The sequence below is a fragment of the Massilia sp. genome, from assembly GCF_031995545.1.
In the GTDB taxonomy this organism is placed as follows: Bacteria; Pseudomonadota; Gammaproteobacteria; order Burkholderiales; family Burkholderiaceae_D; genus Telluria.
In genome coordinates this window covers 1-57,671 of the sequence record NZ_DAMAGA010000022.1, presented here as the reverse complement: position 1 = coordinate 57,671, position 57,671 = coordinate 1, and the positions used below count along the sequence as shown (strand labels likewise).

The 57,671-nt window shown below is 67.0% G+C and carries 42 protein-coding genes and 2 tRNA genes (1 of these 44 running past the window's edge); 21 read left to right on the top strand and 23 right to left on the bottom strand.

Features of this window, described 5'->3' with window-relative positions; genetic code table 11:
- The 5 genes from RTQ83_RS15570 to RTQ83_RS15550 form a co-directional block, all read right to left on the bottom strand.
- A protein-coding gene (locus tag RTQ83_RS15570) for a TonB-dependent siderophore receptor (protein ID WP_312516427.1) crosses the window boundary here: on the bottom strand, positions 1–2,033 show its 5' portion. 136 nt of this gene lie to the left of the window's left edge; only the first 2,033 of its 2,169 coding nucleotides appear in the window; the start codon lies at positions 2,031–2,033; its stop codon lies beyond the left edge, outside the window.
- Positions 2,034–2,209: 176 nt separating this feature from the next.
- Positions 2,210–4,381: a prolyl oligopeptidase family serine peptidase gene (locus RTQ83_RS15565; RefSeq protein ID WP_312516425.1), complete on the bottom strand. Its 2,172-nt coding sequence runs from the start codon at positions 4,379–4,381 to the stop codon at positions 2,210–2,212.
- 206 nt (positions 4,382–4,587) lie between these two features.
- Positions 4,588–6,168 (bottom strand): tetratricopeptide repeat protein, encoded by a 1,581-nt coding sequence (locus tag RTQ83_RS15560; RefSeq protein ID WP_312516423.1) that lies wholly within the window; start codon positions 6,166–6,168, stop codon positions 4,588–4,590.
- Between the two features lie 290 nt (positions 6,169–6,458).
- Entirely contained in the window at positions 6,459–7,115 is a 657-nt protein-coding gene (locus tag RTQ83_RS15555) for a 3'-5' exonuclease (RefSeq protein ID WP_312516421.1), read from the bottom strand.
- A gap of 49 nt (positions 7,116–7,164) precedes the next feature.
- Entirely contained in the window at positions 7,165–8,430 is a 1,266-nt protein-coding gene (locus RTQ83_RS15550) for an Hsp70 family protein (RefSeq protein WP_312516419.1), read from the bottom strand.
- Positions 8,431–8,595: 165 nt separating this feature from the next.
- On the opposite strand from RTQ83_RS15550, the gene RTQ83_RS15545 reads away from it, so the two are divergent.
- The 4 genes from RTQ83_RS15545 (at position 8,596) to cphA (RTQ83_RS15530) (ending at position 13,649) form a co-directional block, all read left to right on the top strand.
- The gene (locus RTQ83_RS15545; RefSeq protein ID WP_312516417.1) at positions 8,596–9,045 is read left to right on the top strand and encodes a DUF2244 domain-containing protein; all 450 of its coding nucleotides are present in this window, start codon (positions 8,596–8,598) and stop codon (positions 9,043–9,045) included.
- 196 nt (positions 9,046–9,241) lie between these two features.
- On the top strand, positions 9,242–10,153 hold the full coding sequence (locus RTQ83_RS15540) for an isoaspartyl peptidase/L-asparaginase (protein ID WP_312516415.1): 912 nt from the start codon (positions 9,242–9,244) through the stop codon (positions 10,151–10,153).
- A complete protein-coding gene (locus tag RTQ83_RS15535; RefSeq protein ID WP_312516413.1) occupies positions 10,150–11,064 on the top strand; it encodes a cyanophycinase in 915 nt (304 codons plus the stop codon). Before RTQ83_RS15540 ends, RTQ83_RS15535 begins: the two co-directional genes overlap by 4 nt.
- Positions 11,061–13,649 (top strand): cyanophycin synthetase, encoded by a 2,589-nt coding sequence (cphA, locus tag RTQ83_RS15530; protein WP_312516411.1) that lies wholly within the window; start codon positions 11,061–11,063, stop codon positions 13,647–13,649. The genes RTQ83_RS15535 and cphA (RTQ83_RS15530) overlap by 4 nt, the downstream gene beginning before the upstream one ends.
- A gap of 166 nt (positions 13,650–13,815) precedes the next feature.
- On the opposite strand, the gene cphA (RTQ83_RS15525) is transcribed toward cphA (RTQ83_RS15530), so the two are convergent.
- From cphA (RTQ83_RS15525) to RTQ83_RS15505, 5 genes are all read right to left on the bottom strand, one after another.
- On the bottom strand, positions 13,816–16,449 hold the full coding sequence (gene cphA, locus RTQ83_RS15525) for a cyanophycin synthetase (RefSeq protein WP_312516410.1): 2,634 nt from the start codon (positions 16,447–16,449) through the stop codon (positions 13,816–13,818).
- 88 nt (positions 16,450–16,537) lie between these two features.
- The gene (locus tag RTQ83_RS15520; protein ID WP_312516409.1) at positions 16,538–17,989 is read right to left on the bottom strand and encodes an iron-containing redox enzyme family protein; all 1,452 of its coding nucleotides are present in this window, start codon (positions 17,987–17,989) and stop codon (positions 16,538–16,540) included.
- Between the two features lie 165 nt (positions 17,990–18,154).
- On the bottom strand, positions 18,155–19,924 hold the full coding sequence (locus RTQ83_RS15515) for a thiamine pyrophosphate-requiring protein (protein ID WP_312516407.1): 1,770 nt from the start codon (positions 19,922–19,924) through the stop codon (positions 18,155–18,157).
- 144 nt (positions 19,925–20,068) lie between these two features.
- Positions 20,069–20,686, bottom strand: coding sequence for an isochorismatase family protein (locus tag RTQ83_RS15510; RefSeq protein WP_312516405.1), 618 nt, complete (start codon positions 20,684–20,686; stop codon positions 20,069–20,071).
- A 156-nt stretch (positions 20,687–20,842) separates the two neighbouring features.
- Positions 20,843–22,240, bottom strand: a complete 1,398-nt coding sequence (locus RTQ83_RS15505) for an amino acid permease (RefSeq protein WP_312516403.1) — start codon at positions 22,238–22,240, stop codon at positions 20,843–20,845.
- Between the two features lie 445 nt (positions 22,241–22,685).
- Here RTQ83_RS15505 and RTQ83_RS15500 point away from each other — a divergent pair, with 445 nt between their 5' ends.
- Positions 22,686–24,773: a diguanylate cyclase gene (locus RTQ83_RS15500; RefSeq protein ID WP_312516401.1), complete on the top strand. Its 2,088-nt coding sequence runs from the start codon at positions 22,686–22,688 to the stop codon at positions 24,771–24,773.
- Between the two features lie 93 nt (positions 24,774–24,866).
- Entirely contained in the window at positions 24,867–25,508 is a 642-nt protein-coding gene (locus tag RTQ83_RS15495) for a class I SAM-dependent methyltransferase (protein WP_312516399.1), read from the top strand.
- A gap of 49 nt (positions 25,509–25,557) precedes the next feature.
- On the opposite strand, the gene RTQ83_RS15490 is transcribed toward RTQ83_RS15495, so the two are convergent.
- From RTQ83_RS15490 to RTQ83_RS15470, 5 genes are all read right to left on the bottom strand, one after another.
- Positions 25,558–25,632: transfer RNA gene (locus RTQ83_RS15490), tRNA-Val, on the bottom strand.
- Positions 25,633–25,771: 139 nt separating this feature from the next.
- Positions 25,772–25,846, bottom strand: a tRNA-Val gene (locus RTQ83_RS15485).
- Between the two features lie 37 nt (positions 25,847–25,883).
- On the bottom strand, positions 25,884–26,591 hold the full coding sequence (gene dnaQ / locus RTQ83_RS15480) for a DNA polymerase III subunit epsilon (protein ID WP_312516397.1): 708 nt from the start codon (positions 26,589–26,591) through the stop codon (positions 25,884–25,886).
- Positions 26,592–26,677: 86 nt separating this feature from the next.
- Complete coding sequence (rnhA, locus tag RTQ83_RS15475; protein ID WP_312516395.1) at positions 26,678–27,145, bottom strand: ribonuclease HI; 468 nt, start codon at positions 27,143–27,145, stop codon at positions 26,678–26,680.
- Positions 27,142–27,915 carry a class I SAM-dependent methyltransferase gene (locus RTQ83_RS15470; RefSeq protein ID WP_312516394.1) on the bottom strand — a complete coding sequence of 258 codons (774 nt, stop codon included), beginning with the start codon at positions 27,913–27,915 and terminating at the stop codon, positions 27,142–27,144. Before RTQ83_RS15470 ends, rnhA begins: the two co-directional genes overlap by 4 nt.
- Positions 27,916–27,953: 38 nt before the next feature.
- Between RTQ83_RS15470 and gloB the strand changes: the two genes are divergently transcribed.
- Positions 27,954–28,754, top strand: coding sequence for a hydroxyacylglutathione hydrolase (gloB, locus tag RTQ83_RS15465; protein WP_312516392.1), 801 nt, complete (start codon positions 27,954–27,956; stop codon positions 28,752–28,754).
- Positions 28,755–28,824: 70 nt separating this feature from the next.
- Here the strand turns inward: gloB and aceB are convergent, their stop codons facing one another.
- The gene (aceB, locus tag RTQ83_RS15460) at positions 28,825–30,414 is read right to left on the bottom strand and encodes a malate synthase A (protein WP_312516390.1); all 1,590 of its coding nucleotides are present in this window, start codon (positions 30,412–30,414) and stop codon (positions 28,825–28,827) included.
- A 205-nt stretch (positions 30,415–30,619) separates the two neighbouring features.
- Here aceB and RTQ83_RS15455 point away from each other — a divergent pair, with 205 nt between their 5' ends.
- Positions 30,620–31,576 (top strand): LysR family transcriptional regulator, encoded by a 957-nt coding sequence (locus RTQ83_RS15455; RefSeq protein WP_312516388.1) that lies wholly within the window; start codon positions 30,620–30,622, stop codon positions 31,574–31,576.
- A gap of 139 nt (positions 31,577–31,715) precedes the next feature.
- Here the strand turns inward: RTQ83_RS15455 and RTQ83_RS15450 are convergent, their stop codons facing one another.
- From RTQ83_RS15450 to RTQ83_RS15435, 4 genes are all read right to left on the bottom strand, one after another.
- Complete coding sequence (locus RTQ83_RS15450) at positions 31,716–31,919, bottom strand: cold-shock protein (RefSeq protein WP_005670341.1); 204 nt, start codon at positions 31,917–31,919, stop codon at positions 31,716–31,718.
- 319 nt (positions 31,920–32,238) lie between these two features.
- Positions 32,239–32,610 carry an Hpt domain-containing protein gene (locus RTQ83_RS15445; protein ID WP_312516386.1) on the bottom strand — a complete coding sequence of 124 codons (372 nt, stop codon included), beginning with the start codon at positions 32,608–32,610 and terminating at the stop codon, positions 32,239–32,241.
- Positions 32,611–32,654: 44 nt separating this feature from the next.
- On the bottom strand, positions 32,655–33,305 hold the full coding sequence (gene upp / locus RTQ83_RS15440; RefSeq protein ID WP_312516384.1) for a uracil phosphoribosyltransferase: 651 nt from the start codon (positions 33,303–33,305) through the stop codon (positions 32,655–32,657).
- Between the two features lie 132 nt (positions 33,306–33,437).
- Positions 33,438–35,129: an isovaleryl-CoA dehydrogenase gene (locus RTQ83_RS15435; RefSeq protein ID WP_312516382.1), complete on the bottom strand. Its 1,692-nt coding sequence runs from the start codon at positions 35,127–35,129 to the stop codon at positions 33,438–33,440.
- A gap of 366 nt (positions 35,130–35,495) precedes the next feature.
- Between RTQ83_RS15435 and RTQ83_RS15430 the strand changes: the two genes are divergently transcribed.
- Complete coding sequence (locus tag RTQ83_RS15430; RefSeq protein ID WP_312516380.1) at positions 35,496–37,274, top strand: putative bifunctional diguanylate cyclase/phosphodiesterase; 1,779 nt, start codon at positions 35,496–35,498, stop codon at positions 37,272–37,274.
- Positions 37,271–38,776, top strand: a complete 1,506-nt coding sequence (locus RTQ83_RS15425) for an HDOD domain-containing protein (RefSeq protein ID WP_312516378.1) — start codon at positions 37,271–37,273, stop codon at positions 38,774–38,776. The genes RTQ83_RS15430 and RTQ83_RS15425 overlap by 4 nt, the downstream gene beginning before the upstream one ends.
- A 100-nt stretch (positions 38,777–38,876) precedes the next feature.
- On the opposite strand, the gene aroC is transcribed toward RTQ83_RS15425, so the two are convergent.
- Positions 38,877–39,971 carry a chorismate synthase gene (aroC, locus tag RTQ83_RS15420; protein ID WP_312516376.1) on the bottom strand — a complete coding sequence of 365 codons (1,095 nt, stop codon included), beginning with the start codon at positions 39,969–39,971 and terminating at the stop codon, positions 38,877–38,879.
- Positions 39,972–40,188: 217 nt separating this feature from the next.
- Here aroC and RTQ83_RS15415 point away from each other — a divergent pair, with 217 nt between their 5' ends.
- Positions 40,189–42,483 carry an EAL domain-containing protein gene (locus RTQ83_RS15415; protein WP_312516374.1) on the top strand — a complete coding sequence of 765 codons (2,295 nt, stop codon included), beginning with the start codon at positions 40,189–40,191 and terminating at the stop codon, positions 42,481–42,483.
- Positions 42,484–42,656: 173 nt separating this feature from the next.
- Here RTQ83_RS15415 and RTQ83_RS15410 read toward each other — a convergent pair whose 3' ends face one another.
- Positions 42,657–43,109 carry a CBS domain-containing protein gene (locus RTQ83_RS15410; protein ID WP_290420473.1) on the bottom strand — a complete coding sequence of 151 codons (453 nt, stop codon included), beginning with the start codon at positions 43,107–43,109 and terminating at the stop codon, positions 42,657–42,659.
- A gap of 229 nt (positions 43,110–43,338) precedes the next feature.
- On the opposite strand from RTQ83_RS15410, the gene RTQ83_RS15405 reads away from it, so the two are divergent.
- Together RTQ83_RS15405 and RTQ83_RS15400 are read left to right on the top strand one after the other, a co-directional pair.
- Positions 43,339–44,649 carry an O-acetylhomoserine aminocarboxypropyltransferase gene (locus tag RTQ83_RS15405; RefSeq protein ID WP_312516369.1) on the top strand — a complete coding sequence of 437 codons (1,311 nt, stop codon included), beginning with the start codon at positions 43,339–43,341 and terminating at the stop codon, positions 44,647–44,649.
- 2 nt (positions 44,650–44,651) lie between these two features.
- Positions 44,652–45,464: an alpha/beta hydrolase gene (locus RTQ83_RS15400; protein WP_312516367.1), complete on the top strand. Its 813-nt coding sequence runs from the start codon at positions 44,652–44,654 to the stop codon at positions 45,462–45,464.
- A 27-nt stretch (positions 45,465–45,491) separates the two neighbouring features.
- Here the strand turns inward: RTQ83_RS15400 and RTQ83_RS15395 are convergent, their stop codons facing one another.
- Positions 45,492–46,874 carry a YihY family inner membrane protein gene (locus tag RTQ83_RS15395; RefSeq protein WP_312516365.1) on the bottom strand — a complete coding sequence of 461 codons (1,383 nt, stop codon included), beginning with the start codon at positions 46,872–46,874 and terminating at the stop codon, positions 45,492–45,494.
- A gap of 105 nt (positions 46,875–46,979) precedes the next feature.
- Between RTQ83_RS15395 and wrbA the strand changes: the two genes are divergently transcribed.
- The 8 genes from wrbA to RTQ83_RS15355 all read left to right on the top strand — a co-directional run bounded on the left by wrbA (position 46,980) and on the right by RTQ83_RS15355 (position 57,574).
- Positions 46,980–47,612 (top strand): NAD(P)H:quinone oxidoreductase, encoded by a 633-nt coding sequence (wrbA, locus tag RTQ83_RS15390; RefSeq protein ID WP_312516363.1) that lies wholly within the window; start codon positions 46,980–46,982, stop codon positions 47,610–47,612.
- Positions 47,612–48,010 carry a DUF2069 domain-containing protein gene (locus tag RTQ83_RS15385; protein WP_312516481.1) on the top strand — a complete coding sequence of 133 codons (399 nt, stop codon included), beginning with the start codon at positions 47,612–47,614 and terminating at the stop codon, positions 48,008–48,010. The genes wrbA and RTQ83_RS15385 overlap by 1 nt, the downstream gene beginning before the upstream one ends.
- A complete protein-coding gene (locus RTQ83_RS15380) occupies positions 48,003–49,424 on the top strand; it encodes an FAD-binding oxidoreductase (protein WP_312516361.1) in 1,422 nt (473 codons plus the stop codon). Before RTQ83_RS15385 ends, RTQ83_RS15380 begins: the two co-directional genes overlap by 8 nt.
- A gap of 12 nt (positions 49,425–49,436) precedes the next feature.
- Positions 49,437–49,871 carry a DUF4124 domain-containing protein gene (locus RTQ83_RS15375; protein ID WP_312516359.1) on the top strand — a complete coding sequence of 145 codons (435 nt, stop codon included), beginning with the start codon at positions 49,437–49,439 and terminating at the stop codon, positions 49,869–49,871.
- Positions 49,859–52,408: an ABC transporter permease gene (locus RTQ83_RS15370; protein WP_312516357.1), complete on the top strand. Its 2,550-nt coding sequence runs from the start codon at positions 49,859–49,861 to the stop codon at positions 52,406–52,408. The genes RTQ83_RS15375 and RTQ83_RS15370 overlap by 13 nt, the downstream gene beginning before the upstream one ends.
- The gene (locus RTQ83_RS15365) at positions 52,408–53,502 is read left to right on the top strand and encodes a carotenoid 1,2-hydratase (RefSeq protein ID WP_312516355.1); all 1,095 of its coding nucleotides are present in this window, start codon (positions 52,408–52,410) and stop codon (positions 53,500–53,502) included. Before RTQ83_RS15370 ends, RTQ83_RS15365 begins: the two co-directional genes overlap by 1 nt.
- Positions 53,503–53,551: 49 nt before the next feature.
- Entirely contained in the window at positions 53,552–55,381 is a 1,830-nt protein-coding gene (locus RTQ83_RS15360; protein ID WP_312516353.1) for an ABC transporter transmembrane domain-containing protein, read from the top strand.
- A gap of 165 nt (positions 55,382–55,546) precedes the next feature.
- Positions 55,547–57,574 carry a Cache 3/Cache 2 fusion domain-containing protein gene (locus tag RTQ83_RS15355; RefSeq protein WP_312516351.1) on the top strand — a complete coding sequence of 676 codons (2,028 nt, stop codon included), beginning with the start codon at positions 55,547–55,549 and terminating at the stop codon, positions 57,572–57,574.
- Positions 57,575–57,671: the final 97 nt, after the last annotated feature.

Genomic DNA, 57,671 nt, shown 5'->3' with positions numbered 1-57,671 from the left:
CGGTAACTCAGGTTGGCATCGATGGCGGTGTAGCCCGGCACCACGTACGACACCGACGGTCCCGTCTTCTCGCTCTCGTAGCGCAGTCCCATGCCCGCGCCCAGTCCGGCAAATGCACCGGAACGCGCCTGGTAGCTGGCCCACAGACTGGCGCTGCGGCGCGGCACATTCTGCAACCGCTTGCCGACAATGCCGGTATTGTCTTCGGTCACCACGCCGTCGAGCACGCTCAAGGCCCCCTGCAGCTTCCAGCCATTGCGCAGATCGGCGGCGGCCTCGAACTCGACACCGCGAGTCTGTTCTTCGCCAGTCTGGACCTGGGCGCTGGGCAGGATGGCGATATGCTCTTCGTTCGGGTCGGCGGTGGTGACGTTGCGCCGCTTAAGGTCGAACAGCGCCACGCCGCCGGTGATACGGCCATTATCGAATTCAAACTTGGCGCCGATCTCGGCCTGCTTGCCCTCCTCCGGCTTGAACTGCTGGCCGAAGAAGTCGCTGCCGCTCACCGGCAGGAACGAAGTGGCGAAGCTGACGTACGGCGAAACGTGCGGCGTCAGGCGATACAACAGGCCCGCGCTGCCGGTGTTGGCGCTCTCGCGTACCACCGTGGTCCGGTCCGCAAGTTCGTTGTTCAGCGCATTGCGCACGCGGTCGTGGCGCAGCGCCAGGCTCAGGTCGAGCCGCTCGCTCAGCCCGATGCGGTCGCGCAGGTACAGCCCGGCGTACGAAATCCCGGTCATGTTGCGGCTGTTCGGGGTCGCCGGGCAGGTGAATGCCTGGCCGTACACCGGCGCATACAGGCCGATGGCCGGCATGCGGCAGCTGGTGGCGCCGTAGCGTTCCTTGTCGCTGTTCAGGTCCAGGCCGGCGAGCAGCGTATGGCGCTGGCTGCCGAGCATGAGATCGCGCTCGAGATAGGTGTCGAGCGCGCGGTTGCTGCCCTGGACATCCTGGATCGAGGCGTTGCGGCTCTGCGTGCGGCCGTCCGCCGACACGGCGCCGAGCGATACGAAGCGGCCGTCGACCTCCATATCCAGCCAGCGCGCATTCTGGCCCAGCTTCCAGCCGCTGTCGAAGCGGTGCACCAGGCTGTAGCCGAGCGTGGCTTGCCGCGAATGATAGGGACCGAAGGCCGGCTCGCCGTTGAACTGGTCCCGGTCGACCGGGCCGTTCGGGTTGGCCAGGATGGTCCCCTTGACCGGCACGCCCTGGTTACGCAGGTATTCGCGTTCGGCATACGAGGCCAGGATGGTGAACTCGGTGCGCGGGCCAAGGTCGAGCGACAGCGAAGGTGCCAGGTAACGCTTCTTGAAATATACCTGGTCGACCGGATCGTCCTGGTCCGACCACATGCCGTTGATGCGCAGCGCAGCGCGACCGCTTTCGCTGAGCGGACGGCCCAGGTCAAAGTCGAGTTGCTTGAACGCATGGCTGCCGTAGGTGGCGCCGAACTCGTTGAAGGCGCCGGCGAGGGGGCGCTTGCTGATCATGTTAACCAGTCCGCCCGGCTGTACCAGTCCGAAATTGATCGAAGCAGGACCTTTCAGCACTTCGATGCGCTCCACCCCGAACACCTCTTGCCCGACCCAGACGTTCTGGCCGCGCTTGAGGCCATCGATGTACAGCGATTCGGAGGCGCGCTGGCCGCGGATGGTGAAATCGTCCCAGCCGCGCCGGCCCCAGCTGCCGGCAGATACGCCCGCACTGCTCTGCAGAGCTTCGGCCACCGTCGTGACGGCGCGCGCGTCCAGCAGGTCGCGCGTGAGCACCGATACCGACTGCGGCGTTTCCAGCAGCGACAGGTCGGACTTGGTACTGCTGTTGGCGCGCTGGGCGGCAAAACCGTGTTCGTCGGAGCGTTCGCCGGTGACTTCCACCACCTGCGGTTTGATTTCGGCGTCAGCGGGTTGGTCGGCGGCTGCGGCAGCCGGGATGACGATGGCGAGGCTGCACGCCAGGAACGATACAGCACGTGCAGTGCGGGTAAGAGCGAACGGGAAGGAGGATGGGCGGTGCGACTGACAATCGAGCATTGATCGAGAACCTTTTGTTGAGAACGATTCTCATTATCATTTAAATGTTCATTTGTCAGCAATACACTTTGGTGTGGTTTTGGCAGGTGCAGAAGCGCCATCCACAGATAAAACGGCCGCTGGATCGCCCCAGCGGCCGTTCAGAATGCACCCGACGCGCCGGGTGCGGATCAAATTCAGTTGCTGCCGCCGACGGTCTTGCCGGCATCACCCATATGCAGCTCACGCGACAGGAAGCCCCAGCGATCGGCGACTTCCTCGATCTGCTTGCCCGTCGGCTTGCCCGCGCCGTGGCCGGCCTTGGTCTCGATGCGGATCAGGATCGGCGCACTGCCGGCCTGCGCGGCTTGCGCCGCGGCGGCGTACTTGAAGCTGTGCGCCGGCACCACGCGGTCGTCGTGGTCGGCCGTGGTCACCATCGTGGCCGGGTAGCAGGTGCCGGCTTTCAGGTTGTGCAGCGGCGAGTACTTGACTAGGGCCTTGAACTCGTCGGCGTTCTCCGACGAGCCATAGTCCGAGGTCCAGGCCCAGCCGATGGTGAACTTGTGGAAGCGCAGCATGTCCATCACGCCCACGGCCGGCAGTGCCGCCGCGAACAGGTCGGGACGCTGGGTCATCGCCGCGCCGACCAGCAGGCCGCCGTTGCTGCCGCCGCCGATCGACAGCTTCTGTGGCGAGGTGACCTTGTTCTGGACCAGCCACTCAGCCGCGCCGATGAAGTCGTCGAACACGTTCTGCTTTTGCAGCTTGGTGCCGGCCTGGTGCCAGGCTTCGCCGTATTCGCCGCCGCCGCGCAGGTTGGCCACCACGTACACGCCGCCCATTTCCATCCAGGCCAGGTTGGCCGGCGAGAAGCCCGGGGTCAGCGAGATGTTGAAGCCGCCGTAGCCATACAGGTAGGTCGGGTTCGAGCCGTCCATCTTGAGGCCCTTCTTCGACACGATGAACATCGGCACCTTGGTGCCGTCGCGGCTGGTGTAGAACTGCTGGCGCGTCTCGTAGTCGGCCGGGTTGAAGGCAACCTTCGGCTGGCGGAACACGGTGCTCTGGCCGTTCTTGAGGTTCAGGCGGTAGATCGTGGTCGGGGTGGTGTAGCTGGTGAACGAGTAGAAGGTCTCGCTGTCGCCGCGCTCGCCCTGCAGGCCGCCGACGGTGCCGATGCCCGGCAGCGCGATCTCGCGCACCGGTTTACCTTCGAGGGAAACCACGCGCACCACGCTCTTGGCATCTTTCAGGTAGCCGACCACCAGCTGGTTGTTGATGATGTCGGCGCCGGTCATCGTGTCCGCGGTTTCGGCGACGATCTCTTTCCAGTTGGCCTCGGCAGGCTTGGTGACGTCGATCGCGATGATGCGCTTCTTCGGCGCATTGCGGTCGGTGCTGAAGTAGAACACGCTGCCGACGTTGTCGATGAAGTCGTAGCCGCCGTCGAAGTTGTCGATCAGGTCGACCACTTTCGAATCCGGCTTGCTCAGGTCCTTGTACGAGACGCGGTTCTTCGGCGCGGTGCCCTTCGAGGTGGTGATCAACAGGTAACGGCCGTCTTCGCTCGACTGGCCCTGGAAGCCCCACTCTTTCTGGTCGGCGCGGTCATACACCAGCGTGTCGGCGCTTTGCGGGGTGCCGATGCGGTGGTAGTACAGCTTCTGGAAGTAATTCACGTCGGCCAGCTTGGTCGCTTCCTTCGGCTCGTCGTAGCGGCTGTAGAAGAAGCCCTTGCCATCCTTGGTCCAGGCGGTGCTCGAGAACTTGACCCACTTGACGTGGTCTGCGAGGTCCTTGCCCGATTCGATGTCGCGTACGCGGATTTCGTTCCAGTCCGAGCCGGAGGCGGCGGTGCTGTAGGCCAGCAGCTTGCCGTCCGGGCTGACTTTCAGGCCGGCCAGGGCGACGGTGCCGTCGCTCGACAGCTTGTTCGGGTCGAGCAGCATGCGCGGCGTGTCGCTCAGGTTCTTCAGGGTGTACAGCACGGACTGGTTCTGCAGGCCGTCGTTGCGGGTGTAGAAGTAGCGGCCGCCCTCTTTGCCAGGCACGCTGTAACGCTCGTAGTTCCACAGTTCGGTCAGGCGCTTGCGGATCGCTTCGCGCTGCGGGATCTGCGCCAGGTAGTCCTGGGTGACCTTGTTCTGGGCATCGACCCATTGCTTGGTCTCGGCGCTGTTCGCGTCTTCCAGCCAGCGGTAAGGATCGGCCACGACCGTGCCGTGGTAGTTGTCGGTCTGGTCGACTTTCTTCGACACCGGGTAGGTCAGCGAAGGGCCGGATGGCGAGCAGCTTTGTGCCAGCGCCGGGGCGGCGCCGAAAGCCGCTGCCAGCATGGCGACGAGCGTAGCGTGTCTCAATTGCATATTGTTCTCTTGTGGAGGAGTATGATGAAAATGGCATGTGCCGCTGGGCATCATAGCGCGAATCGGCGGGGATGGATACCGCCGGGCAGCCTCGTTTGCGGATGCGGTATCGGCGTGTAATGACAATGCGCCATCGAGGGGCACAAGCGGCGACGATGGTGCGGCGCCAGAGCATTTTGAGTGCGCTACTGGTGCGCCGCCGGCGGCTATTCCATCCGCGCGCGCCGCAGCAGGCAGCGCGGGCCGGTCATCCCGACCAGCCAGCGCGCCATCAGGGACGTCGCACGGGTTCGCTCGCGATTCACCGGCACCGCGATGTAATCGTTTGCAGCCGCGTCCGTCAAAAAGCCGCGGCGCACCGGAACAGGCCTGGCCGCGGCAGGCAACGTGGCCTGCCGCAGCTCCGGGATCGTCGCGCTGAAGCGTACGGCCGGCACGCTGGGACCGGCAGCCTGACCAACCGCCTGCGCTTGCGGCGCCGGGCCGCGCCCGGGTGTCGGAACGCCGGGGATCGCCTTCGCTGCATGCTCGCCAGCCGCGGCCCCGACACCCTCGGTCTGAGCGGCAACCATGACCCGTTCGGCCTGCTGCGCCTTATGCCGCGCATGCGCACGCAGCCAGGTGTCCTTGGTGACGCCGGCGCGCGCCGCCAGCCAGCCCCACATGCCGGCCCGCACCGGGTCGCGCGCCACGCCGCGCCCGAGCGCGTACATGGCGCCGAAGTTGTACTGGGCCAGCGCATTGCCCTGGCGCGCAGCCAGTTCGATCCAGTGCGCCGCCAACACATCGTCGCGCTCGACGCCCTCGCCGCGCGCATACATGGCGCCCAGGTTGTTCTGGGCACCGGCATCGCCCTGCTGGGCCGCGCGCCGGTACCAGTGCGCCGCCAGCACCGGATCGCAGGCCACGGCGACGCCACGTGCGTGCATCACGCCGAGCGCGAACTGGGCTCGCGCCACGCCCTGCTCGGCCGCGCGCGAGTAGTAATCGAAGGCGCGCGCCAGGTCGCGCCGCACGCCGCGTCCGGATGCCAGCATGCGTGCCAGCCGGTATTCGGCCTCGCGCTCGCCCTGGCGCGCGGCGCGCTCGAACCAGTGCAGCGCGTAGGGCAAATCGACCTCGACCCCGCGCCCGTCGGCATATGCCACGCCGAGCCGGCACTGCGCCACCGCGTCGCCGGCCGCCGCCGCATGGCGCAGCCAGTACAGCGCCTGCGCCGGGCTGGCGGCGACGCCGTGGCCGCGCTGGTACATGTGGGCCAGCTGGATCTGGGCCTGCACATGGCCCTGCAGCGCCGCCTTGCGGAACCACGCCATCGCCAGCGGATGGCTGACGTTGACGCCGTGTCCATGCAGGTAGCAGTCGCCGAGCTGGGCCTGGGCACGTGCCATGCCCTGCTCGGCGGCGCGGTAGAACCAGCCGATCGCCGCCTTGTGCGACTGGCGCACGCCGCGCCCTTTCCGGTACAGCAGCCCGAGATTGTGCTGGGCCGAGCGGTCGCCCTGGGCTGCCGCGCAGCGGAACCAGCGCGCCGCCTGCACGTCGTCGGGCGCCACGCCGCGGCCGCCGTAGTACATGGCGCCGAGGTGGTTCTGGGCGTACGCCAGGCCGCGGCTGGCGGCGCGCGTGAGCCACATGGCGGCGCGCGCGTCGTCGCGTTCGACGCCGGCGCCGCGCAGGTACAGCTGGGCCAGATTGAACTGGGCGTAGGGGTCGCCGCGCTGGGCGGCGCGGAAGTACCACTGGTAGGTATCGTCGCCCCCGCGGGCGGCATTCTCACGGCTCATCCATGTCCTCTCGGCGGTCGCAGGCACAGTGGCGGGCACGCGGCGGACGCAGCGAATGCGTGGCGCCCGGCGCGGCCGGCCCGAAAAACGCAGGCCGCAAACCGGCCATCCCGTTGCTAAAATTTTAAGTAGAGCACGGGTGGCGGGGTTTGCGACTGCACAATCGGACACTCGCCATGACATGCGGCGCAGGCCTTGACGATGCAGGATGAATGGATGTGGAATTGTGCTCCGGCGCGCGAATGCGGGCGCCGGAGCCGGCGCCGGAAGCGCCGTTCAGGAGGCTGCGCTCAGGCAGCCAGCTGCTCGCGCCGCGCGCGTTCGAGGGCGGCGTACTTGTCGAGAAAGACCGGAATCTTGGCGGCGGCGACCTTGTTGATCGACACCAGCAGGCCCGGTTCGACCTGCTCCAGGCCGCAGGTGCGGCCGAGGTGGCGCGCGGCGTGCAGCAGCACGTCCGCGGCGACCTGGGCATCGGCCTCGGCGCGGTGGGCGGTGCCGCGGAATTCGATGCCGAGCTGGCGCGACAGCTGGCCCAGCTTGTAGCTGGCCAGGCCCGGGAACAGGCGCCGCGACAGTTTCAGCGAACACACCAGGCCGGCGTGGCCGGTCACCCGGCCGAGGCGCGCGCCTTCGGCTTTCAGGAATTTTTCGTCGAAGCTGGCATTGTGGGCCGACAGCATGTCGCCGCCGATGAAGTCGATCAGCTCGGGCACCACCTGGCGCGCCGGTGGGGCGCCGTCGACCATTTCCTGGGTGATGCCGGTCAGGGCCGTGATGAAGGCCGGAATGCGCACACCGCAGTTGACCAGGCTGACGTAACGCTCGGTGACTTCGCCGCCGACAATGCGCAGCGCCGCCACTTCGGTGATGCGGTCGCCCATGTCGGGCGACAGGCCGGTGGTCTCGAAGTCGAGCATCACCATCGGCCGATCATAAACACTCATCGTTCTTCCTTGTTGCTGTTGCCGAAACAAATTGGGCCAGTACTGCGGCTCAGCCGAACTTGCGCTGCGCATCCAGCGCCAGGCCGGCGCCGATACTGCCGAACAGATCGCCTTCCACCTTGCGCGCGCCCGGCACCAGGGCGCCGATATGCTCGCGCAGCAGGCCGACGCCGCTCGAACCACCCGTGAAGAATACCGTATCCACCGCTTCCGGGGCCACCCCGGCATCGGCAAACAAGCGGTTCACGGTGGCGCCGACCTGGTCGACCAGCTGGCCGATCGCGCCTTCGAACTGCGCACGCGACACGTCCAGCGACTCTGGCGGCGACAGCCGCTCGAGCTCGAGACGAACCGACTCGGCGCCCGACAGCCCGATCTTGGCGCCCTCGACCTGGATCGCCAGCCAATGGCCGGCGCGGTCCTCGATCAGGTTCTGCAGGCGGGCAATCTTTGCCGGCTCGGCGGCGTCGCGCGCCAGGTCGGCCAGCTGCGTCACGCTCTTGCGCGTATACGCCTGGTTGATGGTGTGCCAGGTCGCCAGGTTATAGAAATAGCTGGACGGGATGGCGGCGCCGGAACGCAGGTTGCTGCCCAGGCCGAGCAGCGGCATCACGGTCGCCAGGCTCAGGTATTTATCGAAGTCGGTACCACCGATGTGCACGCCGCCATTGGCCAGGATGTCGTCGCGCCGGTCGAGGCGCGTGGCGCGCTCTGGTCCCAGGCGCACCAGCGAAAAGTCCGAGGTACCGCCGCCGATGTCGGCGATCAGCACCAGTTCCTCGCGGTCGATCTGGGCTTCGTAGTCGAATGCCGCGGCGATCGGCTCGTACTGGAAGCTGACTTCGCGGAAGCCCACCGAGCGCGCCACCTCGAGCAGCGTGTCTTCGGCCAGGCGGTCGGCCTTGGCGTCGTCGTCGATGAAGAATACCGGGCGGCCGAACACGGCGTGCTCGAAACCCTGTCCGGCCTGATGCTCGGCGCGGCGCTTGACCTCGCCGATGAACTGGGCCAGCAGCGCGCGGAACGGCAGCGAGCGGCCGGCGACCTCGGTCTGGCCGTCGATCAGGCTGGTGCCGAGCAGGCTTTTCAGCGAGCGCATCAGGCGGCCTTCGTAGCCTTCCAGGTACTCGGCCAGCGCTTCGCGGCCGTAGCTGACGCGTTCGTCGTCGGCGTTGAAGAACACCACCGACGGCAGGGTCGGCTTGCCGTCTTCGAGCACCAGCAGCGAGCCGGCGGCGGAGTGGGTCGCGCCGGGACGTAGCCAGCCGACGGTGGAGTTTGACGTGCCGAAGTCAACGCCGCAAGCGTGCGCCATAGGAACCTTTTTTTGGAGAGGGGCGGTATGGTAACAGATATCCCGGCGCCTGTATCCCCCCTGCCCGGCCCGCCAGACCCGCGCGACGGGCGCCGATCCGCAGGCGCCGGCGCTATAGTCAGGCATACGGCGACCTGACTTGTACGATCGACCATGGAGGCGGCAATGAAGCGTGAATGGCTCATGCGGCGCAACTGTTCGCTGACGCCGCGGCAGGCGCTGCAGGTCTATCTGCTGCTCTCGAGCGCAACGCTCGGTATCGCCGCCGTCTTCACCTGGCGCGGGGCCTGGATGGTGCTGGCCTTTGCCCTGGTCGAAACCGCTGCCGTCGGCACCGCCCTGCTGCACTATGCGCGCCACGCGCTCGACCGCGAACGCCTGGTGCTGGCCGATGGCTGGCTGCTGGTCGAACGCGACGACGGCAGCCACCACATCGCCCTGCGGCTGGAAGCGCATGCGGTCAGGGTCAGCCTGCCGGATGAGCGTATGCGCACACTGATCCGGCTCGAAACCCGTGCCGGCACGGTCGAAGTCGGACGCTTCATCACGCCGCCGGCACGGCGCGCGATGGTGAACGAACTGCGGCGCGCCCTGCCCGCCGGTGCCCTGCGTTAGCTATCCAGCATGCTGCGAGTTGGTGCAAGTCAGTCGATTCTCGAAAATCCTGTAAGCAAGCTCTTACACCAGCACGGCAGCGCTACCGATGTTGTCGGCGTCATAGCTTTTGCATAATTGCTACTTGTCGCGCGCAGCTTTCTGCACGGGCGTGCGAAACGAACATATAACAAGAAAGCAAAAGGAATTGGACGAGATGAGCAACACCCCTCAGGCCGGCGCTGTCGTGGTGCACGGCGGCGCCGGTGCGTCGCGCGAGCACGAAGACGGCTGCGTGCTGGCCGCCCGGCGCGCCCTGGCGCAGCTGGAAGTCAACGGTGACGCGCTCGACGCGGCGATCGTCGCCGTCACCACCCTCGAAGACGACGGCCGCTTCAATGCCGGCAGCGGTTCGGTGCTGGGCCTGGACGGCGCCACCATCGAAATGGATGCCTCGATCATGGATACGCGCGGCCGCCTGGGCGCGATCGCCGCCGTGCAGTCGGTGAAGAATCCGGTGCAGTTGGCGCGCGCCGTGGCCGATACCCCGCACTGGCTGCTGGCCGGCGAAGGCGCCCAACGCTTCGCGCGTGCCATCGGCATGCCGGCCAGCGAACCGGTGTCCGAGCGCCAGCGCGCGGCGCACCGCAAGATCCTGTCCCAGCTGGCCGGCTCGGTGCCGGCCATGCCGGGCGTGAACAACAACCTGTTCGACCGCTTCTGGAACTACAACACCCCGCTCAACCTGCCCGAAGGCTCGGCCTGCGACACGGTGGGCGCGGTGGTGCGCGGCGCCGACGGCCACTTCGCCGTGGCCTGCTCGACCGGCGGCTCGGCACCCAAGCTGCTCGGCCGCGTGGGCGACACCCCGATCATCGGCAGCGGCTTTTATGCCGGTCCCGAAGGTGCGGTAGCGGCCACCGGCATCGGCGAACACATCGTGCGCCACCTGCTGGCGCGCACTGTCTACGGCTGGATCGCCGACGGCATGCCGCTGGCACAAGCGCTGCAGCGCGGTGTCGACCTGTTCGACCCGTCGATCGCCGGCGGCCTGATCGCGGTCAGCCGCAATGATGCCGCCGCCTGCAGCAACTCCGACATGCCCCACTCACGAATGGTACAGCGATGAACGATATGGCAATCAACGAACAGACCGCGGACACCCTGCAACAGCGCGGCGAACGCAATGGCCACCTGGTGATCATCGGCGGCCACGAAGACCGCGAACACGGCAAGGAAATCCTGACCCGCTTCGTCGAGCTGTCCGGCGGTGCCGACGCCCGCATCGTCGTGATCACGGCCGCCAGCCAGGTCGCCGACCAGATGTGGGAAATGTATGACAATGCCTTCGGCGACCTTGGCGTGAGCAATCGCACCCACCTGGAACTGACCAGCCGCCAGGACGCCAACAGCGAAGAGACGGTGCGCCTGGTGGCCCAGGCCACCGGCATCTTCATGACCGGCGGCGACCAGAAGCGCCTGCTGGCCCTGATCGGCGGCACCGCCCTCGACGCCGAGATGCACGCCGCGCTCAAGGTGCGCGGCGCCACCATCGGCGGCACCAGCGCCGGCGCCTCGGCCATGTCGGGCCACATGCTGGCCCAGGGCCGTACCGACCTGCTGCCCGAAAAAGGCTCGGTCAGCCTCGGCGCAGGCCTGGGCTTTTTGCACCGGGTGGTGGTCGACCAGCACTTCAACGAGCGCCAGCGCCTGTCGCGCCTGCTCTCGATCGTGGCCGCCAACCCCTACCTGCAGGGCATCGGCATCGACGAAGACACCGCCCTGGTGATCGAGCGCGGGGTCGGCATCGAGGTGCTGGGCGAAGGCGCGGTCACCGTGGTCGACGGCCGCACCATGATCACCAACCTGGCCGAGATCAAGGACCGCGCCACGCCGGAACTGATCGACGTGCGCCTGCACCTGCTGCCGGCCGGGACCAGATACTGCCTCTCCAGCGCCGACATGGCGCCGGGCCAGCGCCTGCCGGCGCCGCTGCTCGACTTCCTGGAAAACGTAACCAAACGGACGACGATGTCATGAGAATCAAAGAAAAACGCCTGCTGCGCGGCCCCAACCTGTACGCGGCCACGCCCTGCCTGATGGCGCTGGTCGAGCACCGCTCGCCGAAGGCGCACGGCTTCGCCGCCCGCCTGCTCGAACTGCTGCCGGCGCTGCCGAAGGAAGCGGCGGCGCGCCTGGCCGACGACGTGCTGCTGGTCGATGCGCTGGAGCCGGTCGTGATGGAACTGCAGCGCCTGGCCGGAGCGGCCGGCGAACACAGCGCCACCTTCGACGTGAGCGGCCAGCCGCAGCGCCGCCGCGTGGTATGCGGCTATGCGATCGAACAGGTGGCCGAACAGGCGCTCGAATCCGCGCTCGCCCTGCTCGATGCGCTGGCCCAGGGCCAGGCCTACGACCTGGAAGCCGCACTCGCCGCCCTGCGCGAGACCGCCGAAGACTATGCGATCGGCACCAGCACCGGCGCCGTGGTCAATGCCGCGCGCCGTCGCGGCATTCCGGCGCTGCGCCTGACGGACGAAGCCAACCTGTTCCAGCTGGGCTGGGGCAGCCGCCAGAAACGGCTGCAAGCCACCATTACCGGCGCCACCAATTCGATCGCGGTCGGCATCGCCAGCGACAAGCAGCTGACCAAGGCCCTGCTCGACCAGGCCGGCGTGCCGGTGCCGGGCGGCGACGTGGTCACCAGCGTGGAGGCGGCGCAGCGCGTGGCGCGCCGCATCGGGCGCGCGGTGGCGGTCAAGCCGCTCGACGCCAACCAGGGCAAGGGCGTGACCGTCGACTGCCGCACGCCGGACGACGTCGAACGCGCGTTCGACTTCGCGCGCCGCCACGGACGCCGCGTGATCGTCGAGGAATACCTGCGCGGGCGCGACTACCGCGTCCTGGTCACCGGCGGCAAGATCGCCGCCGCTTCGTGGCGCCGGCCGCCGAACGTCACCGGCGACGGCGTCTCCACCATTCGCCAGCTGGTCGAGATCGAGAACCGCAATCCGGCGCGCGGTGACGGCCACACCAATATCCTCACCAAAATCCCGCTCGACGCGCTGGCCGAGGAAACGCTCAGCAAGCAAGGCTACGACCTGGATACCGTGCTCAGCGCCGGCATCACGGCCGACCTGCGCGGCAATGCCAACCTGTCGACCGGCGGCACCGCCGAAGACGTGACCGATCTGCTGCCGAAAGAAACACGCGACATCTGCATCCGCGCCGCGCGCACCATCGGCCTGGACGTGGCAGGCATCGACGTGATCTGCGAAGACATCGCGCGGCCGCTGCGCGCGCAGCGCGGCGGCATCATCGAAGTCAACGCCGCGCCCGGCATCCGCATGCACCAGTACCCGAGCCGCGGCACCCCGCGCGACGCCGGCGACGCCATCGTCGAAGCGCTGTTCGGCGCCTGCAACGGGCGCATTCCGACTGTCGCCGTGACCGGCACCAACGGCAAGACCACCACCAGCCTGCTGATCGACCACACGGTGCGCATGGCCGGCCTGCGCACCGGCGTGACCACCACGGGCGGCGTCTACTTCAACGGCCAGCTGGCCTGGGAAGGTGACTGCACCGGCTACCATTCGGCCCGGAGCGTGCTGGCATCGCCCGAGGTCGACTTCGCGGTGCTGGAAACGGCGCGCGGCGGCATCCTCAAGCGCGGCCTGGCCTACGACAAGTGCGATGTGGCGGTGGTGCTGAACGTCTCGGCCGACCACCTGGGCCTGGACGGCGTCGACACCATCGAACAGCTGGCCAGGGTCAAGGCGGTGGTGGCCCAGCGCGCCACGCGCGCGGTGGTGCTCAATGCCGAAGACAATTACTGCGTCGAGATGGCCGACAGCCTGGCCGACGGCGTCGAAGTCATTTACTTCGCGCTCGACGCCGAAGACCCGGTGCTGCTGCGCCACGTGGAGCACGGCGGGCGCGCGCTGTACCTGCAAGACTCCACGATCGTGCTGGCCAACGGCCTGCGTCACGAAGCGCTGCTCGACGTGCGCGAGATGCCGGTCTCGCTGGGCGGACGCGCGCGCTACAACATCGCCAATGCGATGGCTGCAGCGGCGGCCCTGACCGCAAGCGGCTTCGGCAACGCCGAAATCGCGGACGGCCTGCGCGGCTTCGTCTCGGACAGCAAACACAACCCGCTGCGCTCGAACCTGTTCGACGTCGACGGCGTGACGGTGGTGGTCGACTACGCCCACAACTGCGCCGCCTACGCCGCCCTGGCCGACATGGCGCGCTCGATGACGCCGGGCCGCCTGGTGGGCGTGGTGGCGGCGCCGGGCGACCGCCGCGACGCCGACCTGATCGACATCGGCCGCACCTGCGCCGCCGGCTTCGACGAACTGGTGGTGTACGAAAGCGAGAACCGCGGCCGCGCCGACGGCGAGACCGCCACCCTGCTGGCGCGCGGCGCCAAGCTGGGCAAGATCGGCAACGAATCGCTGCAGGTGGAACTGGACGTGCACCGCGCGATCCGGCTCGGGCTGTCGATGTGCCGGCCGGGCGATGTGATGGTGTTCGGGTGCGGGTCGTCGATCTCGGAACTGACCGAGGCGCTGCGGCCGACCCGGCCGGATCTGGCGCGCAGGATCGAGGCGGCGGCGATCTGACCGATTGATCGCTGAATCAACGGCCCCTTCGAGGGGCCGTTTTCATTGACGGACCGATGTGCCCTGTTGGTTAGTTACAGTTTTAGTCTATCCTCCTACCAGCGAGAAGCACAAACAACAAAGGCGGCCCGCAGGCCGCCTTTGTTTGCAATCCGGTCGCGCCGGCTTACACCGTCTGCGCCGCAATCAGATCCGCACTCTCCGGATCGGTCACCCGGATCGCATCGACGAACACCTGCAGCGACGAGCCGCACGCGAACACCAGCACATCCCCCGGCTGGCACAGGCTCAGGCCGAGGCGGATCGCCTTGTCCACTTCGATTTCGCGATGCAGCGTGTCCGACATACCGACCGCTTCCTCGGCGCCGCCGATGATCAGGTCCACCGCCTCCCCCACTTCGCGCCCGCGGCTTTGCGATTCGTACACCACCAGCTCGTCGAAACGCTCGCCGCACACACGGCCGATTTCTTCCAGGTCACTGTCGCGGCGGTCGCCCGGCGCGGTGACGATGCCGACCAGCTGGCCCGGCAGCATGCCGCGCGCCATGTCGGCCATCGCCGCGTAGGCCGCCGGGTTGTGCGCGTAGTCGACGATCACGGTCACGCCGCGCACGTCGAACATATTGGTGCGCAGCGGATTGGTGCGCCCGTTCGACACGAAGGTCGACAGGCCAGCCGCGATCTGCAGGTTGGAGAAGCCGGCCGCCATCAGGCCCGCCGCCGCCGCCAGGGCATTGGCGATATTGAAGCGCGCCAGGCCGCCGAACGACACCGGCATGCTCTCGACCTTGATCACCGCCTGCTGGATATGGCCGTCGGCCACCACCAGCGCGCCATCCTGCAGGTAGGCGCCGCGGCCGCCGTCTTCCAGGTGCTTGAGCAGCACCGGGTTCTCCGCTTCCATCGAGAAGAACAGCACTTCGGCGCCCGGCTTGACGCGGCGCGCCATCTGCACGCACAGCGCGTCCTCGGCGTTCAGCACCACCGCCTTCGACGCTGACTGCGCCACCACTGCCTTGACTTGCGCCAGGTCTTCGATGGTCTCGACGCCGTCCAGCCCCAGGTGGTCGCCGGCCACGTTCAGCACGATCGCCACGTCGCAGCGGTCGAACGCCAGGCCGCGCTTGAGGATGCCGCCGCGCGCCGTTTCCAGCACCGCGACCTCCACTTCCGGCGCGCCCAGCACGGTGCGCGCCGACCAGTAGCCGGTGCAGTCGCCCTTCACGATCTGCTTGCCGTCGATAAAGACGCCCTCGGTAGTGGTGACGCCGGTGACCTTGCCGGCCATGCGTACCGTGTGCGCCACCAGCAGCGTGGTGGTGGTCTTGCCATTGGTGCCAGTCAGGGCGATCACCGGGATGCGGCCGTCGGACTTGCCCATCAGGCCGTCGACGATGGCTTCGCCGGCGTCGCGCGGCTCGCCCGCGCTCGGGTACTGGTGCATGCGGATGCCCGGCGCGGCGTTGACTTCGATGACGGCGCCGCGCTGCTGGGCCAGCGGCTGGGCGATGTCCTGGCACACGATATCGATGCCTGCCACGTCCAAACCGATCTTGGCGGCAGCGCGTACGCACAGCAGACGGGTCGATTCGGGCAGCAGGTCGGTCACGTCTTCGGCGGTGCCGCCGGTGGACAGGTTGGCGTTGCCGCGCAGTTCGGCGGTCACGCCGACCGGCAGCACGCTGTCGAATTCGAAACCCTGGCGCGCCAGCATGTCGGCCGCATGGTCGTCCAGCGCGATGCGGGTCAGGATGGTGGCGTGGCCCGCGCCGCGCGCCGGATCGGCGTTCTCGATCTCGACCAGCTGGCGCACGGTCTTGATGCCATCGCCCACCACGTGCGCCGGACGGCGGCACGATGCGGCGGCCACGCGCCCGCACGCCACCAGCACACGGTAGTCGCGACCCTGCACATGGCGTTCAACGATGATGCGGCGGCCATATTGGCGCGCGAATTCGAACGCGCGCGCGACGTCATCGGTAGTCTTGCAATCGACCGTGACGCCCTTGCCCTGGTTGCCGTCGAGCGGTTTGAGCGTGACCGGTGCGGCCAAGCGGCGCGCCACGCGCTGCGCCGCTTCCACGGTGGTGACCACGTCGCCTTCGGGCACCGGCACGCCGGCTTCCTTGAGCAGCGCCTTGGTCAGCTGCTTGTCGCTGGCGATCTTCACTGCGATGAAGCTGGTGTCGCCGGTGGTGGTCGCTTGCAGGCGCTTTTGCCTGACGCCCCAGCCGAGCAGGAACAGGTTGGCGTCTTCGGTGATGCGCTGCACCGGGATGCCGCGCTCGTACGCCGCGCCCAGCACCGCCGCGGTGCTGGTGCCGATCGCGTAGCGGCCGGCCAGCGCGCGCAGTTCTTCCAGGCCCGGCTCAAGCTCGAAGGTCTCACCGTGGGCCAGCGCCGTCACCAGGTCGACCGCCAGCTCGAACGCCGGCTGCGCCAGCTTTTCGATCTGGTAGGCGCACACGATGCGGACCTGGCCGGGCTGGCCGCTCACCGGGCGGGTACGGCCGAAGGTGACCGGCGCGCCGGCCAGGGTTTGCAGCTCGAGCGTGACGTGTTCGACCACGCGCCCGAGGTAGGTGCCTTCGTGCAGGCGCTGGGCGAAGCCGCTCGGCGCGATGCCGGGCACGCGTTCGCCGCGCAAGGATGGCAACAGGTTCAGGAGCGCTTCATTGAAGCCCGGCAGGTCGCGCGTCGAACGGCCATACAGGTCTTGCAGGTCGACGATCGACAACAGGCAGGGCGAATCGGCGTGGATGTTCGGTCCGCGCAGGAAGCGTTGTTCGAGGATTTGCACGTGTGATTCCCTTGTAATAATAATTTGAATGCCACGGCGGCTGCACGCTCTCTACATGCAGCCGCCGTCATCGCACTGTGCAGGCGGGTCAGGCGTCGAACAGTTGCGTGTACATGCGGGTGGCCATCAGCCCCACCGCCGTATGGTGGATCTCGGGCGACAGCAGGCGCCCCAGGATCGTCATCGCTTCGCCCTTGCCGCTGGCGCCGGCCACCTGCTGCTCGAGCAGGCGCAGCTCGTTGCCGGAGTCACCGTCGTCGAGGTTCGGGTGGCGCCGGATCAGGCCGCGCACCGGGAAGGCGCCGCGCTCGGCGTTCTGGCTCAGCGTGTCGAGGGTGCGCTGGCGCGCGCGCGCGGTCAAGACGCGCTGGGCCGCCGCCGGCTTGCCGTCGGCGCTGCTGGTGATCCAGTCGCGCAGCACTTGCAGCTCATAGGCGTTGAAGACGCCGAACATCTCGGCGCGCTCGCCTTCGACCAGGCGCCAGAAGCGGCTGTTCTGCACGTCTTCGCCGCGCTTGATCCAGCCGGCCTGCTCCAGCGCCGCCAGGAAGTCCGGGATCTGCGCCGGCTCGGCCAGCCAGTCGTTGACCGAGCGGCCGGCGACGCGGCAGTAATCGGAGTGCATGTTCTTGCCGGCGACGCTCTTGGCGGCCATGATGCCCACCAGTTCGGCGTGCAGGTCGAATTCGCCGATCACCGAGGTGGTGCTGGCGCCCAGGTCGTTCAGGCGGTAGCCGTCGACCACGCGCTGCCAGAAGGCGTCGCGGTCGCCCACGCGCGGCATCAGGTCGGCGACGGCCTGCACCGCCTTGCGTGCGTGACCGCTGGAAGCGTTATCCACCGTCACGTGCAGCGTGAAGTAATACGGGTCGATGCCGAGCTCGTTCAGTTCGTACGACGTGATCAACAGGTGCAGCGGCAGCTGTTCGTAGCCCAGGTTGTAGCCGATGACCTCGGGCAGGAAGTGCTCGGCATGATGACCCAGCGCCAACTGCAGCGCGCCTTGCAGGAAGTGGTCGTCGCTCAGGTGCTCGAAGTCTTCGCAGCCGTGCGTGGCCAGCAGCTTGCGATAGAGGGTGACGTGGTTCTTGTCCGGCAGGCCTTCACCGAGTTCTTCCAGATAGGTCTTGATCAGGGGATGGAAGGCGACGTTGTCCCACTGGCGCACCAGGCCGTACAGCCAGGCGCCGTCGACCAGCTTGGTCGGACCGACGCCTTTCAGGAAGTACAGCGCGTGCGCGCGGCAAGAGAAATAGCGGCGCGGCGCGCCGTTCTTGCGCGCGGCCAGGTATTCGCGGTATTGCTCGCCGACGGCTTCGGCGCGGCTTTCGATCCAGCCCTGCAGCTGGCTGATGTTGGCCGGCAGGTCGCTCGGCAGCTCGCGCGCGATGGCGATATGGTCGGCGACGAAAGCCTTCGCTTCTTCGGTACTGGCTGACGGATCGGCGTACAGCGAGAAATACACGTTTTTCGCGCCCTGGCCTGGTCGGCTGGTGGCGGCCTGCACTTCTGGTGCATCGGCGAACAGCGTTGGAGTCATGTGTCGGATCGTAAGTTGGTCTATGGACGATTGAACACATTATCCGGGCTGGGCCATGGCGCGAAAATCGGTAGGCGCGCTGCGAGAATGTAAGAGTGGGATTACAAAAAAGCATCACGCAGCGCAGCAAACCGTTGCTCAGCAGTTAATAACGGTGTTGATGCTTCATCCCGCTCGATCTCCCTGCTGCGCCATGCCGCGCTGCACGTCCCCGCCCTCGGCGTCGCCCTTCGCGATCGCCTCCTTGTACTGCTCGGCTTGCTTATCGACGATGTGCGGCGGGAATGGCGGGATGTTCGGGTCGGCCAGCACCTCCAGCACGAACGGCTTGCCGGCCGCCAGCGCCCGCTCCCAGGCCGCGCCCAGTTGCTCCGGATCCTCGACCCGTTCCCCGTCCAGGCCCAGCATCTTGGCAAACGCCGCATACGAGAAATCGGGCAGCTGCTGCGAGTCTTCGTACTTTGGTTCGCCCTGCATGCCGCGTTGTTCCCATGTCACGAAATTCAGGTCGCGGTTGTTCAATACCAGCACCACAAAGGTTTTGTCCGGCCACGCCTGCCAGTGGCGCGCGACCGTCAGCAGGCCGTTGATGCCGTTCATCTGCATCGCACCGTCACCGGCCAGCGCGATCACCGGACGCCCAGGGTGCGCCAGCTTGGCCGCCAGCGCGTACGGCACCGCCGAGCCCATGGTCGCCAGCCCGCCCGACAGCGACGCCATCATGCCGCGCTTGAGCTGCAGGTGCAGCGCGTACCAGGCCGCCACCGAGCCCGAGTCGCCGGTCAGGATCACATCCTGCGGCAAGCGCGGCGACAGTTCGGTGAAGGCGCGTTGCGGATTGACCGGCTTGGCAGGTTCCAGGGCGCGCTGCGCCAGCTTGCGCCGGCTGTCCTCGACGTTGCGCTCGATGCGCGCGCGCCAGTCGCGCCCTTCCTTGCGCTGCAACAGCGGGATCAAGGCGCGCAGGGTGGCGGCGGCGTCGCCCGCCAGGTTGACTTCCATCGGATAGCGCAAGCCGAGCATGGCGCCGTCGATGTCGATCTGCACCGCGCGCGCCTGCCCTTCCTGCGGCAGAAACTCGGCATACGGGAAGCTGGAGCCGATCATCAACAGCGTGTCGCACTCCTTCATCATGGTGTCGCTGGCTTCGGTGCCGATCATGCCGATGGTGCCGGTGCAGAACGGCACGTCGTCCGGTACCACCGCCTTGCCCAGCAGCGCCTTGGCGATGCCGGCGCCGAGCAGCTCGGCCACTTCGATCAGTTCGTCGGTGGCGCCATGGGCGCCGGCCCCGGCCAGGATCGCGACCTTGCTGCCGGCGTTGAGCACGTCGGCGGCGGCCTGCAAGGCTTCGTTGGAGGCGACTTGCGCGCGCCGTGCCACGCCAACGCCCGAGAAGGTGCTGCCGTGTTCGCGCGGCGGGGTCGGCACGGCATCCTCTTCCTGGATGTCGTTGGGGACGATCACGCAGGTGACGCAGTTGCGTGCCTGGGCGATGCGAAACGCGCGGTCGACCAGGTGCCGCACCTGGTCCGGGCTGGTCGCCATCTGCACGAATTCGCCCGCCACGTCCTTGAACAGGGTGACCAGGTCAACTTCCTGCTGGTAGCTGGCACCGAGCGAGGCGCGCTTTTGCTGGCCGACGATGGCCACCACCGGCTGGTGGTCGAGCTTGGCGTCATACAGGCCGTTGAGCAGGTGGATCGCGCCAGGGCCGGAGGTGGCCAGGCACACGCCGACCTCGTTCGTGAACTTGGCATGGCCGCAGGCCATGAAGGCCGCCATTTCCTCGTGCCGGGTCTGGACGAATTCGATCTTGTCCTGGCGGCCGAACGCGGCCAGGATGCCGTTGATGCCGTCGCCGGGATAGCCGTACACGCGCCGCACGCCCCACTGCCCGAGCCGCTCGAGCATGAAGTCTCCTACCGTTGCCATATCGAAGCTCCTTTCGCTGAATGGAAAGGCCCGCCGGCGGCTGCTGGAAAACCGCGGCAGGCTATGAGCCGCCGACTTTACGTGGCGAAGACAACGTGAACCGTGCGCCAGCGAGCATAGCGCCGGGATGCGGCGAAATTGATATCAGGGTAGCGCGCCGAGCGCCAGGTCGGCCACCAGCGCATTGCCCGACAGGCGCACCGGCAGCGCGCCTTGTTTGAGCATCTGCGTCATGGCGCGGTCGCCGTCGCCGGGCTGGACGTCCACCGCGCGCGCCGCTTCGGCCACGATCAGGACCTCGAACTCTTCCTTCAGAGCGTCGAGCACGGTATTCAGCACGCAGTAGTCGGTGGCCAGGCCGCACACGGCGACACGGCGGATGCCGCGTGCGCGCAGGTCTTGCCCAAGGCCGGTACCGTTGAAGGCGGAATAGGCATCGACCTCGGCGGTGACGGCCTTGGAGACGATCACGACATCGTCCGGCAGCTGCAGCGCATCGCTGAAGGCGGCGCCTTCGGTCCCGGCCACGCAGTGCGGCGGCCACGGCCCACCCTGCTGCGCAAAGGAACAATGCAGTTCGGGATGCCAGTCGCGCGAGGCGAATACCGGCAGGCCGCGTTCGGCATACAAGGAAATCAGGCGGTTGATCGGTGCGATCACGGCGTCGCCGTTCGGCACGCCCAGCTTGCCGCCGGGGAGGAAATCGACCTGCAGGTCGACGATCAGGAGGGCATCACCCTGGCCGAGCACGATGGCGCTCATCAGACATTCTCCACGTTGATGGCGCGCAGGGAAGCACGCCGCAAATGGCAGATTAACATGAAGCAGCGCCGCTCGCCGGGACGTAAAAAAGACCGCACGGCACAATCGCCGGGCGGTCTGTTCAGGCTGTCATCAAGGCGCTGGCGCGCCCGTTGATCAGCCCGCCTTGTTCAGCAGCGAACGCTGACGCGCGTAACCGAAGTAGACGGCCACGCCGATCGCCAGCCAGATGCCGAAGGCCAGCCAGGTATGCCAGCTCAGGAACGACATCAGGGCGACGCAGAAGATGATCGCCAGGATCGGCACCAGTGGCACCGCCGGGCAGCGGAAGGCGCGCGGCAGGTCCGGACGTTTTTTACGCAGCACGATGACCGCGATCGAGACCAGGGTGAACGCGGCCAGGGTGCCGATATTGACCAACTCGGCCAGCACGTTGAGCGGCACCACGGCGGCGATCAGGCCGAAGATGATGCCGACCAGCCAGGTGGCGAAGAACGGGGTGCCGTATTTCGGGTGCACGGTCGACAGTTTGGCAGGCAGCAGGCCGTCGCGCGACATGGCGAACAGGATGCGGGTCTGGCCATAGGCCATCACCAGGATCACGGTGCTCATGCCCAGGATCGCGGCCAGGTCGACGAAGCCGGCGACCCAGTCTTCACCGGCCACCTGCAGCGCCAGCGAGACCGGATGGTCGACGCCCTTGAAGTCCATGTACGGCACGATGCCGGTCATGATCGCCGCCACCACCACGTACAGGATGGCGCACACGGCCAGCGAACCGATGATGCCGATCGGCAGGTCGCGCGCCGGGTTCTTGACTTCCTCGGCGGCCGAGGTCACGGCGTCGAAGCCGATGAAGGCGAAGAACACCAGGGCCGCGGCGCTCATCACGCTGCCGGCGCCGAACGGCATGAACGGCTGCCAGTTGTCCGGTTTCACGTGGCCGACGCCGACCGCGATGAACAGCAGCACCACGGCGATCTTGATCACCACCATCACGTTGTTGGCGCGCGCCGATTCGCGCATGCCCAGCGACAGCATGCCGGTCAGCACCATCATGATCAGGAAGGCCGGCAGGTTGAAGAAGGTCTCGACGCCTTCGCGCGCGCCCGGCGCCGCACTCAGGGCGGCCGGCAGCGTGATGCCGAAGCCGGCCAGCAGCGACTGGAAGTAACCCGACCAGCCGACCGCGACGGTCGAGGTGGCGAGGCCGTATTCGAGCAGCAGGTCCCAGCCGATCATCCAGGCCACCAGTTCACCCAGGGTGGCATAGCTGTAAGTGTAGATCGAACCGGCGACCGGAACGGTGGAAGCGAATTCAGCGTAGCACAGCGCGGCGAAGCAGCAAGCCAGGGCCGCCACCACGAAGGAGATCGTCAGCGCGGGGCCGGCCGTGACGGCGCCCGTGCCGGTGAGCACGAAAATACCGGTGCCGACGATCGCGCCGATGCCCATGAGCACCAGGTCGGTCGGACCGAGGACTTTCTTGAGGCCGCCCGGTTTGGCGCCGGCGGCCAGCATGGCGTCCAGGTTTTTGGTTCTGAAAATACTCACTTACGTGTTCTCCATTCGAAAAATAGTATGGTCCCGCGTCTTGTCGTTCCTGGCGCCGCAGATCGTACGGCGCCGGGCGGGATCCTGCCTGATGGGCCATCAATCGCCTGACTTGAAACCGTCTTCGCTACCGCTGCAAAACGTCAACTTTTTGCAGGTGTGCCAATATAACCAGAATGTTGTTGCTTATCAAAGCAAACTCGTCAAAGTATTGCAATTTGCGTGCCGGAAACTGAAAACCCGAGCAGCAGCGCCTCGTTGTGTAAACATCGCGCGCGCAACAAAGAGATCTAACAAGCTTGATTTCCAGATTTCAACACAAGATAATGTCCTGCTGTTCCCAGTAGTTCAGCTTCGAGTTCAGCTCCGTAGTACAGCTTCGTAATCAGCGCGCATCAGCAGGCTCCGCCGGCGGGCTCGTGCATCCCATTCCCGCCCCGACCCGATGACCGCTCTCCCGCCGCAGCCGTTTCCCTTGCACCGCCCGTCCGCACCGGGCCCAGCGCGGCGCCTGAGCTGCGCCGTGGTCCTGGCGCTGGGGATGCTGGCGGGACCGGCCATGGCCGACACCGCCGCCCGCCTGCACGAGATCGCCGCGCTGGCCGAGCAGGACATCCAGCGCGCGCGCACCATGCTGGTGCAGGAAGGCCCGACCCTGATCGCCGGTGCACCATATGCGCAGCGCATCGACTACCTGCGCCTGCTGCGCCGGGTCGAGGTCGACAGCGGCAACCTGAGCGAAGCCTACGCCACCAACGAGAAGATCGTCGAACTGGCCGAAGCCGAGGCCGACCCTCTCAACCTGGCGCTGGCCAGCCTGGCGCGCATCAACCGCCAGCTCGACGACAACGACCCGGCCAGCGCCCTGGCCGCGCTCGAAACGCTGGCAGCGCAACACCGCGAGCTCGACAATCCTGAATTCCTGGCCGGCACCGAAGTCCTGTACGGCATCGGCTACAGCGCGGTCGGCCAGTACGACCGCGCGCTGCAGCATTTCCAGCGCAGCCTGGAGATCGTGCGCTCCCATCCCGGGCTGTGGAGCCCGCGCGAACCGGATATCCGGCTGGCCCTGGCGCGCATGTACGTCAATGCGCGCGACCCGGCCCGGGCGCTGGAAATCGTGCGCGAAGTGCGCACCGGCCAGCTCCAGCTGTCGGCGCGTACCGCAGCCACCCTGTGCTTCCTGGAAGGCCGGGCGCTGGTGGTACGCAACGACATCGGCGACGCGCTGGCCGCATTCGACCGCGCCCTGGCACTGGCGCGCGCCAATCACCTGATCGCACTCGAGGCCAATGTGCTGGGCAATATCGCCAACGCCAACCTGCGGCTGCAGCGCTATGGCCAGGCCGAAGCAGCGGCGCGCGCGGCGCTGGCGCCGGCGCGGGCCAGCGCCGACGGCGTCGGCCTGCAGCTGGCCGAAGCCCATCTGGGTTTCGCGCTGTTCGGCCAGGGCCGCGAGCGCGAAGGCCTGGTCCATATCGACGCCGTGGCCGCGCAGCTGCGCCAGTCGGGCGCGCTGTCGGCCCTGAGCGTGATGCTGGCGGAAAAAGGCCAGGCGCTGGAGCGCGCCGGCCACTACCGCGAGGTGCTGGCCACGGTGCGCGAGCGCGAAGCCATCGTCCACGAACTGGCCCAGAACGAACGCGAGAAAGCGATCTCGGCGCTGCAGGAACAGTTCAAGGCGCGCGAACGCGCGGCCCAGATCGCCACGCTGCGCCAGGAAAACGCGGTCAAGGATGTCGAGCTGCATAACCGCGGCCTGCGCCAGCTGACCACCACGCTCGGCGCAGTACTGGCGCTGGTGCTGTTCAGCGTGGTGTTCGTGCTGTACAAGAAGTCGGTGCGTACCGGCCATCGCCTGTCCGAGCTGAACGCCGAACTGGCCTACCTGTCGGCGCGCGACCCGCTCACCGGCCTGTTCAACCGCCGCTCGTTCCAGGAACGCATGCGCAGCCGCACCGGCGAAGCGGCGGCGCGCCCCGACGCGGCCGACTGCTTCACCCTGCTCGACATCGACCACTTCAAGCGCATCAACGACGAATACGGCCACACGGCCGGCGACGCGGTGCTGGTCGAAGTCGGACGCCGCCTGCGCGAAGCGACGCGCGAATCGGATATGGTCTTGCGCTGGGGCGGCGAAGAATTCCTGGTCTATTCACAGGGCGTGACGCCGGCCCAGCGGGTGCAGCTGGTGCGGCGCATCCTGGATGCGCTGGCGGCCACGCCGGTGCTGCTGGAAGATGGCACCGCGCTGCGCATCAGCGCCACGGCGGGCGCGGTGACGCTGCCGCTGGTGGCGCAGGATAGCGACGATGCGGCTGCAGAGAACCAGGCCGACAACCGGATCGACTGGGAACAGGCGATCGCGCTGGCCGACCGCGCCCTGTACAAGGGCAAGGAAAACGGACGCAACCGCGGCTACCTGGTGGCGGGCCTGCGCCGCCCGGACGGCGGGCCGTTCGACGGCTTGCAGCTGGACCTGATTTTGCCCGGGCACCCCGCCCTGCCGGCGGCATCGCCCATGCCCGCCTGAGCACGGCGCTGGCGGCAGCCGCGCAAACGTGCGCGTGAAGGAATGCGGTAGGCTGGCGGCGCATCCCGCTCAACCGGCCAAGGAGTACCGCGCTTGCCTTCCCGTCTTCACGATTTACCTTGCTCAAGCCGCACCCGCGGCACATCCGATCCCGATCCGCAGCGGCGCACACTGCTGCACGGCGCCGCCGCGCTGGCGGGCCTGGGCCTGGCGCCGCATGCCTTCGGCGCCGCCCTGCCCAAGGTGCCGTACGTATCGACGCCGCGCGACATCGTCGAACGCATGCTGGCGATGGCGAAGGTCGGCGCGGGCGACATGGTGTATGACCTGGGCTGCGGCGACGGCCGCATCGTGATCGACGCCGCCCGCCGCCACGGCGCGCGCGGGGTCGGCATCGACCTCGATCCCGAACGGATCCGCGAAGCGCGCGCCAATGCGCGTCGTGCCGGGGTGCAGGACCGGGTGCGCTTTCGCCAGGCCGACTTGTTCGCCACCGACTTCAGCCCGGCCTCGGTGGTGGTGCTGTACCTGCTGTTCGAGGTCAACCTGAAACTGATGCCGCGCCTGTGGCAGCAGCTGCGCGTGGGCAGCCGGGTGGTGTCGCACGACTTTCACATGGGCGCGCAATGGCCGCCGGAACAGATCGTGCGGGTACGCGACAAGACGCTGTATGCGTGGACCATCACGCCGGAGTTGAAGCGCATGCCGCAAGCCGGGCCCGACAACGCATCGTGAAAGCAAAAACGCCGCATCACTTGCGCGATGCGGCGTTTTTCGAATTCTTTGGTGGGAAGTGCAAGTTTCGAACTTGCGACCCCTGCAGTGTGAATGCAGTGCTCTACCCCTGAGCTAACCTCCCAACGAGGCCGTATTATGACACAGATGCTTGAGTTTGCCAAACAGCAAATTTGCTCAAACATCAAGACAAACACCGTTACAGACCGGCGCATGTCCTTCGAAAACAATCGGGCCAGCATCGCTGCTGGCCCGTCGAATTCTGGTGGGAAGTGCAAGTTTCGAACTTGCGACCCCTGCAGTGTGAATGCAGTGCTCTACCCCTGAGCTAACCTCCCGAAGCGAGGCGTATTATGGCACAGAATCACCGCGCCGTCACCCCTGCGGAGAATAATTCCTCCACACACACTGCCCTTTGACGTTCTTGTCCAATCCTGCGAGCACCTCGTCGTGCGCCGCGATTTCATCCACGCTGGCCGAGACCACGATGATGTCGCCCAGCGGTACCGATTCCAGCACGTCGCCGATGGTGGCCGCTTCGACCGCCACATCCATGGTCAGCGAGTTCTGGCCACGGGTCATCGCCAGGTACACGTCGGCCAGCAGTTCCGAGTCGAGCAATGCGCCGTGCAGCTTGCGGTGCGCGTTCGAGATCTCGTAGCGGTCGCACAGCGCGTCCAGCGAGTTGCGCTTGCCGGGGTGCAGTTCCTTGGCATGCACCAGGGTGTCGATCACGCCGCTGCAATGCTCGACGAACGGCTTCATGCCGATGCGCTGGAATTCGTGGTTCAGGAAGCCCAGGTCGAACGGCGCGTTGTGGATGATGACTTCGGCGCCGGCGACGAATTCGCGCAGCTCTTCCGCGATCTCGTGGAACTTCGGTTTGTCGCTGAGGAATTCGGTGGTCAGGCCGTGCACCGCCAGCGCGGCTTCGTCCGACTCGCGCTCCGGATTGATATAGCGGTGGAAGTTATTGCCGGTGAGCTTGCGGTTGAAGATTTCGACACAGCCGACCTCGATGACGCGGTCGCCCGTGCGCGGATTCAGGCCTGTGGTTTCGGTATCGAGGACGATCTGGCGCATGGTGCAATCTTGAAGAGTTAAAGCGGGGAATCAAACGACAGCCAGTATAACAGCCGGCCGCTGCGGCGACCGGCGTAAGCCCGCGATCAGCGCCGCACTGAGGCGGCGCCGCGGTTGGCCAGCACGTCGGCGCGCTCGTTGCCCGGGTGGCCGTTGTGGCCGCGCACCCAGCGCCATTCGACCGCATGCTGCTGCTGCACCATGTCGAGCGCCTTCCACAGGTCGTCGTTCTTGACCGGCTCCTTGGCGGCGGTCTTCCAGCCGCGCGCCTTCCAGCCGTGGATCCATTCCGAGATGCCCTTCTGAACGTACTGGCTGTCGGTGTGCAGTACCACCTGGCATGGGCGGTTCAGCACGCCCAGCGCCTCGATCACGGCGCGCAATTCCATGCGGTTGTTGGTGGTGTTCGGCTCGCCGCCGAAGATTTCCTTTTCGTGGCCGTTGGAGACCAGCAGCGCGCCCCAGCCTCCCGTGCCCGGGTTGCCCTTGCAGGCACCGTCCGTAAAGATCTCGACCTTGCTGGCGTTACTTGTAGTAATGGTTTCTTGGTTCATTCTCTGTTCGCCGCCGGCACTGCCGCCGGCCGCTTGCTTGTTTTCTTGTTCCAGGCCGGGCCGATGATGTGCATGCCCTTGACCCGCTTGATCGCGTGCACCACGTACACCGCGCCGAGATATGGCCACCAGCGGCGCCCCGCCGATTCCATCATCGAGAACCGGCTCAGCCAGTGCGCCGTGCGGCATGGCGGCGCGTAGCAGCCGAAATGACTGCGCGCCACATTAAGGTTCAGCAATTTTAGCCAGTCTTTGAGGCGCGGCATAGAAATGAATTCGCCCGACTCGGGCAGGTAGTCGTGGCTGGTGAAGCGCCCGACGCCCTGGCGCATGCCCCACAGGCTGGCCGGGTTGAAGCCGCAGATGATGATCTGGCCTTCCGGAATCAGGACGCGTTCGACTTCGCGCAGCACCTGGTGCGGCTCGGCCGCGAACTCGAGCACGTGCGGCAACACCACCAGGTCGAGGCTGGCGGTGGCGAACGGCAGTTCGGCGAAGTCGAGCGCCACCGCGATCTGGCGGTTGCCGGGCGCCAGCGCCAGCTCGCTGGCGTCCGACGTGCGCGTGGCCGCCTGCCATTTGTTGGGCATGCGGCTGGCAGCCAGCGCGTCGATCTGGGGCACGCCGATCTGGACCGCGTTGAAGCCGAAGATGTCCGCCGTCAGCTGGTCCAGGCAAGCCTGCTCGAACGCCGCCACGTAGGCGCCGGCCGGCGATTGCAGCCAGTTGTCGAGCGCTATAATGGATTTTTCGGAAGCCGCGCTATCCATGCCATTCCTTTGAAACACTGCTTCACACGATGACTACTATGACGACTTCGCCGCACACGGAACTGAGCATCCTCACCGTTCCCGCCTTTAACGACAATTATTTGTGGCTGATCCATGACGGCGAGCACGCCGCCGTGGTCGATCCGGGCGACGCCGCCCCGGTCCAGGCCGCCCTGGCCGCACACAAGCTGCGCCTGACCTCCATTTTACTCACCCATCACCATGCTGACCATATCGGCGGCGTTCCCGCCCTGCTGCGCGAGTGGGACGTGCCAGTGTTCGGGCCGCGCAACGACGGCATCGAGTTGGTGACCGACAAGCTGGGCGAAGGCGACCGCATCCGGCTGCCAGTGCTGGACCTGGAACTCGAGGTGATCGACGTGCCGGGGCATACGCTCGGGCATATCGCCTACGTGGCGCGCACGCCCGGCGTGCCCTGGCTGTTCTGCGGCGACACCCTGTTCGGGGCCGGTTGCGGGCGCTTGTTCGAAGGGACGCCGGCGCAGATGGCCGATTCGCTGGGCAAGCTGGGGGCGTTGCCGGACGAGACGCTGGTGTATTGCGCGCACGAGTACACGATGTCGAACCTGAAGTTCGCGCAGGCGGTCGAGCCGGATAATGCGGCGCTGGCGGCGCGGGCGGAGTCGGATGGCGCTTTGCGCGCGGCGGGACGGCCGACGATTCCGTCGTCGGTGGGGGTGGAGAAAGCGACCAATCCGTTCTTGCGCGTTACCTCGGCGCGCATCGTGCGCAGCCTGGTGGAGGCGGGACGGCTGGCCGAGAGCGCGGCGCCGGTCGAGGTGTTCGCGGCGCTGCGGGAGTGGAAGAATACGTTCTGACCTGCCAGTTCTGTCAGACCATGACCGCGCCGTCACGTAGAGTTGGCGGCTCCGCCGCCAACTCTACGCGTCAGATTTCCTCGTACAACGGCAAGGTCAGGAACTCGGCAAACGACTCCGACGTCGACATCTGCTCGAAGATCACGGCTGCGCGTTCATAGCTGGCATGCGTGCCATCGGCAGCGACCTGCTTCACCTTCTCGAGCTCTTCCGGAATCATGGCGCGCACCATCTCCGCATCGACCTTGCGCCCATCGTCCAGCACTCCCTTCGGCGAACGAATCCACTGCCACACCTGCGAGCGGCTGATCTCGGCCGTGGCCGCGTCTTCCATCAGGTTGTGGATCGGCACGCAGCCATTGCCGGCCAGCCAGGCGCCCAGGTAGTGGATACCGACATTGATGTTATAACGCAGGCCGGCCTCGGTGATCGGCGCCTCGGGCTTGAAGTCGAGCAGTTGCGCCGCGGTGACCTCGACATCCGGCCGCTGCTTGTCGAACTGATTCGGACGATCGCCCAGCACGCGCGTGAATTCTTCCATCGCCAATCCGACCAGGCCGGGGTGCGCGACCCAGCCGCCGTCGTAGCCATCGGTGGCATCGCGCGCCTTGTCGCTGCGCACGCCGCCCATGGCGACCTCGTTCTTCTCCGGGTCGTTCTTGATCGGGATCAGCGCCGACATGCCGCCGATTGCCGGTGCGCCGCGCTGGTGGCAGGTCTTGAGCAGCAGCAGCGCATAGGCGCGCATGAACGGCGCCGTCATCGTTACCTTGGGCCGGTCGGCCAGGCAGAAGTCGCGGTCGTGCTTGAATTTCTTGATGCACGAGAAGATGTAATCCCAACGTCCCGCGTTCAGACCAGCGCTGTGCTCGCGCAGCTCGTACAGGATCTCGTCCATCTCGAAGGCGGCCAGGATGGTTTCGATCAGCACGGTGGCCTTGATGGTGCCGCGCGGCAGGCCGAGTTCGTCCTGGGTCATGACGAAGATGTCGTTCCACAGGCGCGCTTCCAGATGCGACTCGAGTTTCGGCAGATAGAAATACGGGCCGGCGCCGCGCGCCAGCAATTCCTTCGCGTTATGGAACATGAACAGGGCAAAGTCGAAGATGCCGCCCGAGACGCGCTTGCCGTCGACCAGCACGTGCTTTTCGTCCAGGTGCCAGCCACGCGGGCGTACCAGCAGCGTCGCGACCTTGTCGTTCAGCTGGTAGCGCTTGCCATTCTGCTCCAGCGAAATGGTCTGGCGCACCGCATCGAACAGGTTGATCTGGCCGCCGATCTGGTTGTCCCAGTTCGGCGTATTCGAATCCTCGAAGTCGGTCATGTAGCTGTCGGCGCCGGAATTGAGCGCGTTGATGACCATCTTGCGCTCGACCGGACCGGTGATCTCGACCCGGCGGCACGCCAGCGCTTCCGGCAGCGGCGCGATGCGCCAGTCGCTGGCGCGGATGGCGGCGGTCTCGGACAGGAAATCGGGGCGCTCGCCTGCGTCCAGCCTGCGTGCGCGTTCGGCGCGCAGCGCCAGCAATTCCTGGCGCCGCGGCTCGAAGGCGCGCGACAGTTTCGCCACCAGGTCCAGCGCCTGCGGCGTGAGAATCTGTTCGTAGCCGGGCTGGAGCTTGGCGGTGATGTCCATGCCGGCGGGGATCGGGTTGTTCATGTCGACTCCTGAATGTTGTGGCGAATCCGGTTGCGGCCATGGCGCAGCGTGGCGCACGCCTTGGCGTTTGTCATTGCATCAAGTATATTCACCAAAATAGCGATAAACGATACAAATTCTCACTTCATTCGTGCGTTTTTGTATTAGATGAGCGCACACGACAGCGCGATCGAACACACAAGCATAGGCCAACGCAGGCGCGCAGATGGGCAAATTCACGCAAATGACGACCTTTGTCGAAGTGGTGGGGCGCGGCAGCCTGTCGGCGGCGGCGCGCGCCGAAGGCATCGCGCCGGCCATGATCGGACGCCGGCTCGACGCGCTGGAGGCTCGCCTGGGCGTCAAGCTGCTGCAGCGCACGACGCGCAAGCTGGTGCTGACGGACGAAGGCGTGGCCTTCCTGGAAGACTGCCAGCGCATCCTCGGCGAGCTGGACGACGCAGAGGCGGCGGTGTCGGAACGCAGTGCGCGCGCTACGGGCCACCTGCTGGTATCGGCCCCGGCAGGGTTCGGGCGCCAGCACGTGGCGCCGCTGCTGCCCTCGTTTCTGGCCGAACACCGCGACGTCACCGTCAACCTGAACCTGAACGACCGCGTGGTCGACGTGCTCGGCGAAGGCGTGGACGTGGCGATCCGCATCGCCAGCCTGAGCGATTCGAACCTGGTCGCGGTCAAGCTGGCCGACAACCGGCGTGTGGTGGTGGCCTCCCCCGCCTACCTGAAACGGCACGGACAGCCGCGCCACCCGGCCGACCTGGCGCGCCACAACTGCCTGGCGATCAGCAGCGACGGCAGCCAGCGCGGCTGGACCTTCCTCGACAACGGGCAGCAGTTGACGCTGAAGGTGGGCGGCAATATGGTGTGCAACGACGGCGCCGTGCTGCATGAATGGGCGCTGGCCGGCAAGGGCCTGGCGTGGCGTTCGATGTGGGAAGTTGGCGAGCAGATCGCCAGCGGCGCGCTGTGCACGGTGCTGGACGACTTCGCAGCGCCCGGCAACGACATCCATGCAGTGTTCGCCCAGCGCCGCCACTTGCCGCTGCGCATCCGCGCCTTCGTCGACTTCCTGCGCCGCAGTTACGCGTCGCCGGAATACTGGCAGCGCAACAGCCCGGCCGGGATTTCCGACATGCTCAGCATTAACGGCGAGCATGGGCGATAAAGAGAGCGCAGGCTAACCGGGAAAAGCACACCCCATGCGGCGCTCAAGAACTCGACGATAAATATTCAGACGAAAAAAATCCCCGGCAATTCCGGGGATTTTTATTTCGGTAGCGCTGTGAAGCGCTACGGAGCCGCGATTACAGAGGCTGGATGTTCGATGCTTGCTTGCCCTTAGGACCGGTGGTCACGTCGAACGAGACACGCTGGTTTTCCTGCAGCGACTTGAAGCCGGTGCTCTGGATAGCCGAGAAGTGAGCGAACAGATCTTCGCCGCCTTCGTCAGGGGTGATGAAGCCAAAACCCTTCGAATCATTGAACCATTTAACGATGCCAGTTGCCATTACAATTTCCTATTTCGGTTAGTTGGGCTTACGCCCGTTTCAGATCGTTTGAAGAAGCAAGAAAGAAATGACAGACAGACTGCACTACTACCTCGAACCCAACGATCCCACATTATACCGAATAAAAACCGCGCACGACCTCAAAACTAAATAAAAAAGCCGCACAATCGCAACGATTCCTAGAATCAATAATCAGAGCGATGCGATTTCGTTTTCGGTGGTAGAGAAAATATAGGTCATTGACAGCGTCGAAGTTTGCGCTGAATCAAATTAGGCTCAACAGCACCTTTGCGCAAAACACTTGCGTGCAAGACTGTTTTCAGCTCAGCGATTTGGGATCGCGCTGCGCTGCCGCGATGTACTCGTCGAGCTCGCCGCGCCAGATCAGCCAGTCGGCCGGTGCCACCTGCTCGAAGGTGGTCAATACCCGCAGGCGCTGCTCGAGCAGGCGTGCGTGGTGCCCCAGGCCGCGAAAACCAAACGTCGCTGCGGAGCCGGCCAGCGTGTGCAGCATCGCCTGCAGTTCGCGCGCCGCGGCGGCGGTGCCTGCGCCCGCAGCGTCGCCCGCGCCCGGATCGATCTGCTGCGACAGCGACGACAGGCGCTCGAGCGTGGCCGGCAGGCGCCCGGCGAACTTCTCGTTGAGTTCAGCCAGGCGGGCGAAAAATTGCTGGTCGGCCGGTTGCGGCATGGTCTCGTTTGCCCTTCTTTGCGAGGACTGGTTGATGGAAAAGACTACTTGGTGCCGAAGATGCGGTCGCCCGCGTCGCCCAGGCCCGGCACGATGTAGGCATGCGCGTCCAGGTGCGAGTCGAGCGAGGCCACGTACAGCTTGACGTTCGGATGCGCATCCTGGAATACCTGCACGCCTTCCGGCGCCGCCACCAGCGCCAGGAACAGGATCTGCTCGTCCGGCACGCCGCGCTTCTTGAGCACGTCGATCGCGTGCACCGCCGAGTTGCCGGTGGCAACCATCGGATCGCACAGGATGAAGGTGCGGTCGTTGGTGTCCGGCAGGCGCACCAGGTACTCAACCGGCTCGTGGGTGGCGGGGTCGCGGAACACGCCGATGTGGCCGACGCGCGCCGACGGCACCAGTTCCAGCAGACCGTCGCTCATGCCGATGCCGGCGCGCAGGATCGGTACCACCGCCAGCTTCTTGCCGGCGATGACCGGGGCGTCGATCGTGACCAGCGGGGTCTGGATCTGGCGCGTGGTCAGCGGCAGGTCGCGCGTGATCTCGTATCCCATCAGCAGCGTGATCTCGCGCAGCAGTTCGCGGAAGGTGCGGGTCGACGTGTCGTGTTCGCGCATGTGCGACAGCTTGTGCTGGATCAGCGGGTGGTTCAGGATATACAGGTTCGGGAAGCGCGGATCTTGTTTCATGGTGGGTAGCGATGGATTCTGCAGCGATGCTTGAGGCCAGCATTATCCCAGCCGCGCGGCCATTTGTCTCAATTTGTCGAAGAAATAATTAGTTTCTTAACAGCATCTACCAGACCTCGCACGGGTGCGCCATCATAGAGACAAGGCACGCGCCAGGATCGCCGCGCAGTCGGTCTGGGCCGGCAGGCGCCCAAAGGCGCCGCCCGGTGCAGCCGCGATGCGCGAAGCGACGAAGGCCCCGGCTACCGGCGCCGGCGCATGCTGCAGCAGCAGCGCGCCCTGCAGCGCCAGCACCAGGTCCTCGGCCAGCCTGCGCGCACCGAACTCGTCCGCGGAGCGCGCCCCGAGCGACTCCAGCAGCGTATCGGCATGCGCCGCGAAGCGCGCGTCGAGGCGGGCAGCCGGCAGCAGTTCGCGCTCCAGCACCGCGCGCGCCGCCAAAGGCGACTTGCCGACCGCGCGCAGCACATCGAGGCACATCACGTTGCCGGAACCTTCCCAGATTGAATTCACCGGCAGCTCGCGGTACAGCCGCGCCAGCGGACCGTCCTCGACGTAGCCGTTGCCGCCCATGACTTCCATCGCTTCGGCGCCGAACGCCGGGCCGCGCTTGCACACCCAGTACTTGGCGGCCGGCGTCAGGATGCGTCCGAGCAGGGCCTGATCCGGGTCGCCGGCCTGGTCGACGCAGCGCGCCAGGCGCAGCGCCAGCGCGGTGGCGGCTTCCGATTCGAGCGCCAGGTCGGCCAGCACGTTCTCCATCAGCGGCTGTTCGCTCAACGCGCGCCCGAAGGCGCTGCGGCCGCGCGCATGGTGCAGCGCGTGGCACAGCGCCGCGCGCAGGATGCCGGCGCTGCCGAGCACGCAATCGAGCCGGGTCAGGCTACCCATCTCGAGGATGGTCGGGATCCCGCGCCCGGGCGCGCCGACCAGCCAGCCGAGCGCACCGCAGAACTCGACTTCGGAGGATGCGTTGGAACGGTTGCCGAGCTTGTCCTTCAGGCGCTGCACCCGCACCGCATTATGCTCGCCGCCGGGGAGGAAGCGCGGCACCAGGAAGCAGCTCAGCGCGCCCGGCGCGGCATCGTCCTGGCGCGCCAGGATCAGGTGGGCGTCGGCCTGCGGCACCGAGAAGAACCACTTGTGGCCGACGATGCGGTGGACCGGCGCGCCGTCGATCGCGCAGCCGTCCGGCACTTCGCCCGGCGCCAGCGGCGTCGCGCGCGTGGTGTTGCTGCGCACGTCGGAACCGCCCTGCTTCTCGGTCATGCCCATGCCGATCAGCGCGCCGCGCTTCTGCCCCACCGGCAGCGGACGCGGATCGTACTCGCGCGTCAGGATCTTTGACTGCCAGAGCGCCGCCAGCGCGGGCGCCCGGCGCAGCGCGGCGACCGAGGCATAGGTCATCGTAACCGGACACTGGGCGCCGTTTTCGAGCTGGCCGAACAGCAGGTAGGCGGCGGCGCGCGCCACATGGGCTCCGGGGTGCGGCGCGCTCCACGGCGCGGCGTGCGCGCCGGCTTCGACCAGCAGCGTCATCAGGGCGTGCCAGGCCGGGTGGAATTCGATCTCGTCGACGCGGCGCCCGGCGCGGTCGAACCCGACCAGACGCGGGCCGTGGATATTCGCCAGGCGCGCCAGCTCCTGCGCCTCGCGGCTGCCGCAGCGCCGGCCGAGTTGCCGCAGCCCTGCCACGATATCGGCTGCCTGCGCGCCGCCTTCGCGCGCCAGCCCTTCCTGCAGCGCCAGATCGACGTCGTACAGGTTGACGTTCTGGAACGGCGGCGCCTGGTTCAAGACCTCATGCGTATCGAATGGATTCATGGCCGTCCTCCTCGCTTCAACGCCGGAAACGTGTCCAACACGCTCCACCCCTGCCAAGATGTTGCATATAAGCATCAACTCTGACTGTATTTATATGCTTCAGATATGCCTGCGAGCAAGGATAGGAGACAATGACGTGCAACAGACTTAACGATCCGACAATCAGGTTAGCGTGAACACGGTTGTCAGGCAAGCAGGGCTGCGCTGGCACAAACTCGCGCGAAATGATGCTGCAGATTGTTCTGTTTAATGCCTCCCGGAATGTTTCGATGATAAAGTCGCCGCTGGTTTGGTAAACTTGCACGGGACGACATGTAACGAGGCATGCCGTGCACATGCCAGCGATAAGAAAGCAACTGACCCAACATGCACAACAGTACCTCCGCCGGGGTTCAGCCTGGAGCGCCGCAGCCGCAGCAGGCCCTGCTCGCCGGCCTGCTGGAAAGCGCCGGCGACGCGGTCTTCCGCGTGACCCTGGATGGCACGATCCGCGCGGCGGGTTCGCGCGTGCGGCGCATGTGCGGATTCGAACCGGGCTGTTCGCTGGCGTCGCTGGTGCACGAAGTCGACCAGGCCGCCCTCCTGAACGCCCTGGACAATGCAGCAGGCCTCGACCCGGTGCTGGTCGAGGCACGCCTGCACGCCGGCGAGCGCGACATCTGGTTCGAGCTGCGCGTCACGCGCCTCGAAACCGGCGACGATGCGCCGCTGCTGGTGATCGGGCGCGACATGTCGGCCCAGCATGCGACCGAAGAACGGCTGCGCCACATGGCGACCCACGACGCCCTCACCGAGCTGCCCAACCGGGTATTGCTGGCCGACCGCATCCGCATGGTGATCGCCAATGCGCGCCGTTCGGGCCACGGCTTTTCGGTAGCGGCGATCGGCCTGGACGGCTTCAAGAAAGTCAACGATGGCCTCGGCCATCCGCTGGGCGACGCCGTGCTGCAGATGGCGGCCGGGCGCCTGCGCCGCACGCTGCGCGACAGCGACACCCTGGCGCGGGTCGGCGGCGACGAATTCGTGGCGGTGCTGCCGGGCACCTTCAGCGAAGCCCAGATCAAGCTGGTCACCGGGCGCCTGATGGCGACCCTGCAGTCGCCGTTCGAGGTCGGCGGCCATACGGTCTACCTGGGCGCCTCGATCGGGATCGCGATCTATCCCGACCACGCCGAGGACGACGTGCGGCTGGTGACGCTGGCCGACGCCGCCCTGTCGCGCGCCAAGGAGACCGGCAAGGCGCGCGCGGTGGTGTACAGCCCGCAGAACCAGGGCCCGCCGGAACACGACATCTCGCTCGAGGCGGCGATGTTCGCGGCAGTGCGCGAAGGTGAATTCCTGCTCTACTACCAGCCGATCGTGAACGCCCGCACCCGCATCATCGAGGGCTTCGAGACCCTGATGCGCTGGAAGCACCCGACCCTGGGCATGGTGCCGCCGGTGCGCTTCATCCCGATCGCCGAGAACAACGGCCTGATCAACCTGCTCGGCGCCTGGGCGCTGAAAGCCGCCTGCATGCAGATCAAGCAGTTCGAGGAAGTCGCCGGACGCGAACTCTACATCTCGGTGAATATCAGCCCGCGCCAGTTCCGCAGCGACCGCTTCCTGACGGTGCTGGACGATGCGCTCGCGCTGTCCGGCGTCAAGGGCCGCCAACTGGTGCTGGAAATCACTGAAGGCACGCTGATGGTCGACCCGGTGCACGCCGAAAGCATCCTGGCCAAGATGGCCGAGCGCGAGGCGCGCATCGCGATCGACGATTTCGGCACCGGCTACTCGTCGCTGGCCTACCTGAAACGGTTCCCGATCTCGGTGCTGAAGGTCGACCGCGCCTTCGTCAAGGACCTGCCGCAGTCGCAGAAGGACGCCGCCATCTGCAACGTCGTGTTCGACCTCGCCGGCCACCTGAGCCTGTCGGTGGTGGCAGAAGGCGTCGAGACCGAAGAGCAGCTGGCCTGGCTCGACGAGCACGGCTGCCACTACGTGCAGGGCTACCTGACCGGCAAACCGATGCCGGCCAACGTGGCGCTGGCCGCGCTCAAGGAAAACCTCTATACCGCACTGCTGCCGGCAGTGCAGCCCGCAATGCAGCCCGCAGCACAGCCAGCAGTAACTTCGCCTGATACCCGGACAGTCAAACCATGACGCCAACGACACCACCCGTGCATTCCGCCAAGGCGGGAGCCAAAGCGCAAGCCACCCTCGCCCTGCTGTGGGAGCGCATCCGCCGCCAGGGCGACATGCCGGGCTTCACCAAGGCGATCAACGCCATCCTGGCCTCGATGCGCGGCGAGGACGAGCGCGACTTCTCGATGAGCGACACGGTGCTGACCGACCCGGTGCTGACCCAGAAGGTGCTGCGCCTGGCCAACAGCGCCATGTACGCCGCCTTCGGCCAGCGCGTCGATACCATCTCGAAGGCGGTGATGGTGCTGGGTACCGAGACCATCGGCCACCTGGCGCTTGGCTTGAAACTGATCGAGGAACTCAGCCGCAGCACGCCGGACACCGAAGCGGCCCACATCGAGATGGAAAAGGCGGTGCTGGCCGGGATGGTGGCGCAGCAGCTGGCGATCGACGCCCGCTCGCGCGATCCGGAAGAAGCGGTGGTGTGTTCGATCCTGCATTCGCTGGGCCGCATGATGCTGACCTTCTACATGCCCGAGCGCTGGAGCCAGATGCGCGAAGCCGCCGGCGAAGGCCGCGAACACCTGGCTGCCGAAGCCGTGCTGGGCATGTCGATGGAAGAAGTCGGCCGCGCCACCGCCACCCACTGGGGCCTGCCGCGCAATCTGGTGGCCGGCATGCGCCGGGTCGAGCCGTCCGAACGCGGCGAAGGCTTCGGCCATGAAGACTGGCTGGCGGCGCTGGGCACGATGTCGACCCAGGCCGCCGACGCGCTGTGGGCCGACGACGAAGCCGGGGCCGCGCAGGTGGCACTGCTGGCCGAACAGTTCGCGCCGATGCTGGGCCTGACGCCCGACGGCATCCTGGGCGCGATCGACAAGGCCAAGGTGGAAGCGGCCGCGGACCTGACCATCGCTCCGCTGGCCAAGCCGCAGGAGCGCAACGCGCGCCAGCTCGATGCCGACCGCAAGCGCATGGCCGGGAACAAGATCCTGATGGCGGGCGTGGCCGACATGCGCGACGCCAGCCCGACCGCCACCGCCGGCCAGATGATCTCGATGGCGCTCGAGACGATGCACAAGGGCCTGTCGTTCACGCGCTCGTTCGCTTTTCTACGCAACCGGCGTGAAGGCCGCTACTCGGCGCGCCTGGGCCTGGGCGACGAGGTCAAGCCGATGCTGCCGCTGCTGGCGTTCGACGACACCTACGAGCCAAACGTGTTCCATGCGGCGCTGGCGAGCGACCGCGTGATCTTCATCGAGAATGCGCGCGACGCCAAGTTCGCGACCAAGCTGCCGGGATGGTGGAAAGGCACGCTGTCGACGGCGCGCTGCTTCGTGGTGATTCCGCTGTCCGCGCACGGGCAGCCGGCGGGCTTCATCTATGGCGATTGGGACGACACGTTCCCGCAGGTGATCCTGAGCCAGACCGAGTTCGCGCTGCTCAATGACCTGCGCGGGCTGGTGGTGCGGACGGTCGAGAAGCGCCATCAGCTCGAGGCGATCGCGACGCGGGTTTGATGCTTCGGCGGGTCGGACGACCGCGCCGCATCCTTTTCCGCCTACCTAAATACCGTCATTCCCACGCAGGCGCGGGAATGCCGGTTTTGAGGCTAACGATTTATTTAAGCTTCGGGGTGTCTACCCGCACATCCCCGCACTGCGCCCGGTGCATCAGCGCATGATCGATCAACACCAGCGCCAGCATCGCTTCCGCGATCGGCGTCGCCCGGATCCCCACGCACGGATCATGGCGCCCGAAGGTCTCCACGTCGGTCGGATTGCCGTCCTTGTCGATCGAGCGGCGCGGCACGCGGATCGACGAGGTCGGCTTGATCGCCAGCGACACCGTGATGTCCTGCCCGGTCGAGATCCCGCCCAGCACCCCGCCGGCATGGTTGCCGACGAAGCCCTGCGGCGTCAGTTCGTCGCCATGCTGCGATCCCTTCTGCGCCACCGAGGCGAAACCGGCGCCGATCTCCACGCCCTTGACCGCGTTAATCCCCATCATCGCATAGGCGATGTCGGCATCGAGCTTGTCGTAGATCGGCTGGCCCCAGCCCACCGGCACGCCCCGCGCCACCACGTCGATGCGGGCGCCGATCGAATCGCCTTCGCGCCGCAGCGCGTCCATCGCCGCTTCCATGCGCGCCAGCAGCTCGGCATCGGAGGTCGCCGCGAAGAACGGGTTGGCATGCACGTGGTCCCATGACTCGAACGGCACCTCGATGTCGCCCAGCGTGCGCATGCAGCCGGCGAAGGTGGTGCCGTACTGCTCCTGCAGCCACTTCTTGGCCACCGCCCCGGCGCCGACCACCGGCGCGGTCAGGCGCGCCGACGAACGGCCACCGCCGCGCGGATCGCGCACGCCGTATTTATGCCAATAGGTATAATCCGCGTGCCCAGGGCGGAAGCTCTCGGCGATGTTGCCGTAATCCTTGCTGCGCTGGTCTTCGTTGCGGATCAGGAGCGCGATCGGGGTGCCGGTAGTGACGCCGTGGTAGACGCCGGACAGGATTTCGACCCGGTCGGCCTCCTGGCGCTGGGTCACGTGGCGCGAGGTGCCGGGCTTTCTGCGATCCAGTTCCGGCTGGATGTCGGCTTCGCTGAGCACCATGCCGGGCGGGCAGCCGTCAATGACGCAGCCGATCGCCGGACCGTGCGACTCGCCGAAAGTGGTGACGGAAAACAGCTTGCCAAATGTATTGCCGGACATGGGATGCGCTCTGGTTCAGGTTGGTCGAATTACCATTTTACCAGCCCGAAAGGCAAGCAGAAACGGTGAAGAAGCCTCAAACGCCCCCACGACTGTCGCAAAAGTGTTTCTCTAAGGATATATTTTTGTCGACGTGTCCCGTATTTGACCTTTCTTTTTCGCAATCACGGCTATACTGAACCTATCAATGCCGAGTCACCCTGGAGACGTAGCACCCATGCCAGCATCGATTACGCCCTCAGGCCCACTGAAGGAAGACAACACGCCGCTGGACGAACTCGTATTTGCTGACGAATCAGCCGACGGGTCGCGAGACAGCGCCAGCGCCGGCATGGCCGGAGGCGCAGCCGTGCATGCTTGGCGGATCCTGGTGGTGGACGACGATGCCGACGTCCACTCGACCACCACCTTCGCCCTGGCCAACGTCGAGATGCAGGGCCGCCCGCTGGCCTTCCTGCACGCCTATTCCGCACGCGAAGCCTACGAGATTCTGGCGCGCGAACCAGAGATCGCCGTGGTCCTGCTGGACGTGGTGATGGAACGTGCCGACGCCGGCCTGCAGCTGGTGCGCCGCATCCGCGACGACCTCAAGCTGCACGACCTGCGCATCATCCTGCGCACCGGCCAGCCCGGCTACGCGCCCGAGATGGATGCCATCCGCGGCTACGACATCAACGATTACCGCACCAAGTCGGAACTGACCCGTACCAAGCTGTACACCACGGTGGCGGCCGCGATCCGCTCGTACGAGCAGATCCGCGCACTGGACGTCAACCGGCTCGGCATGGAACACATCGTCGCCGCCTGCGCCGAACTGATGGCGCTGCACGGTGCGCGCGACGTCGCGCTCGGCATCCTGGCCCAGACCGGCAAGCTGCTGGGGCAGCCGCCCGAGGGTGTGCTGTGCTGCCGCGACGAGCAACTTGGCGGTCTCGGACGCCTGCGCGCGGTGGCCGCGGCCGGCGCCTGCCGCCACCTTGATGGGCGCGACCTCGGCGGCCAGCGTGGCGAGCAGTTCGCGCTGGCCGCCGAACGCGCGCTGCGCATGCGCGGCTTGCGCATCGACGACGGCCTGCTGAGCATGGTCTTCGCCGGCAAGTCCGGGCGCGAGTTCGTGGCCTGCATTCCGCTCGAGCGCGAGCTGGGCGAGGTCGAGGAGCGCCTGCTGAAGGTGTTCTGCGGCATGGTCGCCGTGTGCCTGGACAACGTGGAACTGGTCACGCGCCTGAACAAGTCGGCCTTCCACGACCCACTCACCGGCCTGCCGAACCGGAACTGCATGGTCGAACTGATCGACAAGCGGCTGGCCGCGGCGCAGCATGCGCACGGCGTGCTGGCGCTGGCCGACCTGGATCATTTTGCCGAAACCAACGACGCCCTGGGCCACCATTTCGGCGACCTGCTGCTGCTGGCGGTGGCCGAGCGCATCAAGTCGCGCCTCGATCCGGCGCTCGAAGTCGGCCGCATCGGCAGCGACATCTTCGCCATGCTGGGCGACGCCTGCGCGCTCGAGCCGGAGCGGATCCAGGCGCTGTTCCGCGAACCGTTCCGCATCGACGGCCAGGACGTGCAGGTCTCCAGCACGCTCGGCCTGGTGCGGCTGTCGGAACACGACGGCAACGGCGCCGACGCGCTCAAGGATGCCGACATCGCTTTGAAGCGCGCCAAGTCGCAGCAGCGCACCGGCCACTTCTATTTTTCGCGCAGCATGGGCGTCGAGATCCGCGAGCGGGTGCGCATGATGCATGCGCTGCGCAACGGCTTCCAGCACGGCCAGCTGTTCCTCGATTACCAGCCGCAGGTCGACCTGGCCACCAACCGTCCGTTCGGCGCCGAAGCGCTGCTGCGCTGGCGCCTGGACGACGGGCGCCTGGTGGCGCCCGACCGTTTCATCCCGATCGCCGAGTATTCCGGGCTGATCGTGGAGATCGGCGAATGGGTGCTGCGCCAGGCTTGCGCAGAGCTGATGCGCCTGCGCGCGGCCGGGCACCGCGACTTTACGATGTCGGTGAATGTGTCGCAGGTGCAGTTCCGCCATCCGCGCTTCCTCGACATGCTGCGCGCGGCGCTTGACGACACTGGGGCGCCGCCCGAATACATCGAACTCGAGATCACCGAATCGATGGCGATGGAAGAGCCGGCGGCGCTGGTCGAGAAGCTGGCCCAGGTCAAGCGCACCGGGGTGTCGATCGCGATCGACGACTTCGGTACCGGGTTCTCGTCGCTGTCGCATCTGCAGCGGCTGCAGGTGGACCGTTTGAAGATCGACCGCGCGTTTGTTACCGAGATCACAGGGTCCGCACGCGGCGGCAGCATCGCCCAGATGGTGGTGCAGCTGGGACGCAACCTGGGCTTGTCGGTGATCGCGGAAGGGGTCGAGGACGAGCGTCAGGCGCAGATCTTGCGCCAGCTCGGCTGCCCGCTGGCGCAGGGTTATCTGTATGCGCGGCCGTTGTCGCCGCAAAAGCTGCTGGAGTGGCTGGCAGGAGACCGGGCCACCCGCGCAGCATGAACCCGTAGGGTTGGCCTAGGCGGCCCCGCGCTCCGCCGCCGACGCGTCGATTGTTGGCGGCTACGATGACGCGCCGGATGATCTCGCGGCAAACTACCGCCGCGTCGGCGGCGAAGCCGCCAACCCTACGTCATCCGGACCGCTTCTCAACCACCATCCACGGTACAACCGGCTTAATCCGGCGCGTTCTGCTCGGCCGGCCAGTCGCGGATATACGCCTTGAGCATGCGGTTCTCGAAGCTCTGCGCTTCCAGCACCGCCTTGGCGACGTCATAGAACGAGATCACGCCCAGCAGCGTGCGCGCGTTCATCACCGGCAGGTAGCGCGCATGCTTCTCGAGCATGATGCGGCGCACTTCGTTGACCTCGGTGTCCGGCGTGACCGTGATCGGGCTGTCGTCCATGTGGCGGCGCACGGTGCCGGAACCGACCGAGCCGCCGTTCGCGTGCAGCGCCTTGAGCACTTCGCGGAACGTCAGCATACCGACCAGGTCGCCGTACTCCATCACCACCAGCGAGCCGATATCGTTCTCGGTCATGGTCATGGCCGCGTCCACCAGCGGCGTGTCCGGCGTTACGGTGTACAGGATCTCGCCCTTCACTTGCAGGATCTCGGAGACTTTCATGTTCGCCACCCCCGCTTCGTCAATGTTATCGACACTGTTCGTGATACTGGATAATTTTGTATAAGGCATAACAACGACTGTAGCCTATGCCCGCCAAAAAATCTAGCGTTGTGCCGTATCATTGCGCCAGATCATGGTGCGGTCGTGTCCGCATAATGGTGCACTGCAGATTGCGCAAGCTTTCAACAATGTTACGATGCGGCCCATTCCCACGCTTCCGGAGCCCAGCATGAGCGGTCCACCAGTTCCCGGCTTCGACACCCTGGCCCTGCACGCCGGCAGCGCACCCGATCCCGCTACCGGTGCACGCGCCACGCCGATCCATTTCACCTCCTCGTTCGCGTTTCGCGATGCGGACCATGCGGCCGCCCTGTTCAATATGGAGCAGGCCGGCCATGTCTATTCACGCATTTCGAACCCGACCAATGCGGTGCTGGAAGAGCGCATCGCCGCGCTGGAAGGCGGCGTCGCCGGCATCGCCACCGCCAGCGGCCAGGCCGCGCTGCACCTGGGCCTGAGCACACTGGCCGGTGCCGGCGACCACATCGTCGCCTCGCGCGCCCTGTACAGCGGCTCGCACAACCTGCTGGCCTATACCCTGCGCCGATTCGGCATCCAGACCAGCTTCGTCGATCCGCGCGACATCGACGCGTGGCGCACCGCGATCCGGCCGAATACCAAGCTGCTGTTCGGCGAAACGCTGGGCAATCCGAAGCTCGACGTGCTCGACATCCCGCAACTGTCCGCGCTGGCGCACGAACACGACCTGCCGCTGATGGTGGACGCCACCTTCACCACGCCCTGGCTGCAACGGCCGTTCGACCTCGGCGCCGACCTGCTGTTCCATTCGGCCACCAAGTTCCTGTGCGGGCACGGCACCGCGATCGGCGGCCTGCTGGTCGATGGCGGCAGCTTCGACTGGCAGGAGGCGCACGAGCGCAGCGGGCGTTTCCCGACCCTGTGCGAACCGTACGACGGTTTCCACGGCATGGTATTCAGCGAAGAGTCGACCGTCGGCGCTTTTGCCCTGCGCGCACGGCGCGAAGGCTTGCGCGACTTCGGCGCCGCCATGAGTCCGCACAATGCGTTCGCCATCCTGCAGGGGATCGAGACGCTCGGCCTGCGCATGGAGCGGCACCAGGCGAATACCCGGCGCGTGATCGAGTTCCTGTTGTCGCATCCGGCGGTCGCCTCCGTCGCCTATCCGGAGCTGGACACCCACCCCGACCACGCGCTGGCCAAACGCATCCTGCCGCGCGGCTGCGGCGCCGTGTTCACCTTCGAACTGAAAGGCGACCGCGCCGCCGGCCGCCGTTTCGCCGACGGCCTGCAAGTGTTCTCGCACCTGGCGAACGTGGGCGACGCCAAGTCGCTGGTGATCCACCCTGCCTCGACCACGCACTTGCGCGTCCCGGCCGAGCAGTTGGCCGCCAGCGGGGTCGGGGAAGGCACGCTGCGCCTGTCGGTCGGGCTGGAAGACCCGGACGACCTGATCGACGACCTCAAGCGCGGCCTGAAGCTGGCGCAGAAGGGAGCTTGAGGATGCTGCTCGACGTCCATGGCCGGCAGGCCTACTGCTACACCGGCGGCAAGCCGTTCGGTGCGTCCTTGCCGGTCATCGTGCTGGTGCACGGCGCCCAGAACGACCACTCGGTATGGGCGCTGCAAAGCCGCGCCCTGGCCCATGCCGGCTTCGCCGTGCTGGCGCCCGACCTGCCCGGCCACGGCCGCAGCGCAGGCCCGGCGCTGGACACGGTCGAGGCGATGGCGGACTGGCTTCTGGCCCTGCTCGACGCCGCCGGCGTCAAACGCGCCGTGCTCGCCGGCCACAGCATGGGCTCGCTGATCGCGCTGGAAGCGGCGTTCCGCGCGCCGCAGCGGGTGAACGGACTGGGCCTGGTCGGCACCACCTACCCGATGCGGGTCTCCGACGCCCTGCTGGCGACGGCGCGCGACGACGAACCGGCGGCGATCGAGATGGTGGCCGCATGGTCGCATTCGTCCACCGTTCCCGGCCCTTCGACCGCAGGCCCCGGCACCTCGGTCGTCAACGTCGCGCGGCGCCTGATGCAGCGCATGGCGGCGCGCAATCCGGCCGGCCTGTTCCACACCGACTTCGCCGCTTGCAACGCCTATGCCAACGGGGAAGCGGCGGCGGCCGCGATCGCCTGCCCGGTCACGTTTGTATTGGGAACGAAGGACATGATGACGCCGCCGCGCTCGGCCGCGCTGCTGACGGGCGCGCTCAAGCACGGCAAGGTGGTCAAGGTAGAGGCCGGCCACGCGATCATGTCCGAAGCGCCGGACGCACTGCGCCTGGCGCTGCTGGATCTGGCCCGAAGCGCCACGCCCTGACCGGCCGACTCAGCCGATTCAGCCGATTCAGCCAACAGCAGGCTCGGCGACCGGCGCGCCGAAGTGCTCGGCCAGCGTCTGGTCCAGCCCATGCTCGACCACGTCCTCGACCTGGTGCACCAGCGCGACGCTGTCGAGGTACAAACCACTGTCCGGCCCGGTCGGATCCTCTTGCCGCATCGCCTCGGCCTGGGCGCAGTAGAACACGAACAGGCGGTACACGTCGGCCAGCTGCAGGATCGTCGGATCGACCAGCAACACCCAATTCTCGTCACTGCCGCGCCGCACGCGCTTCCAGCCGGCGCGCGCCGGCGCCTCGTCCAGCACGCGGCCGACCCAGCCGGCTGCCACCATGCGCTCCAGCAGCTCGCCCAGCTCGTCATAGCCGATCCGCGTGTAGCGCCGGATCATGCTGCTGGTGACCAGCGCGGTGCCGGTCAATTGCGCGCCGCCATACAGCACCTTCAGGATCGCCATCGCATCCACGAACGCGCTGCCCGGCGCCGGCTCGTGCCACCAGCGCTCGTGTTTGACCACCGGCAGCGCGGCGGTCAGCACCGCGCCGACCAAGGTAATCATCCAGCTCACGTACATCCAGACCAGGAACAGCGGCAGCGCCGCCAGCGCGCCATAGATGATGGCGTAGGTCGGGAACTGGCTGATGAACAGCCCGAACACGCGCTTGGCGACCTCGAACGCGATCGCCGCCGATAGGCCGCCGACGAAGGCGTCGCCCAGCGAGACTTTGCGATGCGGCACGATCATGTACAGCAAGGTATAGCCGCCGGTGGTCACCGCGACCGAGGCCAGGGTGAAGAACAGCATGCCGAACACGGTCGCATCCTGCCCCAACCCGCCGGTGGCGTTGAACAGCTGGGTCGTGAAACTGATCGACACCCCGAACAGCACCGGCCCCAGCGTGATCAGGGCCCAGTACACCAGGATGCGCTGCGCCAACGGGCGCGGCTGGCGCACGCTCCAGATGCGGTTGAAGGCGCGCTCGATCATGCTCATGGTCATGGTGGTGGTGAACAGCAGCACCACCGCGCCCAGCGCAGACAAGCCCTTGGCCTTGCTGGCGAACTGGGTCAGGTTGCCGCTGATGGTGCTGGCGATGGCCTTGGGCATCAGGTTCTGCACAAACCAGGCATCGATCGCCGTGCGCAGCTGGCCGAAGGCCGGGAACATCGTGAAGATCGCCAGCACGATGGTCAACAGCGGCACCAGGCCGAGCGTGCTGGTGAAGGTCAGGCTGCCGGCCACCTGCGGCAGCTTTTCTTCGCGCAGGCGGCGTACGGCAAAGCGGAGCAGATCGAGCAGTTCGGGCCAGCTCAGGCCGCGCGATGGCTCGGCGCCGTTGACGAACTCGGCGGTGGTGCGCGACAGGTGGTGGACGGTCTTGGTCAGCATGGGCAGATTGGAGGCGATGCGAGGCCCGGCAACATCGCTGCCGGCGCCGCGCGATCGGCCATGTTCGGGCATGTCATTTCAACAAACCGCTCTATAATACCAACGATGAAGCCCACCCTGACCATCCTCGTGTTGTACTACTCCCGTCATGGCGCCACGCGCAAGCTGGCCGAACTCATCGCCCAGGGCATCGACAGCGTGCCCGGGGTGGAGGCGCGCCTGCGCACCGTGCCGGCGGTCTCGAGCGTGGCCGAGGCCACCGCACCCGCGATCCCCGAGGATGGCGCGCCGTACGTGGAGCCCGAGGACCTGCGCGAATGCGCCGGCCTGGCGCTGGGTTCGCCGACCCGCTTCGGCAATATGGCGTCCGCCATGAAATACTTCCTCGACGGTACCGCCACCGAATGGGTCAACGGCACCCTGTCCGGCAAGCCGGCGGTGGTGTTCGCCTCCACCGGCAGCCTGCACGGCGGTCAGGAAGCGACCCTGCTATCAATGATGATCCCGCTGCTGCACCACGGCATGCTGGTGATGGGCCTGCCTTACACCCATCCCGAACTGATGAACACCGCCAGCGGCGGCAGCCCCTACGGCGCCACCCATTGGGCCGGCGTCGACGGCAAGCGCGCCGTCACCGACGACGAGCGCACGCTGTCGATCGCGCTCGGACGCCGCTTGGCCGAGGCGGCGCGCAGGCTGGACACGACACTCGACCTGACATCGCATGGAAGTCGATGATGGATACCGGAAAAGTCTTTCATATCGGCGCCATCACCAGCCTGATCTGGCTGATCGGCTGGCTGATCGCCTGGGAAGCCTTCGTCGCCCCGCTGCAGCCGGGTAGCTGGCTGCTGGCGCTGAAAGTGCTGCCGCTGCTGCTGCCACTGCGCGGCGTGATCAAGCGCGACCTGTACACGCTGCAATGGTCGTCGATGCTGATCCTGATTTATTTCGTCGAAGGCGTGGTGCGCGCCTGGGCGGACCAGAACGCCGCCTCGCGCCAGATGGCGATCGGCGAGATCGCGCTGGTGCTGGTGTATTTCTTCTGCGCCCTGCTCTACCTGCGGCCATACAAGAAGGCGGCGCAGCGCATGGCCAAGGAACTGCTCGACAAGGTCAAAGTGCCGCATGGCTGAGGTCGCGCCGGATGGTTTCCTGGACGCCTTGCGCGCCATCGTCGGCCCGGAGCGGGTGCTGGCCGAGGCGGGCGACATCGCGTCTTTCCTGACCGATTGGCGCGGCCGCTTCACCGGCCGCGCGCGCGCCGTGGTGCTGCCGGGCGACAGCGCGCAGGTGGCGGCAGTGGTGCGCGCCTGCCGCGACGCGCGCGTCCCGATCGTGCCCCAGGGTGGGCGTACCGGACTGGTGCTGGGCAGCGTGCCGGACGCCAGCGGCGAAGCCATCGTGCTGTCGCTGCGGCGCCTGAACCGGATCCGATCCATCGATGCCGCGAACCGCACCATGACGGCCGAGGCCGGATGCATCCTGGCCGATATCCAGGCCGCGGCAAGCGAGGCCGGCATGCTGTTCCCGCTGTCGCTGGCGGCCGAGGGCAGCTGCACCATCGGCGGCAACCTGTCGACCAACGCCGGCGGCACCGCCGTGCTGCGCTACGGGAACACGCGCGAACTGTGCCTGGGGCTGGAAGTCGTCACCGCCGACGGCGAAGTGTGGGATGGCTTGCGCGGCCTGCGCAAGGACAATACCGGCTACGCGCTGCGCGAACTGTTCATCGGCGCCGAAGGCACGCTGGGCGTGATCACGGCCGCGGTGCTGAAACTGTACCCGGCGCCGCAAGCGGCGTTGACGGCACTGGTGGCGCTGGACTCGCCGCGCCATGCACTCGACCTGCTAGGGCTGTTGCAGGCGCGCTGCGGCGCGTCGCTCACCGGCTTCGAGCTGATGTCGGCGTTCTGCCTGCAACTGGTGGCAACCCACTTCCCCGACCTGCCGCGGCCATTTTCCGGGCCGCATCCGCAGTACGCGCTGGTCGAGCTGTCCAGCAACGAATCGGGCGAGCATGCCCAGACGCTGCTGGAAGCGGCGGTGGGCGCGGCGCTCGAGGTTGGCGTGGCGCGCGACGCAGTGGTCGCCACCTCGAACCAGCAGGCGCTGGGACTGTGGCGGCTGCGCGAGCACATCCCGCTGGCGCAGGCGGCGGCCGGCAAGAACATCAAGCACGACATTTCGCTGCCGGTATCGACCATCCCCGACTTCATCCTGCAGGCCGACGCCGCGCTGCAGGCCGCCTTCCCCGGCTGCCAGCCGGTGACCTTCGGCCACCTGGGCGACGGCAACCTGCATTACAACGTGGCACCAGCGGACGGCGAAGCACACGATGCCTTCCTCGCGCATCAGGGCGCCATCAACCGCATCGTGCACGACGCGGTGGCGGCCTTCAACGGCTCCATCTCGGCCGAGCACGGCATCGGCATGCTCAAGCGCGAGGAACTGGCGCGCTACAAGTCGCCGGTTGAACTGGACATGATGCGTGCCATCAAAGCCGCACTGGACCCGCTCGGCATCATGAACCCTGGCAAAATTCTTTGACCCGGGAGACCCATGATGCGCGCCTGTTTCTTCGTTCTCGTCCTCGCTTTCCTGCTGTACCGGCCGGCCCTGGCCGGCTCGATCTACAAATGCCTCGACAGCGGCCGCGTGAGCTATAGCGACCGTCCCTGCGCCGGCGCAGGTGCCACCCTGGCCGTGCCGGATGCGCCACCGCCCGACCCGGCGCTGCAGGAAAGACTCGAGCGCAACCGCGCCACGCTGGCCGGGATCGAAAAGGCCAAACTGGCACAGGCCACACGTGAAGAGCGCGACCTCGAACGCGCCCAGCGCGCGGCCCTGGCCGAACGCAAGCGCTGCGACAAGCTGCGCCTGCAGCGTCAATGGGCCGATGAAGACCTGGCGCGCCAGCGCGGCGACGCCAAGGAAACCGCGCGGCTCAAGGCGAAACGCCAGGCCGAATCACTGGCGCTCGAATGCCCGGCCTGAACGTCCTGTCACGATGGCTGCTGCTGGGCGAATGGCGCGCCCATCCGGTGCGCGCGCTGGTGGCGATTGCCGCCATCGCGGTCGGGGTGGCGATGGGCTTCGCCATCCACCTGATCAACGCCGCTGCCTTCAACGAATTCTCGGCCGCCGTGAAAAGCCTCTCGGGCCAGGCCGACATCCAGGTCGCGGGGCGCGAACCGCTGTTCGACGAAGCCGTTTACCCCCTGCTGGCGGCGGACCCCGACGTTGCGGTAGCTTCTCCGATCCTCGAAGTCGCGGCCGGCGTCGCCGGACAAGACACCCCGCTGCGCATCGTCGGCATCGACGCCCTGCGCGCCGGCTTCATCGCGCCCGACCTGATGGGCGTGCCGGGTGACGGCCGCATGCTCGACGTGCTGGCCGACGATGCGCTGTTCCTGTCGCCCGCCGCGCAAACGTGGCTGGCAAAGTCGCGCGGCGACGCCTTGCGTCTGCGCTCCGGCACGGGCGACGTGACCCTGCGCGTGGCCGGCCCCGTGCAGCGCGCCCGCGCCGGCCAGCGCCTGGCGGTGATGGATATCGGCGCCCTGCAGTGGCGCTTCGACCGCCTCGGCAAGCTGTCACGGGTCGACCTGAAACTGCGCGACGGCGTCGACCGCGCGGCATTCCAGCGCCGCCTGACGCAGCAGCTGGAACGCACCTGGCCCGGCCGCTTCACGGTCGGCCAGCCGAACGACGCCGACCAGGAAAGCCGCACCGACAACATGAGCCGGGCCTACCGCGTGAATCTGACCGTGCTGGCGCTGGTGGCGCTGTTCACCGGCGCCTTCCTGGTGTTCTCGACCCAGGCGTTGTCGGTGATGCGGCGCCGCAGCCAGTTCGCACTGCTGCGCGTGCTGGGCATGGAGCGCAGGGCGCTACTGCGCCAGGTGCTGCTCGAAGGCGGCAGCCTGGGCGTGCTCGGGGCGCTGCTCGGCGTGGCCGCGGGCTATGCACTGGCCGCGGCCGCGCTGCACTTCTTCGGCGGCGACCTGGGCGCCGGCTATTTTCCCGGCATCCGGCCGCAGGTCGCGTTCACACCCGGCGCGGCATTGATATTCTTTGCGCTGGGCCTGGGCGTCGCCCTGCTCGGCTGCCTGGCGCCGGCGTGGGAAGCGGCGCGCGCCAGGCCGGCGGTGGCGATCAAGTCCGGCGCCGACGAAGGCGCGCTGGCGCGCCTGGCGCGGGTGTGGCCGTCGTTGATCTGCCTGCTGCTGGCAGCCGCCTTTTCGTTCGCGCCGCCGGTGTTCGAACTGCCGCTATTCGGCTACCTGGCGATCGCGCTGCTGCTGATCGGCGGCATCGGCCTGATGCCGCGCGCTGCCAGCATCGTCTTTCGCGCGCTGGAAAGGGGCGCCGAGCCGCGTGCCCGGCGCTACCCGGTACTGGCGCTGTCGCTGGCGCGCCTGGCCAATGCGCCGGGCCAGGCCTCGATCGCGCTGGGCGGCATCCTGGCCAGCTTCAGCCTGATGGTGGCGATGGGGATCATGGTGTCGAGCTTCCGGGTCTCGGTCGACGACTGGATGGGCCACATCCTTCCGGCCGACCTCTACGTGCGCACGGTGGACGCGGGCGGCACCGGGTTCCTGAGTGCCGGGCAGCAGGCCGCGCTAACCGCCGCGCCGGGCGTGAAACGGATCCAGTTCCTGCGCACGCGGCGCGTGACGCTGGCGCCCGAGCGGCCGCCGGTCGTGGTCATCGCGCGCGACATCGACGCCGGCGACCCGGCGCGGCTGCTGTACCTGGTCGGGCCGAGCGCCCCGGTTCCCGCCGGCGCGCGTCCGGCCTGGGTATCCGAAGCGCTGCTCGACCTGTACGGCGTGCGCATCGGCGGCATGCTGCACCTGCCGCTGGGCGGCGCGCAGTCCGAGTTTTTCGTCGCCGGCGCCTGGCGCGACTATGCCAACCAATCCGGCTCGGTGGTGATCCAGCTGGCCGACTATAGAAAGCTCACGAACGACGCCACCGTCACCGATGCCGCCCTGTGGAGCGCGCGCGGCGAAGGCCTCGACGCCCTCGAGCAAAGTATCCGCGCGCTGCCCTTCGGCGCCGCCCTGAACCTGATGCGCCCCGGCGACATCCGCGCCGCCAGCCTGAAGATCTTCGACCGCAGCTTCGCGGTCACCTACCTGCTGGAGGCGATCGCGATCGCGATCGGCCTGTCCGGCATCGCCGCCAGTTTTTCGGCCCAGACTTTGGCGCGTTCGCGCGAATTCGGTATGCTGCGCCACGTCGGCGTCACGCGGCGCCAGGTGCTGCAGCTGCTCGCCTTCGAAGGCGGCCTGCTCACCTGCCTGGGCGTACTGGCCGGTTTCGCGCTCGGCCTGGTCATCAGCATGATCCTGGTGTACGTGGTCAACCCACAGTCGTTCCACTGGACCATGGGCCTGCACCTGCCCTGGCCCTTGCTGGGCAGCGTGGCCGCGGTGCTGGTCGCGGCTTCCATCGCCACCGCGCTGGTATCGGGCCGCCATGCGCTGTCCGGCGGCCCGGTGCGCGCAGTCAGAGAGGATTGGTAATGCATTTTGTTCTGGTTTTAGTCGTTTTGTTGACCCAGTTGCTGGGCGCGTCGTTGGCCCGTGCACAGCAGCCGGTGTTTGCCCCGGTGACGCCGGGCGCCGAGCTGTCGTTCCCGCGCGACTACGGCGCCCATCCGGAATTTCGCACCGAATGGTGGTACGTCACCGGCTGGGTCGACACGCCCGACAAGCGCGCGCTCGGCTTCCAGGTGACGTTCTTCCGCAGCCGCACCGGCCTCGACACCGGCAACCCGAGCGCGTTTTCGCCGCGCCAGCTGGTGATCGCGCATGCCGCGCTGTCCGACCCGGCGGTCGGGCGCCTGGTGCACGACCAGCGCAGCGCGCGCGAAGGCTTCGGCCTGGCCTGGGCGCGGCCCGGCACCACCGACCTGAAACTGGACGACTGGCGCATGGTGCGCGACGCCAACGGCACCTACCGGGTAACGATCCGCTCCAACGAACTGACGCTGGAACTGCGCCTGAAACCCACCCAGCCGGTGCTGGTGCAGGGCCAGGGCGGCTATTCGCGCAAGGGCCCGAGCCCGCAGCTGGCCAGCTACTACTACAGCGAGCCGCACCTGGCGGTGTCGGGCAGCGCCGGCCGCGCCGGCATGGCGCCGGTGGCCGTCACCGGCAGCGCCTGGCTCGATCACGAGTGGTCGAGCGAGGTGCTGCAGCCCGACGCCGCCGGCTGGGACTGGGTCGGCGCCAACCTGGACGACGGTGGTGCGCTGATGGCTTTCCGGATAAGGAGGAAGAGCGGAAGCACGGGAGATGATAAACTATGGGGCCACGCCACGGTACGCGACGCGGCCGGCCGCGTGACGCACCATGGTCCCGAGGCGGTCGACTTCACGCCTGACACGACGTGGAAGTCGCCCCGTACCGGCGCAACCTACCCGGTCGGCGCCACGATCCGCACCGGCGCCCAGCGCTGGAAGATCGTGCCGCTGCAACCCGACCAGGAACTCGATTCGCGCCGCTCGACCGGCGCCGTGTACTGGGAAGGCGCGGTCACGGTCGAACGCGACGGGCGCCGGGTCGGCCGCGGCTATCTGGAAATGACCGGCTACGTGCAGCCGATGAAACTGTGATCACCCACCCTCCATACAACTACAAGAAAAACCGACTTCACCGAACTACATGAGCACCCGTTCCACCAGCAGTCCCGACACCGATCCATCCCGCAAGGGCAGCCTGGCCACCCTGCGCGGCCTGAGCCCCTTCCTGCGTCCCTACCGCCGCCAGTTCGTCCTGGCCGGCATCGCGCTGCTGTTCGCGGCCGGCGCCACGCTGGCGATTCCGGCCGCCTTCAAGAAGATGATCGACCTCGGCTTCGGCGCCGCCGCAGTCGGCCAGGCCGCCAGCGGCATCGAGCACGTCGACGCCACTTTCGCCGCGCTGTTCGGCGTGGCCGCCGTGCTTGCCGTGGCCACCGCGGCGCGCTTCTACATGGTGTCGTGGCTGGGCGAGCGCGTCACCGCCGACATCCGCAGCGCCGTGTACCGCCATGTGGTGCACCAGAGCCCCGCCTTCTTCGAGACCACGCGCACCGGCGAGGTGCTGTCGCGCCTGACCACCGACACCACCCTGATCCAGGCCGTGGTCGGCACCAGCATCTCGCTGGCGCTGCGCAACACGCTGCTGTTCGCCGGCGGCCTGGTGATGCTGTTCATTACCAGCCCGCGCCTGACCTCGATCATCCTGGGCCTCCTGGTGCTGGTGGTGCTGCCGATTGTGCTGTTCGGACGGCGCGTGCGCAAATTATCCCGTGACTCGCAGGATCGCATCGCCGATGCTTCGGCAGTGGCCGGCGAGATCCTGAACGCGATGCCGACGGTGCAGGCGTTTACCCGCGAAGGCCATGAGGCCGGCCGCTTCGGCGCCTCGGTCGACAGCGCCTTCGACACCGCGATCCGCCGCATCCGCGCCCGTGCCACGCTGACCATGCTGGCGATCGTGCTGGTGTTCGGCGCCATTGTGTTCGTGCTGTGGCTGGGCGCGCATGCAGTGCTGGCCGGGACCATGACCGGCGGCGACCTCGGTCAGTTCATCCTGTACGCCGGCATCGTCGCCGGTTCGGTCGGTGCTTTGTCCGAAGTGATGGGCGACGCCCAGCGCGCCGCCGGCGCCACCGAGCGCCTGCTCGAACTGCTGGCCGCCCGTTCCGATATCCAGGACCCGGCGCATCCGAAAGCACTGCCGGCACGCACCGCCAACGGCGCGCGCCTGACGCTGGCCGACGTCACCTTCGCCTACCCCTCGCGGCTCGACTCCGCATCGCTGTCGCACGTCTCGCTCGACATCCGTCCCGGCGAGACGGTAGCAGTGGTCGGTCCTTCGGGCGCCGGCAAGACCACCCTGTTCCAGCTGCTGCTGCGCTTCTACGATCCGCAGTCCGGCAGCATCCTGCTCGACGGCGTCGACCTGCGCGACCTGGGCCTGCACACGCTGCGCGGCGCGGTCGGCATCGTGCCGCAGGATACGGTGATCTTTTCGAGCAGCGCGTTGGAAAACATCCGCTACGGCCGTCCCGACGCCAGCGACGAGGAAGTGATCGCGGCGGCGCGCCTGGCCGCGGCCCATGACTTCATCGAGCGCCTGCCGGAAGGTTACGCTTCGTTCCTGGGCGAGCGCGGTGTGCGCCTGTCGGGCGGCCAGCGCCAGCGTATCGCGATCGCGCGCGCCCTGCTCAAGAATCCGCCGCTGCTGCTGCTCGATGAAGCGACCAGCGCGCTGGACGCCGAATCCGAACGCCTGGTGCAGCGCGCGCTGGAAGCGGCGATGGTCGGCCGCACCACCGTCATCATCGCCCACCGCCTGTCAACTGTGCAGCGCGCTGACCGCATCGTGGTGCTGGACGAAGGCCGCATCGTCGAGTCGGGAACCCATGCCGAACTGATCGCGCATGGCGGCGTGTATGCCAACCTGGCGGCGCTGCAATTCCAGACGCATACGCCGGTTGCCGCTTGAACAACAGGTGCTCCGCATTCGATTGTCTACGTAGCAATACGTAAATATGCGTACGAGTGTTGCGCGGAACACGCAGATTGGTACCAAAAATCACTAATTATTGCTCTCAAAAAAGTTTGCAAGGTATGATTCGGGGTTATATCTACCCTCATACCAAACTCTTACATGAGCAATAACAAACTTCATCCATCCAATTGGAATGTTGGCACGCGTATCAGCGCCGTGGTGTTTGCGCTGGCCGGCCTGATCATCGCGGTCCTGATCGCGACCATCACGATGTCGACGTCGAGCATGCTGCAAGAGCGCGCGGTGCAGAGCGTGAACAGCGAGCTGCACGGCGTGGCCGACACCGTGGAACTGTTCAACAAAACGGTCAGCAGCCAGGCGGTAAGCTTCGGCCGCATCTTCCACGCCGGCCTCCCGGGCGAGTTCGCGCTGGATGAAGCGGCGCCCGTGGATATCGGCGGGCGTCAGGTGCCGACCCTGAGCGTGGGCGGCCGTGCGCTGAACCTCGACTTCTCGGCGCCGGACGCCTTCACTGAACGCACCGGCGGCAATGCCACCGTGTTCGCCGCCACCGGCGACGACTTCGTGCGCGTGACCACTTCGGTCAAGAAGGAAAACGGCGAACGCGCCGTCGGCACCGCGCTTGACAAGGCGTCGCCGGCCTACGCCGCGCTGCGCGAAGGCCGCACCTACGTCGGCCTGGCCAAGCTGTTCGGCAAGCAGTTCATCACCCAGTACGAGCCGGTACGCAATGCGGCCGGCAAGGTGATCGGCGCGCTGTACGTCGGCGTCGACATCACCAAGGACGTGGCCGCGCTCAAGGAGCGAATCCGCGCCGTCAAAGTCGGCACCACGGGTTACTTCTTCGTGCTGTCGGCGACGCCCGGCGCCACCTACGGCGAGCTGCAGGTGCACCCGGCCAAGGAAGGCGACAACATCCTCGACAGCCGCTCGGCCGACGGCCACTTCTTCATCAAGGAGATGCTGGAAAAGAAGGAAGGCACGGTCAGCTATGACTGGGCCAATCCGGGCGAGACCGAGAGCCGTCGCAAGTTCGCAGCTTATACTTACATGAAGGACTGGAACTGGGTCATCGCCGGCGGCACCTACCAGGACGAGATCACCGCCGCCGCGCGCGAACTGCGCAACCGCTTCATCGTGTTCGGCCTGATCGCGCTGGCCGTGCTGGCCGCCGTGCTCAATTTCCTGGTGCGCCGCACCGTCACCCGTCCGCTGGCCGAAGTGCAGAACGTGGCGATGCGCATCGCCGACGGCGACCTGACCGCGTCGGTGGCCACCCGCCGCAACGACGAGATCGGCCAGCTGACCGAGGCCATCAACACCATCGGCGCCCGCTTATCAAGCGTGGTCGGCCGCGTGCGCGAAGGCGCCGAGCATATCGCCAACGCCTCGCAAGAGATTTCGACCGGCAACCTGGACCTGTGCCAGCGCACCGAAGAGCAGGCCGCCAGCCTGGCCACCACCGCCTCGTCGATGGACCAGCTGACCACCACCGTGCGCCAGAATGCCGACAATGCGCGCCAGGCCAACGAGCTGGCACGCAGCGCCTCGAACGTGGCCCAGAAAGGCGGCGATACGGTCTCGCAAGTGGTCACCCGCATGGACTCGATCACGCAGGCGTCGCGCAAGATCTCGGACATCACCGGCGTCATCGACGGCATCGCCTTCCAGACCAACATCCTGGCACTGAACGCCGCGGTCGAAGCGGCGCGTGCCGGCGAACAGGGCCGCGGCTTCGCCGTGGTCGCCAACGAGGTGCGCAGCCTGGCGCAGCGTTGCGCAGCCGCCGCCAAAGAGATCAAGGGCCTGATCGAAGCCTCGAACGGCGAAGTCGACGCCGGCAGCCGCCTGGTCAACGAAGCCGGCGCCACGATGCAGGAAGTGCTGGCGAGTGTGCAGCGCGTGACCGACATCATGGCCGACATCAGCGCCGCCAGCCAGGAGCAGACCCAGGGCATCGAAGAAGTCAACCGCGCCGTGGTCGAGATGGACACCACCACCCAGCAGAACGCCGCGCTGGTGGAAGAAGCGAGCGCCGCGGCGCAGGCGATGCACGAACAGGCCGATGCGCTGGCGCGCTCGGTGCGCCAGTTCCGGATCGCCGAAGAAGCCGCGGCGCCCGCCGCGCTGGGCACCACCCGCCGTCCGGCCCTGACCCAGGGCTGATGGTTTGAAGCCCGGCCTGCGGCGTCCCTCGTGACGCCGCAGGCCGGGCCAGTAATCCTGTTGCTCGCCGTCGTTCACGCAACCCTCCCTCATCTTT

Excerpts from the sequence above, each read along its gene's own strand:
- RTQ83_RS15565 (WP_312516425.1), bottom strand. The coding sequence starts at position 4,381 with ATGCAATTGAGACACGCTACGCTCGTCGCCATGCTGGCAGCGGCTTTC.
- RTQ83_RS15560 (WP_312516423.1), bottom strand. The coding sequence starts at position 6,168 with ATGAGCCGTGAGAATGCCGCCCGCGGGGGCGACGATACCTACCAGTGG.
- RTQ83_RS15555 (WP_312516421.1), bottom strand. The coding sequence starts at position 7,115 with ATGAGTGTTTATGATCGGCCGATGGTGATGCTCGACTTCGAGACCACC.
- RTQ83_RS15550 (WP_312516419.1), bottom strand. The coding sequence starts at position 8,430 with ATGGCGCACGCTTGCGGCGTTGACTTCGGCACGTCAAACTCCACCGTC.
- RTQ83_RS15545 (WP_312516417.1), top strand. The coding sequence starts at position 8,596 with ATGAAGCGTGAATGGCTCATGCGGCGCAACTGTTCGCTGACGCCGCGG.
- RTQ83_RS15540 (WP_312516415.1), top strand. The coding sequence starts at position 9,242 with ATGAGCAACACCCCTCAGGCCGGCGCTGTCGTGGTGCACGGCGGCGCC.
- RTQ83_RS15535 (WP_312516413.1), top strand. The coding sequence starts at position 10,150 with ATGAACGATATGGCAATCAACGAACAGACCGCGGACACCCTGCAACAG.
- cphA (WP_312516411.1), top strand. The coding sequence starts at position 11,061 with ATGAGAATCAAAGAAAAACGCCTGCTGCGCGGCCCCAACCTGTACGCG.
- RTQ83_RS15520 (WP_312516409.1), bottom strand. The coding sequence starts at position 17,989 with ATGACTCCAACGCTGTTCGCCGATGCACCAGAAGTGCAGGCCGCCACC.
- RTQ83_RS15515 (WP_312516407.1), bottom strand. The coding sequence starts at position 19,924 with ATGGCAACGGTAGGAGACTTCATGCTCGAGCGGCTCGGGCAGTGGGGC.
- RTQ83_RS15510 (WP_312516405.1), bottom strand. The coding sequence starts at position 20,686 with ATGAGCGCCATCGTGCTCGGCCAGGGTGATGCCCTCCTGATCGTCGAC.
- RTQ83_RS15500 (WP_312516401.1), top strand. The coding sequence starts at position 22,686 with ATGACCGCTCTCCCGCCGCAGCCGTTTCCCTTGCACCGCCCGTCCGCA.
- dnaQ (WP_312516397.1), bottom strand. The coding sequence starts at position 26,591 with ATGCGCCAGATCGTCCTCGATACCGAAACCACAGGCCTGAATCCGCGC.
- rnhA (WP_312516395.1), bottom strand. The coding sequence starts at position 27,145 with ATGAACCAAGAAACCATTACTACAAGTAACGCCAGCAAGGTCGAGATC.
- RTQ83_RS15470 (WP_312516394.1), bottom strand. The coding sequence starts at position 27,915 with ATGGATAGCGCGGCTTCCGAAAAATCCATTATAGCGCTCGACAACTGG.
- gloB (WP_312516392.1), top strand. The coding sequence starts at position 27,954 with ATGACGACTTCGCCGCACACGGAACTGAGCATCCTCACCGTTCCCGCC.
- aceB (WP_312516390.1), bottom strand. The coding sequence starts at position 30,414 with ATGAACAACCCGATCCCCGCCGGCATGGACATCACCGCCAAGCTCCAG.
- RTQ83_RS15455 (WP_312516388.1), top strand. The coding sequence starts at position 30,620 with ATGGGCAAATTCACGCAAATGACGACCTTTGTCGAAGTGGTGGGGCGC.
- RTQ83_RS15450 (WP_005670341.1), bottom strand. The coding sequence starts at position 31,919 with ATGGCAACTGGCATCGTTAAATGGTTCAATGATTCGAAGGGTTTTGGC.
- RTQ83_RS15445 (WP_312516386.1), bottom strand. The coding sequence starts at position 32,610 with ATGCCGCAACCGGCCGACCAGCAATTTTTCGCCCGCCTGGCTGAACTC.
- upp (WP_312516384.1), bottom strand. The coding sequence starts at position 33,305 with ATGAAACAAGATCCGCGCTTCCCGAACCTGTATATCCTGAACCACCCG.
- RTQ83_RS15435 (WP_312516382.1), bottom strand. The coding sequence starts at position 35,129 with ATGAATCCATTCGATACGCATGAGGTCTTGAACCAGGCGCCGCCGTTC.
- RTQ83_RS15430 (WP_312516380.1), top strand. The coding sequence starts at position 35,496 with ATGCACAACAGTACCTCCGCCGGGGTTCAGCCTGGAGCGCCGCAGCCG.
- RTQ83_RS15425 (WP_312516378.1), top strand. The coding sequence starts at position 37,271 with ATGACGCCAACGACACCACCCGTGCATTCCGCCAAGGCGGGAGCCAAA.
- aroC (WP_312516376.1), bottom strand. The coding sequence starts at position 39,971 with ATGTCCGGCAATACATTTGGCAAGCTGTTTTCCGTCACCACTTTCGGC.
- RTQ83_RS15415 (WP_312516374.1), top strand. The coding sequence starts at position 40,189 with ATGCCAGCATCGATTACGCCCTCAGGCCCACTGAAGGAAGACAACACG.
- RTQ83_RS15410 (WP_290420473.1), bottom strand. The coding sequence starts at position 43,109 with ATGAAAGTCTCCGAGATCCTGCAAGTGAAGGGCGAGATCCTGTACACC.
- RTQ83_RS15405 (WP_312516369.1), top strand. The coding sequence starts at position 43,339 with ATGAGCGGTCCACCAGTTCCCGGCTTCGACACCCTGGCCCTGCACGCC.
- RTQ83_RS15400 (WP_312516367.1), top strand. The coding sequence starts at position 44,652 with ATGCTGCTCGACGTCCATGGCCGGCAGGCCTACTGCTACACCGGCGGC.
- RTQ83_RS15395 (WP_312516365.1), bottom strand. The coding sequence starts at position 46,874 with ATGCTGACCAAGACCGTCCACCACCTGTCGCGCACCACCGCCGAGTTC.
- wrbA (WP_312516363.1), top strand. The coding sequence starts at position 46,980 with ATGAAGCCCACCCTGACCATCCTCGTGTTGTACTACTCCCGTCATGGC.
- RTQ83_RS15385 (WP_312516481.1), top strand. The coding sequence starts at position 47,612 with ATGGATACCGGAAAAGTCTTTCATATCGGCGCCATCACCAGCCTGATC.
- RTQ83_RS15380 (WP_312516361.1), top strand. The coding sequence starts at position 48,003 with ATGGCTGAGGTCGCGCCGGATGGTTTCCTGGACGCCTTGCGCGCCATC.
- RTQ83_RS15375 (WP_312516359.1), top strand. The coding sequence starts at position 49,437 with ATGATGCGCGCCTGTTTCTTCGTTCTCGTCCTCGCTTTCCTGCTGTAC.
- RTQ83_RS15370 (WP_312516357.1), top strand. The coding sequence starts at position 49,859 with ATGCCCGGCCTGAACGTCCTGTCACGATGGCTGCTGCTGGGCGAATGG.
- RTQ83_RS15365 (WP_312516355.1), top strand. The coding sequence starts at position 52,408 with ATGCATTTTGTTCTGGTTTTAGTCGTTTTGTTGACCCAGTTGCTGGGC.
- RTQ83_RS15360 (WP_312516353.1), top strand. The coding sequence starts at position 53,552 with ATGAGCACCCGTTCCACCAGCAGTCCCGACACCGATCCATCCCGCAAG.
- RTQ83_RS15355 (WP_312516351.1), top strand. The coding sequence starts at position 55,547 with ATGAGCAATAACAAACTTCATCCATCCAATTGGAATGTTGGCACGCGT.